This window comes from Polaromonas sp., from assembly GCF_031411155.1.
Taxonomy (GTDB): Bacteria; Pseudomonadota; Gammaproteobacteria; order Burkholderiales; family Burkholderiaceae_C; genus Polaromonas.
In genome coordinates, this window is record NZ_JANOAL010000263.1 from 1 (window position 1) to 56316 (window position 56316).

Below are 56316 nucleotides of genomic sequence, written 5' to 3' on the forward strand. Positions count from 1 at the left end.
TCCCAGCGCGATTCAACGGTGCCGGCGCGCAGCAGCAACTCGGTCCGGTCCGGCCGCGTCGGCTCGCGCTGGGCCAGCACCACGGTGTTGCCCTCGCGCGTCGGCCGGAAAGCCCAGACCGCCTGCGGGCCAAAGGCTTCGGCGATTTTTGCCAGCGACTTTTCGTAGCTCGAATCCCGGCCAAAAAGATTGACCGTCATCACGCCGTCCTCGGCCAGCAGGTCGTGGCAGTGGACATAAAAATCGGCGCTGTCGAGCACCGGCGCGGCGGCTTCGTGGTCGTACAAATCAACATGCAGCAGATCGACGCGGCCCTGGTGTTGAGGCTTCTGTATCTCGGCGGCCGCATCGGCCTCAATGACCTGCAGCCGCAGGTCATCGCGCGGCAGCTTGAACCAGATCCGGCAGGCGGCCACGACTTGCGGGTTGATTTCGATGGCCGTGGTTTTCATGCGCAGCTTTTTGTAGCAGAACTTGGTCAGCGCCGCCGACCCCAGACCCAGCTGCATGGCGTGCTTTTTGGACACCATGGTTGCGTCCATGAACAGCAAGCCCGCCATCATGCGCTGCACATACTCCAGCTCGATGTCAAACGGCGCATCCACCAGCATGGAGCCCTGCACCCATTCGGTTCCCAGGTGCAAGAAGCGCACATTGCCGTAGTCGGAAAAGTTGACCTCGGGTAAAACGGGGGTGCTTGTCGCTGTGTCTTTTCTCGTCATCAAATCAATCCATGGGTTTCAAATACGCCGCGCCAGACGCCAAGTTTGCGCTCAAAAGACCAGGACGCGTTGGCCGGGCTGGTGGAGGGCAAACGGTAAAACTGAGGCACCACGCTTGCCGCTTCGCGCGCTGCGCTGCTCCCCGAAGGGGCCTTCGCGCCTTGGGGCGGCCCGGCGGCGCTCAGGGCAAGCATCACGAATTTTGCATGCCTGAAGCTTTCGCCGCCGTTGTGGGCAATGGCCTGCAACTGAGGGCACCGATGCCGCAAGAGCGAGAAGTCATTCACCACCGGACGACGGATCCTGCTGTCCAGGCTGCCCTCGCGTTCGCACGCCGCGTACACATCCCACACCCCCAGCCCTTTAGAGAGCAGCCACTCGCTACGAATTTGATAGCTGTCAGCCCCCATAATATCTGGGCTATCGGGCCAAATGGCCTGCAAAATCTTCCAGAACTGGTTCTGCGGGTGGCCATAGTACTGCCGGGCCGCCAGCGATGCCGCGCCGGGAAAACTGCCCAGTATCAGCAGACGCGTCTGGCCGGAGACCAGCGGCGGCAGGCCGGTCAGGACCGCGCCCGTCACGGCAACAGCACCTTGAGCCGGGGCAGCGCGTCCCGCGCATTGGCGGTGGTGGCGCTGGCCAGCGTGTCGACCGGGATGCCGCGCAGGCTGGCGACCTGCTGCGCAATGCGCGGCAGCTCACCGGGCTCATTGCGGCCCTGCGCCTGGCCCTCGGCCCGCTGCGCCGCGGTCGTATAGACCCAATGCGGGGGAATGTCCGGCGAATCGGTCTCCATCACCAGCGCCTGCAGCGGCAGCTGGGCCGCCAGCCGCCTCAATTGCCGGGCCGGCTCAAAGGTGACAGCGCCGCCAAAACCGAGCTTGAAACCGAGCTTGACGAATTCCATGGCCTGCTGCTGGCTGCCGTTAAACGCATGGGCAATGCCGAGCCAGCCGCCCGCGGCGTGTTGGGGTGCCAGCTCGCGCAGGTGTTTGAGCAGCTTGTCGGCCGATCGCCGCACATGCAGGATGACCGGCAGGCCGTGCTTGCGCGCCAGCTTGAGCTGCTCGCGGTAAAAGTATTCCTGGCGCTCGCGCATCGGGCTTTGCACCAGCGCCGGCACAAAATAGTCCAGCCCGATTTCGCCCACCGCCACCAGTCGCGGGTCGGCCTTTCTGAGCGCCAGCTCCGCGTCGAGCGCCTGCAGGTCGGCGTCCTGGGCTTCGGGCACACACAGCGGATGGATGCCCAGCGCGTAGCTGTCCGAAAACTCGTGCGCCAGCAGGCGCACCGCCGCGAAGTTGCTCACCGCCACGGCGGGCAGCACGCAATGGCCAACCTGCCGGGCGGACGCCCGTGCCCGGACGGCGGCCACGTCGGGCAAAAACTCCCCGGCGTCGAGGTGGCAGTGGGTGTCAATCCAGAAGGTCATGGCTACAAAAAGAGGTGAGGCACGCCGCAAAAGCCGAAGCGCGGGTATAGGTGCAGATGATATTGACACAAAAATGAAACAGGTACAGGCTATGCTTTTTCGGCGTCGCTGCCGTCTGTTTGCGACAGATTATTGCTTCATCAACCAGGAAAATCACATGAAAAAATCCCGCCTGATGCGCCTCATGCTGGCCGCCGGTCTGCTGGCTTCCAGTCTGCTCAACACCGCCTGGGCGCAGGAGCAAAAACTGCGGCTGATTACCTGGGCCGACTACGTGCCCGCCGATGTGGTGGCGCAGTTCAAGAAGGAAACCGGCATTGAGGTCGAGATCACCCTGTCGAACAACGAGGAGATGATCTCCAAGCTGCGCGCGACCGGGGGTGCCGGCTTTGATCTGGCCCAGCCCTCGCAGGACCGCATCACGGGCCCGCAGCAGGAGTTCGGCATCTACAAACCCATGGATTTGAGCAAGGTCAAGACCGAGCTGTTCATCCCGGCCATGCTCGACGCCACCAAGAAAAACACCACGCTGGCCGGCAAAGTCTATGGCCTGCCGCACATCTGGGGCACTGACGGCCTGGTGGTCAACACCCAGTTGGCCAAGATGGGCGACTACCCCGACCTGTGCAAGGCCGACGTCAAGGGCAAGACCGCCGTTCGCCTGAAGCGCCCCACCCTGCTGGCCTTTGCGTTTGCCGCCGGCAAAGACCCGTTTGCGCTGTACAACGACCCGAAAGCCTATGGCGCATTGATGGACGACGTGGGCAAGACCATGATCGCCTGCAAGAGCAACATCAAGTTTTACTGGGACAACAAGGACCAGCTGCTCAACGGCATGCGCGCCGGCGAGGTGGTGGGTGCCATGATGTGGGACACAGGCGGCTGGAAGCTCAACAGCGAGAAACCCGAAATCCAGTACATTGCCCCCAAGTCGGGCGCGCTCGGCTGGATCGACACCTTTGCCATTCCGGCCAAGGGCCGCAATGACGCCGCCGCCTATGCCTGGATCAACTTCAACATGCGCCCCGAGGTAGCCGCCAAGGTGGCAGGCTCTGCCGGCAACTTCACCGCCGCCAAGGGTGCTGACCAGCTGATGGACGCCAAGCTCAAGGCCCAGTTCGCGGCCAGCTTCCCGGAAGCCGCGCTGAAAAACGTCAAATGGTATCCGTCGGTTCCGGCCGGCATCGAGGACATTGAAGGCCGGGTGCTGGACCGCATCAAGGCCGCGCAGTAACGCCGTCACGCCGTCGGCACAACCACACTGCACACGACGCGCCAACGGTGCCAGTCGACCTCGAAGCCGAACACGTCGGTAAACAGTACGCTGGCCAGCCCGCCGTCAGGGACTTGTCCTTCACGGTCGAGCGGGGCAGTTTTTTCTCCATCCTGGGTCCATCGGGCTGCGGCAAGACCACTTTGCTGCGCATGATTGCCGGGTTTCTGACGCCCGACACCGGGCAAATCCAGATTGGCGGCAAGCCCATGAACGGGGTGGCCCCCAACCAACGGCCGGTCAACATGGTGTTCCAGCATCTGGCGCTGTTTCCAATGATGTCGGTCGGCGAAAACGTCGGTTACGGTCTGGCCCGGCGCGGCCTGCCGCGTGCCGACATCGCCAGACGCGTCGCCGCCATGCTGGATCGGGTCAGCCTTCCCGGCATGCAGGACAAACGCGTCGATCAACTCTCGGGCGGGCAAAGACAGCGGGTCGCCATTGCGCGCAGCCTGGTGCTGGAGCCGACCTTGCTGCTGCTTGACGAACCGCTGGGCGCGCTGGACCTCAAGCTGCGCGAGCACATGAAGATTGAGCTCAAGCAGTTGCAGGCCGACTTTGGCACCACCTTTGTCTACATCACGCACGACCAGTCGGAAGCGCTGGTGCTGTCGGACCGGGTGGCAGTCATGAACGCCGGCAGCTTTGAGCAGGTGGGCACCCCGCAGCAGCTCTATTACCAGCCCCAAACGCCGTTTGTGGCCGGCTTTGTCGGTGCCAACAACCGGCTGGCGGGCCGCGCCAGCGACGTGGGCGCGTCAGGCGAAGGCAGCATTGCAACACTGACCACCGGCCAGGGCCTGACGATGCGCGCCCGCTCCATGGGCGGCCTCAGCGCGGGCCAGGTTGCCGAGGCCTTCGTGCGGCCCGAAGCCATCAGCCTGGCACGCAGCCCGGCCGAACTGCCGCTCAACCCCTCCAGCCACCTCATTGCCTCCGGCCAGGTGGAAAGCCTGCTGTTCGACGGCGCCAACTCGGCCGTGCTGCTGCGGGAGGCCCTCACCCGCACGGAATTTCGCATTGCCTTGCCGCAGACGGGTCGCTTTGCCGACTTGCGCATCGGTGAAACCGTGGCCTTTGGCTTTGACCCGCAGCACGCCGTCTGCTTTGCGGCCAGGGGCGGCGGCGACCATGCCGGCTGACGTCGTCGCTGCCGTGCCAGGCCCAGCGCGCGCGATCGATCCTGCGCATCACACCGGCCCGGCCCGGCTCATGCTGTGGCTGCTGCTGGCGCCCGCCCTGATCTGGCTGGTAGGCCTGATTGTGCTGCCGCACATCGACCTGGCCGTGCTGTCCCTGCGCGAGCGCATCGCACCCCGGCAGTACCAGCCCAGCTTGGCGCAATACCGCACCTTTATTGAGGAACCGCTGTATTGGCACACCTTTGTGCGCACGGCCGTCATGTCCATTCTGGCGACCCTGATCACGCTGGTGCTGGCCTTTCCCATCGCCTGGACAATTGCCAAGCTGGTGCGTGGCCGCGTCCAGTCCTTGCTGCTGGTACTGTGCCTGATCCCCTTCTGGGTCAGCGAAACCGTGCGCACGCTGGGCTGGATGATCCTGCTGCGCGAGTCCGGCGTGCTGCCCGCCCTGTTGGTGCGGTTGGGCATCACGGCAGCGCCGGTGGAGCTGCTGTACCGCGATGCGACGATTCTGGTGGGTCTGGTCTATACCTCCATGCTGTTCATGGTGGTGCCGCTGATCAGCGCGCTCGAAAGCCTGGACGACAGCCTGATTGAAGCCGCCTATGACCTGGGCGGCAAAGGCCCTTCCATCCTGCGCCAGATTGTGATTCCCCACGCGGCCCCCGGCATGCTGGCGGGCTGCATCGTGGTGTTCATGCTGACCTTGGGCAATTACCTGACCCCGACCTTGCTGGGCGGCAAGAATTCACTGTGGTTTACCGAACAGATTTACACCCAGTTCATTACCCGTTTCAACTGGGAACAGGGTGCCGCGTTCGGCTTTTTGCTGCTCGGGCTGTCCACCGCCATCGTCTGGCTGGGCCTCAAGCTCACGGGCCAGAAGTTCGGCGAAGTGATGAAAAAAACATGACACACTCCCGTTGCGGACTCACTTCGTGTAGCCGCCTCCCCCCTTGCAGGGGGCGGCACCTGCGGCCCGGCAAAGCCGGCTCCGCGATGTCATTTGCATATCACCGCGTGCGCCAACACTGCGGGTGGGTGTCACTCAGGGGAATCATCGGATGATTGCGTCGCTACCCCGCCCGACCTGGCTGCGTGCCGGTACCGTGGTGTATGGCCTGGCTTTTTTCGCCTTCCTGTTTCTGCCGCTGGTGGTGGTGGCGGTATTTGCCTTCAATGACGCGCCCTACCCCGCACCGCCCTGGCGCGGCTTCACGCTCGACTGGTTTTTGGGGAGCCGCCAGGCACAAACCGGCCGCACCGGCCTGTTTGCCGACGGCCCGCTGCTGGCCAGCGTCTGGACCAGTGTAGTGGTGGCTTGCTGGGTCACGCTGCTGGCGGTGCTGGTGGGCACGACCAACGCTTTTCTGATTGAGCGCAGCCGGTTTCCAGGCAAACAGGCACTGTCCCTGCTGATGCTGGCCCCGCTGGTGATTCCGGGGGTGATTCTGGGCATTTCAATTCTGGCCTTTGCCAGCCGGCTGGCGCAGCTTGCCGACGACCTGTGGGGGCTTGAACTCGACTTCCTGCGGCCCGGATTGCCGCTGGTGGTGCTGGGCCAGTTTTCCTACATCGTGTCCATCGCCACCCTGATCATCAGCGCGCGCCTCAAGCGCTTTGACATCACCCTGGAAGAGGCCGCCTACAACCTGGGCGCAACGCGCGCCGCGGTGTTTGCCACCATCACCCTGCCCGCGCTCAAACCGGCATTGATCGGGGCTGCCGCGATATCGTTTCTGATGTCGTTCGAGAACTTCAACACCACGCTGATGCTGGTGGGCTCGGACGCGCCGCTCACCGTCACGATGTATGGGCGCATGCGGGAAGGCGCCACACCGGTGCTCAATGCCGTCAGCCTGTTCCTGATGGTGGCGTCGGCCGCGCTGGCGCTGGCCCTGCTGCGCAAACCGGCTCCCGGCACGTCGGCCTGAACACCGGCTGGGAGCCAAAAAATCCGCCTGTTACAGCCGCTTTCAGCGGCCCTCGAATAGGCGTGCAAGGATGCACAAATCGTGATACGGTGCAGCTGTTGCCCGGGCGATTTTCCCTCGTTGCTCCAGCCGGTTTTGACCTTTCTTCACAGGTGAACGGATGCGAAGGCCTTCCCTTTACAGTAGTTCCAGCAGCGCCCGGCCTGATCGCCGGGAAAGTGACTCCCCGGACGCAGCCGTTTTCGCGTCGCCGGAGTCCACAGCAGGCCATCCTGCCGGGCCCTCCCGAATCTCCCGCCTCCTAAGCCACCTGTCCCCGCACAACGTCTACCTGCTCTGGTCTGTCGTGGGTATGCTGGCGCTGTTGCTGGCCTTCAGTTTTGCCCTGTCGCCACACCAGCCGGTGCGCAAGCTGACCCAGGCCGACATCAATGCGGCGGTCCTGAAAACCCTGGAAACCAACGTATTGCCGTCGCCCGCGGCCAAGGCCTATCAAACCATCAGCCCCTCGGTGGTGCGCGTGGTCGGGCTGGGCAAAAGCACGGGCAAAGACAAGGACGGCAAGGAAGAAAACGAGCGTAGCGTGGGTACCGGTGTGGTGATTATTGACAAGGGCATCATTCTGACCAACCTGCACGTGGTGCAGGGCGCCGAAACCATCAGGATCACCTTTGCCGACGGCCTGGAAACCACGGCGTCCATCACCGGGGTGCAGCCCGAAAACGATCTGGCAGTCTTGCAGGCCCACAAAATCCCCGACGACATGATTGCCGCCACCATGCGCTCGACCGCCGACCTGGCGCCCGGTGACCAGGTCATGGCCGTCGGCTTTCCTTTCGGCATCGGCCCGTCGGCGTCGGCCGGGGTGATTTCCGGGCTTAAGCGCAACTTCCGCTCGCCCGAGGGCAAGCAGCTGATGACCAACCTGATCCAGTTCGACGCTGCCGCCAACCCCGGCAACTCTGGCGGCCCGCTGGTCACCATGGACGGCGAGGTCATTGGCATCGTGACCGCCATTTACAACCCCAATGAACAGCGCACCTTTGTTGGCATCGGTTTCGCGGTGCCGATTGAAAACGCCGCCTCGGCGGCGGGCATGCCTCCCTTCTGACTCACCATTACAGGAATCGCATGGAATCGCCTACCCCTGACCCCTTTCAGACCCATTCATCGCCCACCCACGACACCGCGCAGTTGATGGAGCAAATCCTCTACGAGGTCAAACGCGTGGTGGTGGGCCAGGACCGCTTTCTGGAGCGCGTCATGGTCGCCATGCTGGCACAAGGCCATTTGCTGGTGGAAGGTGTACCCGGTCTGGCCAAGACGCTAACCATCAAGACCCTGGCCAACACCGTGCGCGGGCAGTTCAAGCGCATCCAGTTCACGCCCGACCTGGTACCGGCCGATCTGGTGGGCACCCGTATTTACAACCAGAAGACCGGTGAGTTCAGCACCTCTCTCGGGCCGGTGTTTACCAACCTGTTGCTGGCAGATGAAATCAATCGAGCCCCCGCCAAGGTGCAGAGCGCGCTGCTGGAGGTGATGCAGGAGCGACAGGTCACCATCGCCGGTGTCAGTCACAAAGTGCCCGAGCCTTTTCTGGTGATGGCGACGCAAAACCCGATTGAAACCGAGGGCACCTACCCGCTGCCCGAAGCGCAGGTAGACCGCTTCATGATGAAGGTGCTGGTCGACTATCCCAGCGACGAGGAAGAGTTTGTGATTGTGCAGCGCGTGACCGGCCCTGCGGTGGCGGTGTCAGCCGTGGCCACCACCGAGCAACTGGCCGCGCTACAGGCCGAATGCCGACGCATTTATATCGATCCTTCCCTGGTGCAGTATGCGGTCCGGCTGGTATCGGCCACCCGCAACCCGGACCGGCACGGCCTGAAGGACCTGTCACGCTTCATCACCTTTGGCGCCAGCCCGCGCGCCACCATCAACCTGGCCGAAGGCGCCCGGGCGCTGGCCATGTTGCGTGGCCGCAGCTATGCCCTGCCCGAAGACATGACCGACCTGGTGCCGGACGTGCTGCGGCACCGGCTGGTGCTGTCTTATGAAGCCCTTTCCGAAGGGCTTTCCGCCGACGCCGTGATTGGCAAGATCATGACCAAAATTCCGCCACCCGCCAAGCCGCTTGAGCATGAGAAACTCGCCGCCTGAACCTCCGAGCAAAACGCCTTCGGCCGGCGCAGAGCAGTTGCTGCGTCGGCTCGAATGGACCGTGCTGCGGCGTCTGGACGGGCTGCTGCAGGGCGACTACCGCACCTTGCTGCGCGGCACCGGCATGGACTTGGCGGATTTGCGCGAATACCAGCACCACGACGATGTGCGCCATATTGACTGGAACGTGACGGCGCGCCTGCAGCAGCCGCATGTACGCGTGTTCACCGAAGACCGCGAAATGAGTGCCTGGTTCTTGCTGGACCTGAGCCCGTCGGTGGATTTTGGCTCGACCGAACAGCGCAAGCGTCACGTGTCGGCCGAATTTGTCGCTGTTCTGGCGCGGGTTTTGACCCGGCACGGCAATCGCGTGGGCGCCATGCTGTATGGGTCGGGGGTAGACGCCGTGATACCGGCGCGTGGCGGCCGCCAGCATGTGCTGCAACTGCTGCACACCCTGCAAAACCGGCCTCAGGCTCAGGACACCGGCGGCAAGGGAACCACCCGCCTGCACGAATTGCTTGAATCCGCCGCCAACCTGGTGAGGCGGCGCTCCACCCTGTTCGTGGTGTCCGATTTCATCAGCGAGCCCGGCTGGGAAAAGCCCCTGGGCTTGCTGGCCCAGCGGCATGAAGTGGTCGCGGTGCGCCTGCTCGACCCGCTGGAGCTGGAGCTGCCCGATTTGGGCCTGATCCCCATACGCGATGCGGAAACCGGCGAACAATTGCTGGTTGACACCCATGACGCCGGCTTTCGCAGGCGCTTTGCCCGCATTGCCGCCCAGCGCGAAGCCGAACTGCGGCAGGCGCTGGCGCGGGCTGGCGTGGACACGCTGGAGCTCTCGACCGATGGCGCGCTGGTCGATGCGCTGATGCGGTTTACCGATCTGCGAAAACGCCGCAGCCGCTTGTCGGGGGGCACCCCATCGGGCAGCAAGCCACCCGCCCATTTGCAGCAGGCCGCCTGAAGCCAGCCAAACTCACTGCGCCCAAGGAACTTTCATGTTTTTTCTCTGGCCCCAATTTCTCTGGCTGTTGCTGGCCTTGCCGCTGCTGGTGCTGCTGTACCTCTGGCTGCTGCGCCGCAAGAAAAAAATGGCGCTGCGTTATGCCTCGCTGTCCATCGTCAAGGAGGCCATGGGGGTGGGCCAAAGCGTCAGGCGCCACATTCCACCCGTTCTTTTTCTGCTGGCCCTGGCCCTGATGCTGGTGGCGGCCGCCAGGCCCACGGCGGTCATCACGCTGCCGTCCAACCAGCAGACCATCATGCTGGCCATCGATGTGTCGGGCAGCATGCGCGCGACCGACGTGCTGCCCAGCCGTATCGTGGCCGCACAAACGGCGGCCAAGGCATTTCTGGCCGAACTCCCGCGCACCGTCAAGGTCGGCATCGTCGCCTTCGCCGGCTCGGCCCAGGTGGCGCAGATTCCCACGGTCAACCGCGAAGACCTGGTCTCGGCCATTGACCGCTTTCAGCTGCAGCGCGGCACGGCCATTGGCAATGGCATTGTGATGTCGCTGGCCACCCTGTTTCCGGATGCCGGCATCGACCTGCAGTCGCTGCAAAACGGCCGCGAACGCCAGCGCGGCTTCGCCATCGACGAGGAGAGAAAGGAGAAGAAGGAATTCACGCCGGTGGCGCCAGGTTCCTACAACTCGGCGGCCATCATCCTGCTGACCGATGGCCAGCGCACCACGGGGGTCGACTCCCTGGAAGCCGCCAAGATCGCCGCCGACCGCGGCGTGCGCGTCTATACCGTGGGCATTGGCACGGTGGATGGTGAAACCATAGGCTTTGAAGGCTGGTCGATGCGCGTGCGGCTGGACGAAGAAACCCTCAAGGGCATCGCCAGCAAGACCCAGGCCGAGTACTTTTACGCAGGCACCGCAGCAGACCTGAAAAAGGTCTATGAGACCCTCAGCTCGCGGCTCACGGTGGAGAAAAAAGAGACGGAAATCTCGGGCTTGATGGCATTGGCGGCGGCCGCGCTGGCCTTGCTGTCGGCCGGCTTGTCGCTGGCCTGGTTCAACCGGATTCTTTAAGCCGGAGTCGTTGACCCGCCGTTGCCGGCGATGGCTTCAATAACCACCGTTACTTCACATTGCACTCGCGCCGCAGCAAGGCCAGCGCATCTTCATGCGCGAAGACCGCATCGCTTTGCAGCGTGTGCCGCGCCTCGGCCACAAAGTCTGCCCACAACTGGGCATAGTCGTCCTGATACTGCACCGGCGCATGGTTCAGGATGTACTGATGGGCAAGATCAGGATTGAACCCCTGGGCCGCCCCCGATTTCTGAACCTTTCGAACCAGGCTGGCTGCGCTTTTTTCGGTCAGCAGCGTTTTGGGTGTCACGCCGGCCGCCACGCACACAAACAGCGTGAGCAGTGAGCCGTCATCGCTGTTTCCCGCGGTCACTTTATTCCAGGCTTTCGAGACGGCGCGGTCATGGTGATCGATTTCGCTGGCGATGTCCTCGAGCCAGAAATAGCGGCCAAACAGGGGCGGCGTCTGCGCATCGCGGTCTTTGGCAAACAGCGCTCTGGCGGGCAAGGCACTGTCGATGATTTTGGGCAGGTCAGAAATCACCGATTGCCGCAAAGCCTGCACCACCGCATGGAACGCGTGGGGCAGCGTTTCAGGGACCACGACAGAAAAATTCAACGCCTTGTCACCCGCTTTGGCCGGGCCGTATTTTCTGCGCAGCGCCGTCACCATTTTTTCAAACGCAACCCAGTCGGGCAACTCGCTGCGTTTGGCGGTCAAAGCCAGCAGCGCCGTGCGGATCACCGCCTCGGCGTGGGTGTGGGCTTCTTCGAGTTCTGCCGCCTCCATGCCCATATGTTCGGCCAGCCAGATGGCGGCGTCCTTCTCCAGCTTTCTCGGGCTGCGCCGGGCGAGTTCAGCCTGGTAATCGGCCAGGCTCCTGAGCGACCACTCGGCCAGCCCCCTGACCGGGCCGTCGTCGCCGGCAGCGTTATCCAGGGACGCGCCGGTGTCAAAGCTGCTGCTCTCGGGCAGGGCCAGCAGGGCCTTGAGCATGCCCGACCCACCCTTGGAGCGGGACAAAAACGAATGGTCGCGCAACGCTTCGGCGGCCCGACGCAGGTCGCCGCCGCTGCTGCTTTCAAGGTAAAGGCTGACCAGATTCACCATGCGGCCTCTGGCTTTCTCGAGGTCCGGGCGCAAAAACTCGTTGCCAAAGTAGCGCGCGATTTGCACCATGCCCTTGGGCGCGTCCGCGCAGATGGTCTCCAGCTTTTGCCGGTCGATGATGCGGTTTTGCACACCGTACTGCAACGCTTTCTCGAAGAACGGGCGCGCGTCATAGAGCGACACGGACGCCTGCGGCACTGGCGGTTTCAGTGGCATCGTGAACGGAATGCTTGAGGCCGGCGGCTAAATCGCCGATTCCTCGTCCGAATCGCGCGCGGCCGGGGTGGCCTTGCCTCTATCGGTATCGCCGGTCTCGACCTTGCCATCGTCCTCCTCGATGTCTTCCTCGTCCTCGGCCTCGCCCAGATCGTGGGCCCGCGCCTTGGCGCGCAGCACGCTCAGCATCTCGATAAACAGGTCCGGGCACTGGTGGCGCAGCAGCCAGGCCAGTTCCATCCAGTCGCGGTCGGCAATTTCGTCCTGTTCGACGACAGGCTTTACATAGGCCGAGGCCTGCAGCGCGGTTTTGGACAGCAACTCGCCCGTGTCTGCCATCGCATCAAAAGTGCCGGTCCGGGCAAAGGATTCGATCCGGCTCCATTTTTCGGTGAAATAGTCGGCCAGCGCTTCGCTGCCCCCCTCCAGGTCGCCGATGGCATGCAAAAATTCCAGCGGATCCGCGTCTTCCCTGAAGATGACCGAGTTGACCATGCCGCGCAAGTGGGTGCGGGTCAGGTCCTTGTACTGCTTTTCTATCACCACCGCGCGCGCAAACTGCTCGGGCGTGACCAGCAGGTTGACCACCGACTCCCTGGAGTTGTCGTATTCGCGGATCACCGCCAGGATGTCTTTGGGCGGCAGCAGGTCCAGCACCACCATCAGCGCCGCGTCGCCCTCGGCGTCGGCCAGTTCAACCAGCGCCGATTCGGCGCCCACGATGTCACCGGCGGCAATCAGGGTTTGGGTTTTTGCGATCAGCGCAAGGTGGTTCATAAAAATTCAGTTTGAAAACGGTTAGTCTTTTCGGTCAAAGCCCTGCGCTGCCAGCCAGTCGTCGCCGGCTTCCTTCCGGGCCTGGGAATCCCCACTGTCGTCGTCTTCCTCATCAAACGCATCCGGCCCGTCGTCATCCAAATCGTCACCGTCCTGTTGGCCTGCGCTCACTGCGCCCGCTCTGCCCAGCAGGTACTCAAGACCCGCCGCCACGGTCAAAAACCACTCGCCGCCGGGCGCCTTGAGCACCAGCTGGGCCAGATCATGGGCCCACGGGGTCAAGTCGATGCCGTCGGCCAGGCTGCTCCATTCTGGAAACTCATGCGCTTCCCGGCTGAGCAGGTCCTCCATCAGGCCGGGCAAGCGAAACTCAAAGCCCTGATGGAATATCACCGCCACCATCTCGGGGCTCAGCTCCATCATGTGGACCAGAAAGCCGATTTCCCCGCGTTTGTCGGCCAGCCGCTGCCGCAACACATCCCGTCCCTCCGAATCAAACCTCAGGTCGTCCATTTCAGCCTGGTAAGCCGAGCGCAGCTCGAGAAAGAAGGGGGTGATGCTCATTGAACCGGATTTTTCATGTCGTGAAGGCTTTTGTCGGAAAGCAGCTGGTTGAAGTAGTTTTCCCAGATCTCGCGCGCCGTATCGATCGGACTGTCGAGCAGGTTGCGGCGCCGATTCTCGTCATAGGCCTGGCGCTTGTCCGCATCCGAGAGCACGTCATAAGCGGCCTGCACCGCCCGAAAGCGCCCGGCGGCATCGGCGGCCGGGTTTTTGTCGGGGTGCAGGGAGGACGCCTTCTGGCGAAAGGCTGTTTTGACCTCGGCCAGCGTGGCAGCGCTGCTGAGTCCGAGGGTGGTGTAGTGATCGGTCATGCGTGGCACAACCCGTGATTTTACCGTGGGTCGGTATCGACCGTGCCCTTGAAGGTCAATCGGTAGCGGCTGGCCCAGACTGGCGCATCGCCAGCCGGCGGCAAGCACTCAAACCGTCCGCCATGAACCTCGGCCACCCTCTCGACGATCTTGTGACCCAGCCCCAGGGCATCGTGCGGTTTGACCCGGCGCTCCGGCTGACGCGCAGAACCCGGGGGGCCGCCGCTGTCGCAGACCTGCAGCCAGACCTCATGGCCCTCGCTGCCCGTCTGCACCTCCACCACCGTGCCGGGCGGGGTGTGGCGCAAGGCGTTTTCCACCAGATTGCGCAGGCCCAGCTCGATCAGCACCGGATGCCCCCGGAGCCACAAACCTTGTACCCCGCCCAGCGCCAGCTCGTGACCGCTGCTCCAGGCGGCCTGCGCGTACTCGGACACCACATGCCGGGCCAGGGTCGCCAGGTCCACCTGGACCGCAGCCGCATCGAGTTCGGCCCGGCTGGCCCGCGCCAGCGCCAGCAGCTGGGTCAGCACATGCCCGGCCCGCAAGGCATCGGTTTCGATCTGGATCAACGCCTGCTCGCGCTCCTGGGCTGGCAGCTCGCTGCGCAGCGATTTGGCATGCAGCGTGATCGACGACAGCGGGGTGCGCAACTCGTGCGCCACCTCGCTGGCCAGTTGCCGCTCGCGCGCCAGCGTGGCCGCCTGGCTGACAATCAGGCTATTGATGGACATGGTCACGGAATCAAACTCGCGCAGGGCCTGGCGCTCGGGCAGGCGCTCGCTGCGGCCCACGTCAAGCCGGGCCACGTCATCGGACAGCTGGTAGAGCGGCCGCAGTCCGCGCCGGATCGCCAGCCACAGCGCCAGCGCAACCACCGGAAGAACGGCCAGCCCGGGCAAAATCATTTCCTGGGCGAACTCGTCGGCCACCCGGTCGCGATCGCTCATGTTGAGCATGGCCATGACCTTGCGGGTGTGACCGTCGTCCCATTGCGAAAAACTGCGCCAGTGGGTGTCGGCCGTGGGCGTGCCGATGTGCAGATCCGCGAATCCGCTTTTGCCATCAAAGTCGGGGACGGGCGCATCCCCGATCGAGGTGATGCGCCGCCCGGCTGAATCCCAGGCGACGACGGTCAAGCTCTGCTGGTAGTCGTGATAGCGGGATTTAAGCAGGCCGATGCCGCGGTCCGCCGCCCCGCCGTTGCCGTAGTCGGGGTGTTTTTCGTTCAGCAGCAAGGCCACCACGCTGGCCAGTTGCCCGTCGGTCAGCTCTTCCGACTCGGACTGACTGACCTGGAACGCGATGGTCACGAAACTCAGCCACACGCCAACCAGGGAGCCGAGCACCAGCAGCAGCAGCCGCAGCGTGAGCGTGGGCTGCCTGGACCTCGCTTTCATGGCGCGGCGTCTCCCTCCGCTCCCTCATCTCCCGCTGCGGCCCTGGCAATGAAGTAACCGACCCCGCGCATGGTCTGGATCACGCCGTCGCCAAACTTGCGCCGCAGGTGGTGCACATGGACTTCCACCGCATTGCTCTCGACCGAACCGTGCCAGCTGTACAGCCGCGACTCCAGTTGCTGGCGCGACAGCACCTTGCCGCGCGACTCCAGCAACTGCATCAGGATCACGAATTCACGCGGCGACACATCGACCGGTTGCCCGCCACGGTGCACGCTGCGGGCCGCCGGGTCGACGACGATATCGCCGTGTCGCAGCAGCGGATGGGCGCGGCCTGCGGAGCGGCGCAGCAGGGCGCGCATGCGCGCCTGCAACTCATCGGCGTCAAAAGGCTTGATCAGGTAGTCATCGGCACCGGTGTCCAGGCCAAGGATCCGGTCGGCCACCTGGTCGCGTGCCGTCAGAATCAGCACCGGCGTCAGCGGATCGGGCAGCGGGTGCGCGCCGCGGGTGTTTTGCCGCAAGCGCTTGAGCAGGTCGGCGCCGTCGCCGTCGCTCAGGCCCAGATCCAGCAGCACCAGATCGAAGGTCTCCAGGTGCAGCGCGGACCAGGCCGACTCGACCCCGTCGCACACATCCACCGCATAGCCGCACTGCTTCAGGTTCAGGCGCAGCCCGCGCGCAATGCCCACATCGTCTTCAACCACCAGAATTCGCATGGCCCTATTGCCTCCGCCGTGTTGATCTCAAGCTGAATAAAAGCCCCGTCGATGTGCGAAGCGTACGCCGAACCGAGCGCTGCGCTTACCCGTATCAACCCCACTGCGACAGGCGCCCCTCCACCAGCCGGAAGCGCCGCCCGCAGCGCGTTGCCAGCGACTCATCATGGGTCACCATGATGAAGGCCGTGCCCTGCTCGCGCGCCAGTTGCAGCATCAGCTCAAACACGCCATTGGCGGTGCTGCGGTCCAGGTTGCCGGTGGGCTCGTCGGCCAGCACACAGGCGGGCTGGGTCACCAGCGCGCGGGCAATCGCCACGCGCTGGCGTTCGCCGCCCGAGAGCTCGGCCGGGCGGTGGTGAAGACGCTCCTGCAGGCCCACGCTCGCTAGCATTTTAGTAGCAATCCGCGCACATTCTGCGGGGGCCATGCGCCGAATCCATAGCGGCATGGCAACATTGTCGAGCGCGCTGAACTCGGGCAGCAGATGGTGAAACTGGTAGACAAAACCGAGGCGCCGGTTGCGCAAGTCGCCCTGCTGCGCCGGCGACAGGCTGGAAAGGGCTTGCCCCTTGAGCACCACCTGGCCGCTGGTCGGCGCGTCCAGCCCGCCCATCAAATGCAGCAAGGTGCTTTTGCCCGAACCCGAGGCGCCGACAATCGCCAGCGTTTGGCCGGCATGCACCTGCAGGTCGACACCACGCAGCACGGTCAGGTCGATCCGGCCTTCGTGAAAGCGCTTGGTCAGGCCGCTGGCACGCAGCACGACCTCAGCGGCGCTAGTGTTAGCGTGCATACTCAAAGAGCCTCATATAGTGATAAATCCTTGCCCAGATCCGACGGTCGGGCGTCCTCTTTAGCCAGCAGGGGCCGCGGAACCGGCTTTGCCGGGCCGCAGGCGCAGCGGCCCCCCCGGGGGGCAGCGCAGTACGCGAAGCGACAAGCGTGGGGGCCACATCACTCATAACGCAGCGCCTCCGCCGGATTGACACGGCTGGCGCGCCAGCTGGGGTAAATGGTGGCCAGAAACGCCAGCACCAGCGAAATCACCACAATCGGCATGATGTCCACGTACTGCGGGTCGCTCGGCATGCGGCTGATCAGGTAGATGTCCTTGGGCAAGAAGCTGGCGTTCAGCAGCCGCTCCAGCGCCGGCACGATCACGTCGATGTTCAGCGCGATGCCCAGGCCCAGCAGCAGCCCCGACAGCGTGCCGATGACGCCGACCAGCGCGCCCTGCACCATGAAGATTTTCATGATGCTTTTCGGGCTGGCGCCCAGGGTGCGCAAAATGGCGATGTCGGCGCGCTTGTCGGTCACCGTCATCACCAGCGTGCTGACCAGGTTAAAGGCCGCCACCGCCACGATCAGCGTCAGGATGATGAACATCATGCGTTTTTCCAGCTGCACGGCGGCAAACCAGGTCTTGTTCTGCCGCGTCCAGTCGCGTATCAGCAAATCGCCGCTCAGGGTTTTTGCCAGCTCCATGGCGACCTCGCGGGCCTGGTGCAGGTCCTTGAGCTTGACGCGGATGCCGGTCGGCCCTTCCAGCCGGAAAATCCGGGCCGCATCGTCCTGATGCAGCATGACCAGCGCCGAGTCGTACTCAAAATGGCCCGAGTCAAAGGTGCCCACCACCGTCATTTGCTTCAGGCGCGGCACCACCCCGGCCGGGGTCACCTGGCCGCTAGGCGCAATCAGGGTCACGCTGTCGCCCTCGCGCACGCCCATGGCGCGCGCCAGCTCGCCGCCCAGCACCACGCCAAACTCGCCGGGGACCAGCCTGGCCAGCGTGGCGGTGGATGCCGCCGCCAGGTCGGTCACCTGCCCTTCCAGCGCCGGGTCAATGCCGCGCACCAGCGTGCCCTTCATGTCTTCGCCGCGCGCCAGCAGGGCCTGGGCCGCAATAAAGGTGGCGGCACCGACGACATTGGGGTTGGCCTTGATCTCGGCCAGGGTTTTTTGCGGGTCGGACAGGGCCGCGCCGTTGGGCGCGAACACCTCGATGTGCGAGATCACGCCCAGCATGCGGTCGCGCACCTCCTTCTGAAAGCCGTTCATCACGCTCAGCACAATGATCAGCGCCGCCACGCCCAGCGCAATGCCCAGCATGGACACGCCCGAAATAAAGGAAATAAAGCCGTTGCGCCGGGTGGCGCGGCCGGCGCGGGTGTAGCGCCAGCCCAGAATCAGCTCGTAAGGAATTTGCATAGAGGGCAATTGTGGCATCCCGCGCCGCAGCCCAGGCCATCCCGGACAATAGCCCCATGCCCGCCCTTTCACCCGTCCAGCCCGCCGCAGCCCAGCACCTGCTGATTCCGTTTGCCGTCTGCAGCGCGCCCGCCTGGCTGGCCAGCATGAAGGCGCTGCCGCCCGCCAGCACCCGCAACCTGGGCCAGCTGCTGCGCGGCATGGCCCCGGTGCATACCGACACCGGCGATGAACACTCGCTGTCGCCGCCGCATGAACGGGCGCTGGCCAGGGCGCTGGGCCTGGCCGGCGCGGATACGCCCGACGGCCTGATTCCCTGGGCCGCCCACGAAGCCGCCGCGCAGTTGCAGGCTGACGGCAGCAAGGGCTGGGCCTGGGTCACGCCCTGCCACTGGGCCATGGGCCGCGAACACGCCACGCTGACCGACCCGGCCGCGCTGGCCCTGACCGGGGAGGAGTCCCGCACCCTGCTGACCGCCATGCAGCCCTACTTTGAAACCGACGGCATCACCCTGCATGACCTGCAGCCGGGGCGCTGGCTGGCCGAGGGCGAGCCGTTTCGGCACTTGCCGACCGCCTCGCTGGACCGGGTGCTGGGCCGCAATGTGGATGCCTGGCTGCCTGACACGAAGACAGCGGCAGCCGGAAAATTTTCCGCCGGGCCGCCCCAAGGAAAATTAGCCTCCTCGGGGGGCAACGAATTACACGAAGTGAAAAGCGTGGGGGCCAGAATGCGCAGGCTGCAAAACGAAATGCAGATGCTGCTTTATACGCATCCGCTCAACGACGAACGGGCGGCACGGCGGCAATTGCCGGTCAACTCGTTCTGGCTCAGCGGCACGGGCGCCCTTCCGGGCGTTCAGGCCGCTGCCAGCCCCGAAATCAGCGTGCCGCGCAGCCTGGCCCAGGCCGTGTTTGCGGACGACTGGGCCGCTTACAGCGAGGCCTGGGCCCGGCTTGATGCCGGGGAAATCGCCAGCCTGCTGCAGCGCCAGCGCGCCGGAGAGCCGGTGCGGCTCACGCTGTGCGGTGAGCGCGGCGCGCAAACCCTGGACAGCCGGAAAACCGGTCTTTTTAGCCGAATTACCAGTCTTTTTGGCCCCCAGCCCATATGGAACATGCGCGAACAGCTATGAAAATCATAGCAATACAGAACTGCATCACATCATGAAAATACAGGTACGCGACGTGCCGCCGCGCAGCGTCTGGGCGCTGCAGCAGGCCGGCATTCATCCTTTGCTGGCTCAGTTGTATGCAGCGCGCGGCGTTCACAGCATGGACGAACTCGACGACGGGCTGGGCAAGCTGTTGCCGCCGGCCTCGCTGCTGGGCGCGCAGCAGGCGGCCCGGCTGCTGGCCGATGCCATGGCCGCCGGCCAAAAAATCTGTGTGGTGGCCGATTACGACTGCGACGGCGCTACCGCCTGCGCCGTGGCGCTGCGCGGTCTGCGCCTGCTGGGTGCGCAAAATGTCTGCTACCTCGTGCCCGACCGGGTGATTGACGGCTACGGCCTGACCGCACCGATCGCCGAGCGCGTCAAGGCGCTGGGCGCCGAGCTGCTGGTGACGGTGGACAACGGCATCGCCAGCCTGGACGGCGTGGCGCGCGCCAAGGCACTGGGCATGCAGGTGCTGGTGACCGACCACCACCTGCCCGCGCTGAAAGACGGGCAGGTGGTGCTGCCCGGCGCCGACGTGATCGTCAACCCGAACCAGCCCGATTGCAGTTTCGACAGCAAATCCATCGCCGGCGTGGGCGTGATGTTTTATGTGCTGCTGGCGCTGCGCGCCGAACTGCGTGAGCGCGGTGTTTTCGGACGTCCCGCCGCCGGGCCGCCCCAAGGCGGGACAGCCCCCGCGGGGGGCAGGGCAGCACACGAAGTGGCAAGCGTGGGGGTCAATCCGCAACCCAAGCTCGATACGCTGCTGCCTTTGGTCGCATTGGGCACCGTGGCCGACGTCGTCAGGCTAGACGCCAACAACCGCCGGCTCGTCGCCCAGGGCCTCAAACGCATACGCGCGGGCCATTTGCCGGCGGGGCTGGCCAGCCTGTTTACCGCCGCAGGCCGCCAGGCCAAGGTCGCCACCACCTTTGACTTTGGCTTTGCCCTAGGCCCGCGCATCAACGCCGCCGGCCGCCTGTCGGACATGACGCTGGGCATCGAATGCCTGCTGACCGACGACGCGGCGCGTGCCGGCGAGCTGGCCAGCATGCTGGACGGCATCAACCGCGAACGGCGTGACATTGAAGCCGGCATGCGCGAGCAGGCACAACTGGCGGCCGACGCGATGATTGACGAGGATGAGGCGCCACCGCCGGCCATCGCCATCTTTGACCCTGATTTTCATGAAGGCGTGGTCGGCATCGTGGCCTCGCGCATCAAGGACAAGCTGCACCGGCCCACCTTTGTCTTTGCCGCCAGCCAGGCGCCCGGCAAAGAGCATGAACTCAAGGGCTCGGGCCGCTCGATTCCGGGCTTTCATTTGCGCGATGCGCTGGACCTGGTGGCCAAGCGCTGCCCCGGCGTGCTGCTGCGCTTTGGCGGTCATGCCATGGCGGCGGGCTGCACCATAGCCGAAGAACAGTTCGAGGTGTTCGAGCAAGCGCTGCAGCAAGTTGCCCACGAATGGCTGGACGCCGCCACCTTGACGCGCCGCCTCGACACCGACGGCCCGCTGGCCCCCGAATACCGGCGTGCCGACCTGGTCGACACGCTGCACCGGGAAGTCTGGGGCCAGGGCTTTGCCGCCCCCACCTTCAGCGAGGAAGTCGAGGTGGTATCGCAGCGGCTGGTCGGTGAAAAACACCTGGCACTGAAGCTCAAGCACCAGGGCCAGCCGGTCGATGGCATCTGGTTTGGTCACACCGAGCCGCTACCGGCCCGCGTCAAGCTGGCCTTCCGGCTCGATGCCGATGAATGGCAGGGCGTCAGGCGGGTGCGGTTTCTGGTGGAGGCGGCGGAACTGTAGCGCCCCGAATTTGAAAAGCGTTCCGGACGACGCGCCTTGAGGCAGGTCGCCTACAGCAGCGCCCTGGGGCCAGCGCCAGAATCAAGGCACAGAAGGCGCCATGGTGACGCTTTCAACCATTCCTCAAGAGGACACCATGAATTCCATCATCTACATTGTCGGCCTGGTCGTCATCATCGGCGTCGTGCTGTCGTATTTCGGCTTCCGTTAAGTCCCTCCGGCTACATCACCGAATAGTCGCCGCCCCGCTCCAGCGCCCGCTGGTAGGCGGGCCGGGCGTGGATGCGGCGCAAAAAATCCATCAAGCGCGGCCGGCTCTCATCGAGCCCGCCACGCGCGGCGGCCGCTTCCAGCGGAAAACTCAGTTGCACATCGGCGCCGCTGAACGCGTCCCCGGCAAACCAGCCACTTTTGCCCAGCTCCATTTCAAGGTAGTCCAGGTGCTGCCGGATTTGCGGTTCGATATAGGACTGCCTGACCTTGGCGGCAATTCCTTTGGCAATCGGTTTGACAAAGAACGGCATCGGTGATTTTTCCACCGTGTCGAACACCAGCTTGAGCAGCAGCGGCGTCATGGCCGAGCCTTCGGCATAGTGCAGCCAGTAGCTGTAGCGCAGGCGCGCCGGCGTGCCCGCAGGCGGTGCCAGCCGACCGGCGCCATAGCGCTCGATCAGGTAGTCGATGATGGCGCCCGACTCCGCGAGTGTGAGATCGCCATCGGTAATGACCGGCGACTTGCCCAGCGGGTGCACCGCGCGCAACTCGGGCGGGGCCAGCATGGTCTTGGCATTGCGCTGGTAGCGTTTGATGTCGTAGTCCAGCCCCAGCTCTTCGAGCAGCCAGATGATGCGCTGTGAGCGTGAGTTGTTGAGGTGGTGCAGCGTGATCATGGGCGACTCCGGTAATTGGCTTGGGTCAGGCATGGTAGGCGATGCGGGCAGACCCGGCAAAAACCTGTGGCTATGTCGCGGCCCCGGCACGAGCGCGGGGCAGAGCGCCTAAAATGACCCGGTGACCCCTACCAACATCCTCAATGCCGACCTGCATTGCCACTCGGTGGTCTCCGATGGCACCCTGACTCCGGAAGCGCTGGCCGAGCGCGCCAAGACCAACGGGGTCGAGTTGTGGGCCCTGACGGATCACGACGAAATCGGCGGCCAGCAGCGCGCCGCCGCCGCCGCCAGGGCGCAGGGCCTGCGCTACCTCACCGGCGCCGAAATCTCGGTCACCTTTGCGGGCGAGACCGTGCATATCGTGGGCCTGGGTTTTGACGCCGACGATGCCGCCCTGCAACAGGGCTTGCGCCAGACCCGCGGCGGGCGTGAGCAACGGGCCATGGAAATGGCCGAGGGCCTGGCCAAGGTCGGCATCAAGGGCGCCTTTGAAGGCGCGCGCAAGTTTGTCGGCAACCCGGAGCTGATGTCGCGCACCCACTTTGCCCGCTTTCTGGTCGAATCTGGCGTGTGCAGCGAGACCCATGAAGTCTTTCGCAAATACCTGACCGAGGGCAAGCCCGGCTATGTCGAGCACCGCTGGGCCAGCCTGCATGACGCCGTAACCTGGATCACGCAGGCGCAAGGCGTTGCGGTGATTGCCCACCCGGGCCGCTACAAGTTCACGCCCAACGAAGAGTACGCGCTGTTCACCGAGTTCAAGGCGCACGGCGGTCAGGCGGTCGAAGTCGTCACGGGCAGCCACACGGCGCAGGAGTATGTGAAGTACGCCGAAACCGCCAAGGAATTTGGCCTGGCCGCCTCGCGCGGCAGTGACTTTCACAGCCCCGACGAAAGCCGCATTGATCTCGGTACGCTGCCATTTTTGCCGGGTGACCTGACGCCGGTGTGGGATCTGCTGGCGGACCGCATCCAGTAATGCCCGGCGCTGCAAGAACGGCTCCCCACGCGCTGGCGGGCATCGCGTTTCTGGTTGCCGGTGTCGCCTGCCTGGCGGTGCTGGACACCACCACCAAACTCATTTCACTGAGCGTGCCGGCGCTGATGGCGCTGTGGTTTCGCTACGCCTTTCAGGCCATTGCCACCACGCTGGCGGTGTTGCCCCTGCGGGGCCGGACCGTGCTGCGGACCTCGCATCCCAAATTCCAGTGCCTGCGCGGCGTGCTGCTGCTGAGCAGCAGCCTGTTGGCGTTTTTCAGCCTCAGGTACATGCCGGTGGGCGAGTTCACCGCGATTGTGATGATCACGCCGCTGGTGATCACCCTGCTGGCGGCGCTGACCCTGGGCGAGCGCGTGTCCTGGCTGCGCTGGGCGCTGGTGGTGGGGGGCTTTGCCGGCACCCTGGTCATCATCCGGCCCGGCGATGAAAGCTTTGACTGGACGCTGCTGCTGCCGCTGGGGCTGGTGATCTGCAACTCGTGGTTCCAGATTCTGACCAGCCGGCTGGCCCGCACCGAAGACCCTCTGACCATGCATTTTTATACCGGTTGGGTCGGCACGCTGATCGCCTCGCTGGCCCTCCCCTTTGTCTGGACGGCGCTCGATTCGTGGACCCTGTGGGCCGGCCTGGCCATCATGGGGCTGATGGGCACGGCCGGGCATTTCATGATGATTCTGGCCTATGGCCGCGCGCCGGCTTCCACCCTCACCCCTTTCCTGTATGCGCAGATTGGCTTTGCCATGCTGGGCGGCTGGCTGGCGTTTTCGCATGTGCCCGACCAGTGGTCGCTGCTGGGCATTGCCGCCATTGCGGTCTGCGGAGCCGCGGGCGCCTGGCTGGCGGTGCGCGAGAGCCGGGTGGCCATTCAGCCGCCCGAATCCTGAAGTCAAAAAAGAGAGCAACAAAAGGACGTCCCGCATGGCCCAGTTTTTTGAAGTTCACCCCGACAACCCCCAGCTTCGCCTGCTCAAGCAGGCCGCGGGCCTGCTGGCGCGCGGCGGCATTGCGGCCGTGCCCACCGATTCCAGCTATGCGCTGGTCTGCCACCTGGACGACAAGGCCGCGGCCGACAGCCTGCGCCGCATTCGCGGTGTTGATGACAAGCACCACCTGACCCTGCTGTGCCGCGACCTGAGCGAACTGGCCAGCTACGCGCGGGTCGACAACAAGCAGTTTCGCCTGCTCAAGGCGGCCACCCCCGGGCCCTACACCTTCATTCTGGAGGCCAGCAAGGAAGTGCCGCGCCGCCTGAGCCATCCGTCGCGCAAGACCATTGGCCTGCGCGTGCCCGAGCACAGGGTGTTGCAGGCGCTGCTGGAGCTGCACGCCGCGCCGCTGCTGGCCACCACGCTGATTCCGCGTGGCGAAACAGAACCGCTCAACGATGCGCAGGCGATTCGGGGCCTGATGGAACACGAACTGGCCGCCGTGATCGACGCCGGCGCCTGCCACCAGCAGCCCACCACCGTGATTGACCTGACCGCGATGGGCGACGGCGGCGAGCCGGTGCTGGTCCGGCAGGGACGCGGAGCCCTGGCCCGGCTGGGGCTTTAAGCGGGTCTGAGACAATCCGGCCATGGACATCGCCAACCTGATTCAAACCGTCGCCATTTATGCACTGCCCGTGCTGTTTGCCATCACCGTGCATGAAGCGGCACACGGCTATGCGGCCCGCCACTTTGGCGACAACACGGCGTACGCGCAGGGCCGCATCACGCTGAACCCGCTCAAGCATATCGACCCCATCGGCACCATCGCGATGCCGTTGCTGCTGTACTTTGCGACTTCGGGGGCCTTTCTGTTTGGCTACGCCAAGCCGGTTCCGGTCAATTTCGGCAATCTGCGCAACCCCAAGCGCGACATGATCTGGGTCGCGCTGGCCGGGCCCGCCTCCAATTTTGTTCAGGCCCTGCTGTGGGCCGTGCTGCTGGTGGTGCTGGGCGGCCTGGGCAGCGAAGAGCCCTTCTTCATCAAGATGGCACAGGCCGGCATTCTGACGAATCTGGTGATGTGGGCCTTCAACCTGTTTCCGCTGCCGCCACTGGACGGCGGCCGCATCCTGGTCGGCCTGCTGCCCTGGAAGCAGGCCCAGTGGCTGGCACGCATTGAGCCCTGGGGCTTTTTTGTGGTGATGGGCCTGGTGATTGCCGGGGTGGTGGGCACGCTCTGGCTGCGCCCGCTGATGACCTTCGGCTACTTCCTGATCAATACCTTGATGTCCCCCCTGCTGGCGCTGCTGCGCTGAGGCCCGCACTTTTCATTCCCCATCGGCCGTTTGTTCTGTATGACCACCGCACCCTCCACCGCATCCTCCGCAGTCCCTTCCACCGATTCTCCCCAGCGCTTTCTGACCGGCATCACCACCACCGGCACACCGCATCTGGGCAACTTTGTCGGCTCGATCCGCCCTTCGGTGGCCGCCAGCCGCCTGCCCGGCGTGCAGAGTTTTTATTTCCTGGCCGACTACCACGCGCTGATCAAGTGCGATGAGCCCGCGCGCATCCAGCGCTCCACGCTGGAGATCGCCGCCAGCTGGCTGGCCGCCGGGCTGGACCCGGAGCGCGTGATGTTTTACCGCCAGTCCGACATTCCCGAAATTCCCGAACTGACCTGGCTGCTGACCTGCGTCACCGGCAAGGGCGTGCTCAACCGCGCCCACGCCTACAAGGCCTCGGTCGACAAAAACGAGGCCGCCGGCCACGACCCCGATACCGATGTCACGGCGGGCCTGTTCATGTACCCGGTGCTGATGGGCGCCGACATTTTGATGTTCAGGACGCACAAGGTGCCGGTCGGTCGCGACCAGATCCAGCACATTGAGATGGCGCGCGACATGGCGCAGCGTTTCAATCACCTGTACGGAGAGCATCTGGTGCTGCCCGAGGCGGTGATTGAAGAATCGGTGGCCCTGCTGCCCGGCCTGGATGGCCGCAAAATGAGCAAGAGCTACGACAACACGATCCCGCTGTTTGCGCCGCGCGAGCAGTTGCGCAAGCTGATCGCCGGCATCCTGACCGACTCGCGCGCACCCGGCGAGCCCAAAGAGGCCGAAGGCTCGGCGCTGTTCCAGATTTACCAGGCTTTTGCCAGCGCCGCAGAAACCAGCGCACTGCGCCAGGCCTATGCCGATGGCATCAGCTGGGGTGATGCCAAACAGCTGCTGTTTGAGCGCATCGACCAGGAAGTGGCCCCGATGCGCGAGCGCTACCACGCCTTCATCGACAACCCTGACCAGATCGAGGCCATCTTGCAGGCTGGCGCCCAAAAAGCCCGCCAAGTGGCCAGCCCCTTCATGGCCGAGCTGCGGCAGGCGGTCGGGCTGCGCCGGCTGGGCGCGCCGGCGACGGTCAAAAAAGACAAGACCGCCAAAACCGCCGCCCCTGCCTTCAAGCAATACCGCGAGGCCGATGGCCGCTTTTATTTCAAGCTGCTGGCCGCTGATGCCCGCTTGTTGCTGCAAAGCCAGGGCTTTGACTCCCCCAGGGATGCAGCGCAGACCATCAAGCTGCTGCAGCAAGGTGGCCCGGCCGCGCTGGCTTCGCTGCAGGGCCAGGTTGAGGCCGCGCAGGGCATTGGCGACAGCGAACTGGCCGTGGCGCTTAAGTTCTTTACAGACCCCAGCCCCTGATTAGGCCCGCATCAGCTTGGCCGGCGACGCTTTAGCCGGTTGTTTTGGCCCCCAGAAAACCGGAACAATTGCCCGAACTTCTTATTTATTTTTGGTCAAAAATAGACTTTCAGCCGTTATGCTCATTGCTGACGGAAATTTTGCTTCACGCCTAAACTAATGAGTATTTTTGTAGTCGATGACCATCCCTTGATGCGGGAGGCGATTGTCATGCTGATCCGGCGCCTGAACAGCAAGGTCACCGTGACCGAACTGGACCGGCTGGCCGCCGTGGTGCCCGCGGTCGCGCAGCACGGCATGCCCGAACTGATCTGCCTGGACCTGAAGCTTCCTGACACCAATGGTGTGTCGGGGGTTCGCGAACTCAAACAACAGTTTCCCGAGGTGCCGCTGGTCGTGCTGTCGGCCGCGCCGGCACAGGACTATGAAGAGCTTTCGATTGAAGCCGGCGCCGACGCCTATATTCAGAAATCGGCGGGCGCCACCGAAATCAGCAATGTGCTGCGCGTCTTTCTGAACAAGGAACTGGACCCGGCATCCGCGCCGCCCGCAGAAAAACTCTCCAAGCGCCAAAAGCAGTTGCTGGTCATGCTCGACAAGGGCATGAGCAACCGTGACATCGCCGAAGAACTGCAAATCAGCGAGCACACCGTCAAGGTGCATTTGTGGCGCCTGTTCCGGCGCCTCAATGTCAAAAGCCGCTCGCAGGCCAGCCACCTCGCCCGCACCCAGGGCCTGCTCTGATCGACGGTGCTTCAGGCCGCCGCCGGTTTGGCCCCTGACAGTTCAACCCAGAACACACTGCCCCGCCCGGCCTTGGAGGCCATGCCCACCGGGTGCCCCAGTGCCTGGCTGATACGCGATACGATGGCCAGACCCAGGCCGAAGCCCTGCTCGGTGCCGCCTCTGGGGACGCGGTAAAACTCCTGGAAAATCGCCTGCTGGTGTTCCTCGGCAATGCCGATGCCGGTGTCCCACACTTCGATGCACCAGGCGCCACGCCTGCGCCGCAGCGCCATCAGCACTCCCCCCTGGAAGGTGTTTTTCAGGGCGTTGGACAGCAGGTTGCCCACCAGCCGCCTGAGCAGCACCGGGTCCGACCACACCAGGGTCTGGCCGGCGCGGGTTCTAAGCCGCAGGCCCTGCTCCTGGGCAAAAGGCGCGTATTGCACCTGCAGGTCCTGGATGAACCCGGCCAGGTCAAGCTCCTGCAGGTTGGCCTTCAGGGGGTCGGTCTGAAGGCCTGCGAGGTCAAAAAGCGAGTTGAACAGTTCATGCACCGCTTTGCTGGACTGGACGATTTTTGGCGCGATCTGGCTCACATATTCGGGCTCGGCGGCCAGCCAGCCCGCATACAGATCGAGCGCCAGCACCGGCTGGCGCAAGTCATGGGCCGCGCTGGCGATAAAGCGGTTCTTGACCTCGACCGCTTCCAGCGCCGCACGACTCTTCTCGGTCAGCGAGGCGATCAGGGCGGCGTTGTCAAACTGTAACCCCAGATTGGCACGCTGCATTTCATGCACGCGTCGCCCCGACATTCGAATCGCCCCCCAGTACAGCAACACCAGCATCAGCATGGCCGCGGCGTTGAAGCTGACCGGCAGGCCGTCCTCAATCATCATCTGGTAGCCCAGCGACAGCAGAACCATGACGCCCAGCCCATCGACAAAACCGTAGAAACCCCGCAGGTAAGACGACAAGGTACCGACCGCAAAGCTGTTGATGCCGATCAGGATCAGCAGGCACAAAAACTGGTCGTAAACCGCCACTTTCAGGAAAAACAGGAACATCGAGGCGCCCCAGACCATTGCGCTCAGAGTCCAGAGCCCGTGACAGCGCGCCATGAAAGCCTGCAAGCGGGCGCCGCTCACGCCGCTCAGGGTTCGCTGATAAAGGCTGATGACACGGTAACGCACCAGCACGATGGTGGTGACAGCCACCGTCCAGACCCACAGCCCGGTGCTGTTGGCCTGCTCGTGCAGGATCGCCCACATGATGGCCACCATCAGCAACGCCGTGTGCAGCGCGGGCTGCGCATAACGCATAAAGGTCTGCATCATCTGCATTTCCACCCAGTCATCGCGCGCGGCGCGGCACAGGTCCTGGCCAGGCGGGTTGGGGGCGGTGAGATTCATGGGGGGAGTTTAGCCTCGGGACAGCGGATTTGAATAGGCAAAAACGCCAGCACCAGACCAAAAAAAAACGGTCTGGCGCTATTGAATTAATAGCACCAGACCGTTGTCAGTGGCGGAGAGGGTGGGATTCGAACCCACGGTACCTTGCGGTACGCCTGATTTCGAGTCAGGTACATTCGGCCACTCTGCCACCTCTCCTGTGTAGCTCTCGCATTCTAGCAGGCCGAAAGCCGGGTGATGCCGCCCATGTAGGGCTGCAGCACGGCGGGCACGTCCACGCTGCCGTCGGCGCGCTGATAGTTCTCCAGCACCGCCACCAAGGTGCGGCCCACCGCCAGGCCGGAACCGTTGAGGGTGTGAACGAATTCGTTCTTGCCCTGGGCGTTCTTGAAGCGGGCCTGCAGGCGGCGCGCCTGGAAGGCTTCGCAGTTGGAGACCGAGCTGATCTCGCGGTAGGTGTTTTGCGCCGGCAGCCAGACCTCGAGGTCATAGGTCTTGCTGGCGCCAAAGCCCATGTCGCCGGTGCACAGCAGCATGACGCGGTACGGCAGGCCCAGCTTTTGCAAAATCGCCTCGGCGTGGCCGGTCATGGCTTCCAGCGCTTCATAACTTTTCTCGGGATGCACGATCTGCACCATCTCGACCTTGTCGAACTGGTGCTGGCGGATCATGCCGCGCGTGTCGCGGCCATAGCTGCCGGCCTCGGAACGAAAGCACGGCGTGTGGGCGGTGAACATCAGCGGCAGCTGCGATTCGGCCACGATCTCGTCGCGCATGAAGTTGGTCAGCGGCACTTCGGAGGTCGGGATCAGGTACAGCGCGGCGTTTTCCGCCTCGCCTTCCTGGCCGCCCTTTCTGGCGGCAAACAGGTCTTCCTCGAACTTGGGCAACTGGCCGGTGCCGCGCAGTGAATCGCCGTTGACGATGTAGGGCACGTAACATTCGGTGTAGCCGTGCTCCGCCGTCTGCACGTCGAGCATGAACTGCGCCAGCGCCCGGTGCAGGCGCGCCAGCGGGCCTTTCATGACGGTAAAGCGCGAGCCGGTGAGCTTGGTGCCGAGTTCAAAGTCCAGCCCCAGCGGCTGGCCCACGTCGACGTGGTCCTTGACCTCGAACGAATAGGCCGGCGGCGAGCCACCCGGGCCTTCGACCGGGCTCCATTTGCGCACCTCGAGATTGCCGGCCTCGCCCGTGCCCGGCGGCACGCTGTCGTGCGGCAGATTGGGCACGGCCAGCAGCAGCGCCTGCATCTCGGCCTGAATCTGCTCGAGCCGGATGCTGGAGGCCTCCAGTTCGGCCTTGGAGGCGCTGACCTGTGCCATCACGGCGCTGGCGTCCTCGCCTTTCGCCTTGAGCTGGCCAATCTGTTTGGACAGGGTGTTGCGCTGGTTTTGCAGCTCTTCGGTGCGGATCTGCAGGCTCTTGCGCTCGGCTTCGAGGGCCTGGAACGCGGGCACATTGAGAAAGGCCTGCGGGTTTTTTCGGGTTTCAAGCCGGGCGATGGCCGAGGGCAGGTCTTTGCGGAGCAGGTTGATGTCTAGCATGGGGCAATTGTATTTTGTGGGGCCTCAGGCCAGGGTGGCCGGGTCCAGGTTGGCGCCGCAAATGATCAGGCAGACCTTTTCGCCGGCGCGCGGTGTGTAGCGGCCGCTGTGCAGCGCAGCCAGCGGCAAGGCGGCGGCCGGTTCCACCGCCAGCTTGAGTTCTTTCCAGAGCCACCGCTGCGCCGCGCGAATCGAGGCATCCGTCAGCAGCAGCGCATCGCGCACATGGGCCTGCGTCGCCTGCCAGCCCAGGCTGCCAATGCGTTTTGCGCCCAGCGAATCGGCGGCGATGCCGCTGACGGCCACATCGACCGGCCGGCCGGCTTCTCTGGCCTTGAACAGCGTCGGCGCCAGTTCGGGTTCCAGCGCCACGACGCGGCTACGCGCCTCGAACCAGTTCGCCACACCGCCAATCAGGCCGCCACCACCGACGCTGACCAGCACCGAGTCGGGCAGGCCGCCCTGCTCCTCGAGCTCCAGCGCCAGCGTGCCCGCGCCCACCAGCACTTCAGGCTGGTCATAGGCATGCGTCATCAGCGCGCCGCTCTGCTGCTGGCGCGCCAGGCAGGCCTGCAGCGCGTCGGCATAGGCGGCACCGGTCACCACCACCTCGGCACCCAGGGCCGCGAGCCGGGCGCGCTTGGCGGGCGGGCAGACCTCGGGCACAAACACCTCGCAGCGCACGCCCAGCGCGCTGGCGGCGGCGGCCGTGGCGATGCCGGCGTTGCCGCCCGAAGCCACAATCACGCCGCTGGGCGGGATGGGGTTGGACAACAGGCGATTGAGCATGCCGCGCGCCTTGAAGCTGCCGCCGGTCTGCAACTGTTCGAGCTTGAGCCAGACCTCAGCGCAGTCCAAGCCAAGCGCCTTGCCGGGCAGCTTGCACAGCGGTGTTTTGCGAATAAAGTGGCTGTAGTCCTTATAGAACGTACGGTAGCAGCTCTCAATTTGATAGCGGATCGTCATGGCCGCCGGTCAGCCCAGGTTGTGCAGCTGGCTGTCTTCAACTTCCAGCGTGTGGCCCTGGGCATCGACTTTGAGGCCCTTGGGCAGCGGGAACTTGATGGTCTCCTCAATCCCGTCCATCTTGCGCACCGACACCGCGCCCAGCGCCTTGATGCGGTCAATCACCTGCTTGACCAGGATCTCGGGCGCGGACGCACCGGCCGTCAGGCCAACCCGGCCCTTGCCTTCGAACCACGACTCCCGCAGCTCGCTGGCATCGTCGACCATATAGGCTTCGGTGCCGAGCCGGGTCGCCAGTTCGCGCAGGCGGTTGCTGTTGGAGCTGGTCGGGCTGCCGACCACAATTAAAATATCGACCTGCGGGCTCAGCACCTTGACCGCATCCTGCCGGTTTTGCGTGGCATAGCAGATGTCTTGCTGCTTGGGCTCGCGCACCTGCGGAAAGCGCGCCTTCACGGCGGCGCTAATCTCGGCGGCGTCGTCCACGCTCAGCGTGGTCTGCGTCACCACCGCCAGCCGCTCGGTTTGCGCCGGTGAAATACGCGCCACATCGGCCACGTCTTCGACCAGATGAATGCCGCTGTCGAGCTGGCCCATGGTGCCTTCGACCTCGGGGTGGCCCTTGTGGCCGATCATGATGAACTCGTAACCCTCCTTGTGCAGCTTGGCGACTTCGACATGCACCTTGGTCACCAGCGGACAGGTGGCGTCAAAAATCTGGAAGCCGCGCGCCCGCGCTTCCTTCTGGATCGCCTGGCTCACGCCGTGGGCGCTGAAGACCAGCGTGGCGCCGGGCGGCACGTCGCTCAGTTCTTCGATAAAGATCGCGCCCTTGGTTTTGAGGTCGTTGACCACATAGGTGTTGTGCACGATTTCATGGCGCACATAAATCGGCGCGCCAAACTTGGCCAGCGCCCGCTCGACGATTTCGATGGCGCGATCAACACCCGCGCAAAAACCACGCGGCTCAGCAAGGAGGATTTCCTGAGGCAACTGATCAGGGGAGAGTTCCGCCGACAGGCCGCCCTTAGGCGGAACAGCCCCCTCGGGGGGCAGCGCAGTACGCGAAGCGACAAGCGTGGGGGTCATAGCACTCCAATCACATGAACTTCAAACAGCACCGGCTGGCCGGCCAGCGGGTGGTTGAAATCAAACTGCACGGCCTCGCCAGCATCTTTCACCTGCTGCACCGCGCCGGCGTACTGGCCCAGGCCGTCGGGCGTGGGGAACTGCACCACATCGCCGACCTGGTACTGCTCGCCTGGGTCGCCCAGCTCGTTGAGCAGCTTGCGCGCCACCCACTGCAGCAGCTCCGGGTTGCGCTCGCCAAAGGCCTCGCCGGCCGCCAGCTCAAAGGTGCTGCGCGTGCCTTCGGGCAGGCCCAGCAGCCGCTGCTCAAGCGCCGGCGACAACTCGCCCGTGCCCAAGCTCAGCGTGGCCGGCTTGCCGCCAAAGGTATTGATGATGTCGGCGCCATCGGGTCCGGCCATGCGGTAATGCAGGGTCAGGAAGGAGCCCGGCTGGACGAGTGGAGGGGGGGCGGTGGGCACGGCGGTCATAAGACTCTCAGAGGCCAGCCGCGGTGGCTGACGGGTGTTTGTAAACTGCCCCTATTGTAGAAAACCCGGCTGACCCGCCCCGCCGCAGGTTTTTTGCCCTTTATTGCCCCTTTATTGCCCCTTCTTTTATTGCCCCGCCAGCAACCCCTTCCAACCATGCTCCTCAAAGACCTGCCCGCCGACGCCCGACCGCGCGAGAAACTGCTGGCCCGCGGCCCCGGCGCGCTCAGCGATGCCGAGCTGCTGGCGCTGCTGCTGCGCACCGGCCTGCCCGGCAAGAATGCGCTGCAGATGGGCCAGGAACTGCTGGCCACCTTCGGCGGCGTGGCCGGGCTGCTGCACACCGGGCCTGAGGCCCTCAAAAGCATCAAGGGCCTGGGGCCGGCCAAACGCGCTGAAATTGTGGCCGTGCTGGAGCTGGCGCGGCGGGCGCTGGCCGAAGAGCTGAAGGAAAAAACCCTGTTTGCCACGCCGCAGGCGGTGCGCGACTACCTGCAGCTGCAGCTGGGCAGCCGACCGCACGAGATCTTTGCGGTGCTGTTTCTGGACAGCCAGCACCGCCTGATTGCGATGGAGGAGCTGTTTCGCGGCACCCTGACGCAGACCAGCGTGTACCCGCGCGAAGTCGTCGTCAGGGCGCTGGCGCTGAATGCCGCCAGCGTGGTGCTGGCGCACAACCACCCAAGCGGCACGGCCCAGCCCTCCCGTGCCGACGAAGCGCTGACGCAAACCCTGAAGGCCGCGCTGGCGCTGGTCGATGTGCGCGTGCTTGACCATTTCGTGGTCACCAGCACCCAGGCCGTTTCGATGGCCGAGCTGGGACTGCTGTAAGGTCGGGTCATGCGACAGACCGGCATCAAAGACCTGAAAGACCTCAAGGCGGTCAGGCAGGACATCGAAACCCGCGCCCGCCTGGCCGCCGAGCTGGAAGCGGCGCGGCGCGCCGCTGCGGCCAAAGCCAGGGCCGAGAAAGAGCTGTTCTCGCGCGCGGTCGGCCCCGTCAAGGCCCTGCCCGCCAAACACCGGCCCGGCCACCGGGCGCAGCTGCCCGTGGTGCAGGCGCCGCCCATCGCCGTGCAAATGCAGCGCGACGAGCAGGCCGTGATGCGCGAAGCCCTGTCCGATGAATTTGATGTGGACACCCTGCTGGACACCGACGACAGCCTGAGCTACCGGCGGCCCGGCATAGGCCCCGACGTGGCGCGCAAGCTGCGCCGGGGCGGCTGGAGCATTCAGGGCCAGCTCGACCTGCACGGCCTGCGCCAGGGCGACGCCCGAGAGGCGCTGGCCCAGTTCGTGCGTGACGCGCAAAAGGTCAGCTGGCGTTGCGTACGGGTGGTGCATGGCAAGGGGCTGGGTTCGCCCGGCAAGACGCCGGTACTCAAGGGCAAGGTGCAAAGCTGGCTGATCCAGAAGCAGGAAGTACTGGCCTTTGTGCAGGCCCGGCCGGCCGAGGGCGGCGCCGGCGCGCTGGTGGTGTTGCTGGCGCAGGGCTGAGTTGCGGGTTTTCAGAAAAATCGTCTGCTATGTTTTTAATAGCTGTATGCGCACTATTTACCTGGGCTAACGGCCTATTTCATAGTAATTTCTTCCTGAAATCCGGATTTGGCAAGCACAAAACAAAGGTGAGCACATGATACAAAACGTGGGACTGATCGGCCTGGGGGCGATGGGCAGTGGCATGGCGACATCGCTGCGCCGCGCCGGGCACAAGGTGCAGGTGTATGACGTGCGCGCCGACGTGGCGCGGGCGTTCGTGCAGGACGGCGGCGTGGCCTGCGACTCGCTGGCGCAACTGGGCGCCGCCTGCGAGGTGGTGATCTCGGTCGTCGTCAATGCCGCGCAGACCGAGGCGGTGCTGTTCGGCTCCGATGCGAATGAAGCTGCCGCCGGTTGCGCCGATAGCAAGGAAAGCAGCAGCGGTTGCGCCGCCGCGATGAAGCCCGGCAGCGTGTTCGTGATGTGCTCGACGGTGGACCCGAACTGGTCGATTGCGCTCGAAAAGCGCCTGGCCGCGCTGGGCATTTTGTACATCGACGCGCCGATTTCCGGCGGCGCCGCCAAGGCTGCGAGCGGCGAGATGACGATGATGAGCGCCGGCACCCCGGCTGCGTATGCCAAGGCCGAACCGCTGCTGAACGCGATGGCGGCCAAGGTCTACCGGCTGGGCGACAGCGCGGGTGCCGGCAGCAAGGTCAAGATCATCAACCAGCTGCTGGCCGGCGTGCACATCGCCGCCGCGGCCGAAGCGATGGCCCTCGGCCTGCGCGAAGGCGTGGACCCCGCCGCGCTGTACGACGTCATCACCCACAGCGCCGGCAACAGCTGGATGTTCGAAAACCGCATGGCCCACGTGCTGGCCGCCGACTACACGCCGCTGTCGGCGGTCGATATTTTCGTCAAGGACCTGGGCCTGGTACTCGACATGGCCCGCGCCAGCAAGTTCCCGCTACCCCTGTCATCCACCGCCCACCAGATGTTCATGCAGGCGTCGAGCGCCGGCTACGCGCGCGAAGACGACAGCGCGGTGATCAAGATTTTTCCGGGGATTGAGTTGCCGAAGGGGGCTGGGGCCTGAGGGGCAAGCATGCCTTTCGCGTGGCCGACGGCATTCACTCGCCGCGGTTGCGCATCCAGTCGGCGGTCTGGAAAAACGAGGCATTGAGCCGGGTGCGCAGCGCCTCGTCGACGCCGGTCTCGTGCATGGCCTGGTCCATGCAAGCGAGCCACTGGTCGCGCTCGGCAATGCCTATCGATCCGCCGCCGGTTTGCTGCGGCAGGTGGCGCATACGCAATTTCGGGTGGCCAAAGCGGTCGGTGTAATGCTGCGGCCCGCCCAGCCAGCCGCATAAAAACCAGAACAGGCGCTGCCGCGCGTTGTCCAGCGTGCTGCCATGCGCGGCGCGCAACGCGCTGTAGCCGGGCTCCAGGTCCATCAGGTCGTAAAAGCGCTCCACCAGCGCCTTGACGCGCTCTTCGCCGCCTATCCAGGCGAACGGGGTTTCAAACGGCGGCTTGCCGGAAGGCTTTTCTTCGATTTGCATGAGAGACTCATTTAAAGGGCCCACTTATTGCGCCTTGCGCAGGGTTTCAACCACGGGCGTATTGAGCACGGAACGCAGCCCCCACCAGCCCGCCGCCAGCGCCAGCACGGCGCCGGCCAGGCTGCCCAGCAGCGGCACGGTCCAGGAGCCGGTCCAGCTGAAATCAAACACATAGCGCGCCAGTCCCCAACCCACCGCCAGCGAGACGATGGAGGCGAGAAAGCCGGCCAGCAGACCCACGCCCGCCAGTTCGGCCCGCTGCACCTGCCGCAGCAGTGAGGCGCGTGCACCCACCGCGCGCATGATGGCAAATTCCCGCGCGCGCTCTTCGCGCGTGGCGGTGATGGCTGCAAACAGCACCACCAGGCCGGCCGCCAGCGTGAAGCCAAACAGGAACTCCACCGCCCGAATCACCTGGTCCAGCACACGCTGCACCTGGCCCAGGGTGCTGCTCATGTCGACGTTGGTGATGTTGGGAAAGGCCTTGACCAGCGCGTTGTCAAAGCTGGCGGGTCGGGCCTGCCCGGCCACGGCTACCGGGGCATCCGGCGCGCGGAAGGCGCTGATATAGGTGACGGGCACATCGGCGAGCTGCGCCACCGGGTACATGACAAAAAAATTGACGCGCATGGAGCCCCAGTCGACCTTGCGCAGGCTGGTGATTCTGGCCTCGCTGAGCTGGCCGGCAATGTCAAAGCGCAGGCTGTCGCCGAGCTTGAGGCCCAGCGTCCTGGCCAGGCCTTCCTCCACGCTGACCGCGTCTTTTTCCCCGGCCGTCCAGCGCCCGGCCACGATCTGGTTGTGGCCGGGCTGCTCGGTATTGTTGGAGAGGTTGAATTCGCGGTCCACCAGGCGTTTGGCGCGGTCGTCCTCGAAGTCATCGGGTGTGACGGCCTGGCCATTGACGGCCACGAGACGACCCCGAATCATCGGGTACCAGTCATATTTTTTCACCCCGCCATCGCGCAGCGCCTGCTGAAACGCCTGGCCCTGCTCGGGCTGCACATTGATGACAAAGCGGTTGGGCGCATCGGGTGGCGTGGCATTGCGCCAGCTGCTGATCAGGTCGGTGCGCAGCAGCACCAGCAGCATCAGCGCCAGCAGCCCGACCGCCAGTGCGCTGGTCTGCACCACCGCATACACCGGGCGCGCCGACAGCTGGCGCGTGGCCAGCACCAGCCAGCGCGGCGCGGAGGTTTCGTTGACGCTGGCGCGCAGCAGCTTGACGGCGGCAAAGCTGGCCGCCGCAAACACCAGCACGGCACCGGCAAAGCCGCCGACCGCGATCAGGCCCAGTTTCAGGTCGCTGCTGGCGGCCAGCAGCAAGGCGGCAAAACCGGCCATGCCCACGCCCAGCACCGCCAGCGAGACGGGCTTGAGGTTGCCGACGTCACGGCGTATCACCCGCAGCGGCGGTACCTGGGCCAGCTGCAGCACCGGCGGCAGGCCAAAGGCCAGCAGCAAGGTCAGGCCCATGCCCATGCCGAACAGCACCGGCCACAGCGTGGCGGCGGGCAAGGCGGTCTCGACCAGCCCGGCCAGCAGCAGCACAAAGCCGTAATGCACCGCAAAACCCAGCGCCACGCCGAGCGCACTGGCCACCAGCCCGGCCAGCACGAATTCAACGCTGTAGGCCAGCGCAATGGTGCGCTGCGGCTGGCCCAGCACGCGCAGCATGGCGCAGTCGTCCAGGTGCTTGGCGGCAAAACCACGCGCAACAATCGCCACCGCAACGGCGCTGAGCAGGGCCGCCAGCAAGGCCACCAGATTCAGGAATTTCTCGGCGCGGTCCAGCGTCTGGCGCATCTCGGGGCTGCCGCTTTCGAGCGACTCCAGCCGCACACCGCGAATACCGGACTCGGCGCCGGGCTTTTTGATCGTGTCGGTGGCCCATTTCACATAGGCCTTGACCGCCTTGTCGTCGCCGGCCACGGCAAAGCGGTAGCTGGTGCGGCTGGCCGGCTGAATCAGGCCGGTGGCGGCCACATCGGCCTGGTTGACCATGACCCGCGGCGAAAAGCTGATGAAGCCCGCGCCGCGGTCCGGCTCCTGCACGATGATGCGGGTCAGCTTGAAGCTGGCATCGCCCAGCAGCAAGGTCTGGCCGACCTTCAGGCCCAAGGCGTCGAGCAGCGACGCGTCGGCCCAGGCCGTGCCGGGCGCCGGAATGTCGCGGGTTTGCTGGCCGGCGCCATCCGGGCTGTCGGCCACCTTCATGTTGCCGCGCAGCGGGTAGCCCGCCGGCACCGCCTTGAACGCCACCAGCTTGGCGCCGCCGCCGTCCGCGTCGGTGGCGCGGCCCATGGTCGGAAAGCTCACGGTGGACACCGCCTGCAAACCCAGCGCCTGGGCCTTGGCAATGAAAGCGGCCGGGGTGACGCCGTCGCTTCTGACCACCGCATCACCGCCCAGCAGTTGCAGCGCATCGCGCTCGAGTCCGCCCTTGAGCCGGTCTGCAAAAAAACCGACCGCCGTCAAGGCCGCAACCGCCAGCGTGACGGCCACCATCAGCAAACGCAGCTCGCCCGCCCGCAGATCACGCCGCAGGGTGCGCCAGCCGAGCTTGAGAAATAAGGTGTTCATGCCGCTACCTTAGCGCAGAACCGGTAGCCAGAGCGGGCGTGGGGGCTGGGCGGCCTAACCAACAGGGGACGCAGCCGCCTCCGGCCGCAGCACCAGCCCGGGCTCCAGCCGCAGGCGCTGCGGGCTGGCAAAGCAGACAAAGCGCTTGTTGGTGGCACGGCCAATCGCGCACAGCCCCACCTTCTGCGCCACCTGGTGCCCCATCTGCGTGATGCCGCTGCGCGAGACCACAATCGGCACCCCCATCTGGGCCGACTTGATGACCATTTCGCTGGTCAGGCGGCCGGTGGTGTAGAACACAAGTCCGTCAGATTTGGCAAAAAACACAGAAGCACAATTTTCCGACGGGCCGCCCCCAGGAAAATTAGCCTCGGGGGGCTGCGAGGACACGTCAGTGCCGAGCGCGGGGGCCCTATTTTTTTGCATCCACATCCAGCCGGCAATCGTATCGATGGCGTTGTGCCGGCCCACATCTTCCACAAACAGCAGCATTTCGGGTTCGTCTGATGCCGTCGTGAACAAGGCACAGGCGTGAACCGACCCGGCGGACTTGTAGGTCGTCTCTTTCAGGCGGATGGTGTTGACCAGTGCATACAACTGGCTTTGCGTGATGTGGGCACTGTCAGGCAAGGCAATCTGGTCCACTTCGTCCATCAGCCCGCCAAACACACTGCCCTGGCCGCAGCCGGTGGTGACCACGCGCCTGGCGGTTTTTTCTTCAATGTCTTCAATGCCGTGGCGGGTTTTGACAGCGGCAGCGCCCACGTCCCAATCGACCGTGATCGACTCAATGTCCGCGACCTCCCCGACCAGCCGCTGGTTGCGCAGGTAGCCAAGCACCAGCAGTTCGGGATGGGCACCCAGGGTCATGAGTGTGACCAGTTCGCGTTTGTCCACATACACGGTCAGTGCGCGCTCGGCGGGAATGGGAATTTTGTAGCGCTCGCCGTATTCGTTGACGGCGTCCACTTCGCAGGTTAACGGCGCCTGGGCCTGGCTAAGGTAGGGTACGAAGGGCAATGGCATTGACGTAGCCTAGCGCAAAAAAAGCCGAGACCTTGCGGCCCGGCCTTTTACCTTGGGTGGACAAGGTGTTTCAGGACTTCTTGGCCGGGTTGACGACCGCATCGGGCTGCTTGCCGCTGGGCGGGCTGGTTGCCGTGGCGGCTGGCGAATGCGCACCAGCCGCCTCTAGCGGTTTGGCATCCGGCGGCGTGTAGACAAACGCGCCGGGGTCGGTACATGCGGGCGTTGCGGCTGCGGGTTTGGTTTCCTTGCCAGCGGCCTTACTGGACTGAAAATAACCGGCCGCCACCTTGTCCTGCACCGTGCACAACTGGTAGGCCTCGACCTTGCCGGTCCAGGCGGTCTTGGCGGCCGCCTCGGCGGCTTTGGCCTTGGCGTCGTCGCTCAGCGCCGGCAGTTTGGCAAGCGTCATGCTTGAGGCGCTGACCAGCAGGCTTGCAATCAAAAGTTTTTTCATGGGGCTCTCGCTCTTTAACTTGAGGCTTGCACGGTCTGGCCGGTTTGGCTAGAGGCCGCAGGCTGGCTGCGCTGGGCCGCGATAGCGCCGGCCTTGACATCGTCAAACCAGTATTCATGGTGCTCCCGGGCCCAGGTTTCATCGACATAGCCAGTCTTCATGGCCTTGTAGGCGCCCTCCATGCCAATAGTGCCGATATAAATATGACCGAGAAACAGGCACATCATGAGCACGGTCGCCACCGCATGCACCATGTGTGCAATCTGCATGGTGGAGCGCTCATAGACCAGACCGGGCAGCAGTTTGTCCAGCACCAACCCCGAGGACACCACCACCATGCCCAGAAAGAAAACACCGCCCCAGAAAATCAGTTTCTCACCGGCGTTGAAACGGTTTGAAGGCGGTTCCGCGTCAGAAATCAGGCCGCCGCCCCTGAGCAGCCAGTTCATGTCACCCTTTTGCGGCCAGTTGTCGCGCAAGAAGGTAAAAAACACGATCACCAGCGACACGGCAAACAGCGGGCCGGCAAAATTGTGGGCGGTCTTGAGCACCCAGGTCAGCCAGCCAAACAGGGCGCCACCAATGACCGGCTGCAGGAAAAACTTGCCAAACGCCATGACCAGCCCGGAAATAGCCAGAATGGAAAACGCCGCCGCGTTGGACCAGTGCGCCGCGCGTTCAAACGGGGTAAAACGCTCAATCTTGCGGCCGGTGTCAGCGCCGTGGGTCTTGATCGTGCCTCGGCTGAAATAAAAAATCGCAATCGCCAGCAGCACAATCAAAAACAGCGAGCCGCCGTAGGGAATGATCCAGTTATTGCGCACCTGGCGCCAGGCTTCGCCGGCATTGGTCAGGCGCGAGCCGGGGTATTGCACAAATGGCTGTATCAGGTTGCCGGCCTCGGGCGCCTGGCTTTTGGGCAGGCTGCTGTAGCCCGTGATACCCGCACCCACCTGGCGCCACATGGGGGCGTTGTTTCCGGGCTGGACTTTGGCGCGCTCAGCGTTGGTCTGTTTGGCATAGTTGGGGTCGGCACTGGCCTCGGGCACCACGTCAAAAATATCCTGGCCCCGAATGCCGCCCGTTGCGGCACCGGGGGGAGCCGGCACGGCGGGTACCACCGCTGGGGTGACCAGGCCCGACGCCTGGGCGGCCTGAGGCGCGGAGGTCTGTGCTGCGGCAACTCCGGCCACGCCAATTGCTATAAAAAGTATAGCAACTCGCGCACGTTGCATATGAACCATAAGACCTCCGGTCACTTATTTTGAGGTGGTCAACTTGACATATTCGTTCTGGGTGTTTTGCGCGCGGGCTTTGAGTCCCTGCTCCCAGCTGGCCTTGTCGCCGGCCTTCCAGCCAGACGCCACAAACGGGTTGCCAGCCCCCTGATAAGCCGCCACGTCATTTTTCACGCCGCCCAGGGTTTGCGGCTTTTCGGAGCAGGCCGCAAGGCCCAGCATCGCCATGGCGACCATGAAAACCCGCATCATGATTTGGCTCCCTGCGGCGGCTGGCCGGCCTGTTTGGCGCCGTAGGCGGTACCCCAGCCCCAGACCTCGGCGCCCTTGCCGCGCTGCACCACCCGGTTGCGGAAGATGTCGGCCACCACATCGCCGTCACCCGCCAGCAAGGCCTTGGTCGAGCACATCTCGGCGCAGGCGGGCAGCTTGCCTTCGGCCAGCCGGTTGCGGCCATACTTTTCGAATTCAGCCTGGCTGCCATTGGCTTCCGGGCCACCGGCGCAAAAGGTGCACTTGTCCATCTTGCCGCGCACCCCGAAGGTGCCAGAAGCGGGAAACTGCGGCGCGCCAAACGGGCAGGCATAAGAGCAGTAGCCGCAGCCAATGCAGACATCCTTGTCATGCAGCACCACGCCCTCATCGGTGCGGTAAAAGCAGTTGACCGGGCACACCGCCATGCAGGGCGCGTCGCTGCAGTGCATGCACGCGACTGAAATGGATTTTTCCCCGGGAACACCGTCGTTGAGCGTGACCACGCGGCGGCGGTTGACGCCCCACGGGACTTCGTTTTCATTTTTGCAGGCCGTCACACAGCCGTTGCATTCGATGCAGCGCTCGGCGTCACAAACAAATTTCATGCGTGCCATGGTGACTCCTGAACAGTCGTCATAAAAAAGGTGTAGAGGGTGGGAGCATTTCCGCACCAGCCAGGGCCGCGGATCCGGCTCTGCCGGGCCGCAGGCGCAACGGCCCCCTCGGGGGGCAGCGCAGCACACGAAGTGGCAAGCGTGGGGGTCATGCTCGTTCGACGTTGCAGACCGTCGTCTTGGTTTCCTGCATCATCGTTACGCTGTCGTAGCCATAGGTCGTGGCGGTGTTGATGGCCTCGCCGCGCACAATTGGCGCGGCCCCGCTCGGGTAATACGCCAGCATGTCCGCGCCTTGCCAGCGTCCCGAGAAGTGGAACGGCATGAACACGGTGTCAGGGCCGACCCGCTCGGTCACCAGCGCCTGCACATTCAGGCGGGCGCCGGTCGGGGTGCTGACCCAGGCGCGCTCGCCATTGCGGATGCCCCGGTCAGCCGCTATTTTCGGGTTGATCTCGATGAACATCTCCTGCTGCAACTCGGCCAGCCAGGGGTTGGACCGGGTCTCTTCACCGCCGCCCTCGTACTCGACCAGGCGGCCCGAGGTCATGACCAGTGGAAACTTTTCATGCACCTTGTCGGCCATGTTTTTCTGCTGAATGGTTTTGTACAGCGTGGGCAGGCGCCAGAAGGCTTTTTTGTCATCGTGGGTGGGGTACTTGGCCTGCAGGTCCGCACGGTTGCCATACAGCGGCTCGCGGTGTTGCGGAATGGCATCCGGGAAATTCCAGACCACGGCGCGGGCCTTGGCGTTGCCAAACGGGTGGCAACCATGGTTTTTCATGACCACGCGGATAATGCCGCCCGAAGAATCGGTCTTCCAGTTCTTGCCTTCGGCGGCAGTTTTTTCGGCCTCCGTGAGTTCATCCCACCAGCCCAACTTTTTCACCAGCAGATGGTCAAACTCCGGGTAACCGGTCTGGATGTCGGCGCCTTTCGAGTGAGAGCCGTCTTCGGCAAGCAAATTCTTGCCCTCACGCTCGACCCCGAAATTAGCGCGGAAGTTACCGCCCCCTTCCATGACATGCTTTGACGTGTCGTAGAGATTGGGTGAGCCGGGATGCTTGAGTTCGGGCGTGCCGTAGCATGGCCAGGGCAGGCCAAAATAGTCACCCGCCGTGTCGTAACCCGTCTCCTTGTCTATGCCGCCCCTGGACTTGAGCGTCTTGACGTCAAACAGGTGCATGTTGCGCATGTGCGCTTTCAGGCGCTCCGGGCTCTGGCCGGTGTAACCGATGGTCCAGCAGGTCTTGTTGATTTCACGCAGGATGTCCTCGGGCACGGGCTCGTCCATGCCCCTGACCTTTTGCATCTTGAAGTTCCTCGACAGCTCCTTGGCAAAGCCCAGCTTCTCGGCAAACTGGTGCATGATCATGTGGTCGCTGCGGCTTTCCCACAAAGGTTCGATCACTTTTTCGCGCCACTGCAGGGAACGATTCGAGGCCGTCACCGACCCGCTGGTTTCAAACTGGGTGGCCGCCGGCAACAGGTACACCGCACGGTTGGGATTGAGGTCTTCAGCCTTGCCGGGCATGGCGGCCATGGCCGCTGTGGCCGACGGGTAAGGGTCCACCACCACCAGCAAGTCCAGCTTGTCCATCGCGCGTTTCATCTCCAGACCGCGGGTCTGGGAATTGGGCGCATGGCCCCAGAAAAAGACGGCGCGCAGGTTGGAGTCCTGGTCAATGAATTCGTTTTTTTCCATCACGCCGTCGATCCAGCGCGAAACGGTGATGCCGGGCTTGCCCATCATGGCGGCCGAGGCGTAGCGCCCCTTGATCCAGTCAAAGTCCACGCCCCAGGCCTTGGCGAAGTGCTTCCAGGACCCCTCCGCCAATCCGTAATAGCCAGGCAATGAGTCCGGGTTGGGCCCCACGTCGGTGGCCCCCTGCACGTTGTCGTGGCCGCGGAAAATGTTGGTGCCGCCGCCAGAAACCCCGACATTGCCGAGCACCAGTTGCAAGATACAGGATGCGCGAACAATGGCGTTGCCAATGGTGTGCTGGGTCTGGCCCATGCACCAGACGATGGTTGAAGGCCGGTTTTTCGCCATCATTTCCGCCGCCATGTAGACGCGCGATTCGGGTACGCCGCAGGCTTCCTCAACCTTGTCGGGCGTCCATTTGGCCAGCACTTCCTCCTTGACCTTGTCCATGCCATAGACACGATCATTGATGTACTTGGTATCTTCCCAGCCATTTTTGAAGATGTGGTACAGCATGCCAAACAGGAAAGGGATGTCAGATCCCGAGCGCAGGCGTATGTATTCGTCTGCCTTGGCTGCCGTGCGGGTAAAGCGCGGGTCGACCACGATCATCTTGCAGCCGGTTTCCTTGGCGTGCAGCATGTGCAGCATGCTGACCGGGTGCGCCTCTGCGGCGTTGGAGCCAATGTACAGGGCACACCTGCTGTTTTGCATGTCGTTGTACGAATTGGTCATGGCGCCATAACCCCAGGTGTTGGCGACACCGGCCACCGTGGTGGAATGGCAGATGCGCGCCTGGTGGTCGCAATTGTTGCTGCCCCACAGGCTCATCCACTTGCGCAGCAAATAAGACTGCTCGTTGTTGTGCTTGGACGAACCCACCACATACACCGAATCGGGACCGCTGGCCTTGCGCAGCTCCAGCATGCGGGCCGTGATTTCATTGAGCGCGGTGTCCCAGCTGATGCGCTCATACTTGCCGCCCACCAGCTTCATGGGGTAGCGCAGCCGGTATTCACCGTGGCCGTGCTCGCGCAGGGCGGCACCTTTGGCGCAATGCGCGCCCAGGTTGATGGGCGAGTCAAACACCGGCTCCTGGCGCACCCACACGCCGTTTTCAACCACGGCATCAACCGCGCAGCCGACCGAGCAGTGGGTACACACCGTGCGTTTGACCACAATTTTTCCGCTGCCGTCAGAGGCGGCCCCCGTGGCGGCACCTGCCTTCTTGACCAGCGCCAACTGGGTCGCGGCCAGGCCTACCCCCACCCCCAGACCCGAGCGCCGCAGGAAGGCGCGGCGGTCCATGGTCGGCAGGGCGTTGGCCAGGCCCCGCGAGAGGCTCTGGACAAAACGCGCTGAGCCAGCGCGATGCGCCGGATCACCAGAAAGGTCATGAGATTTTTTCGTGAGCAGCATGGGGCTCTCCGTGAAAATGAAACCAGGAGGAATCAGACGCGGGTGGTTTTGTAGTAGCGCTTGACATGCTCTGACAGGCTGTAACCACCGCCTTTTTCAGGCGCAGGCTTGGGCTCCTGGAGCGCGGCTTCTGGCGCGGGCACGCCGGGCAAAGTTGCTATGGCCGCGACGGCCCCGCCCGTGGCAACGGCACCCAGAAAGAAACCTCTGCGAGAGGGTTTTGGCTGGCTTTCCTGCATGTCTTTCTCCCAGAAATCCTGGCAAGGATATGTAACTCTTTGCATACTTTACGCCTGAGCGCCCTGCACCACAATGGTTCGAAAGGGTGATTACCCAGGTATCCGCGAACCCTAGGGAAAACGATAGGCAATCTTATTGTTGATGCTCGCAAAAGAGTCGACCCAGGCTGCTACAGACCTCGACTGGCGACCCATTCCGGCTGCACAAAACGCTGCCGCGCGGTTCAGGTCAGCATGTCGAAGCCTTGCGCCTCGACACTGATGAAGGCCTGGGTGAAGGCCGCCAGGGCGCGATAAAACCCGGCCTTGGGATGCTGCACGATCGCCTCGCACATCGGGGAAAACCAGGGCTGCACATGCTGCGCAAAAAACTCGCGCTGGCGCGTCAGGTTGGCCACTTCCACATCGTCGCCGGCAATCAGGTAGCGCATGACCTCGCACAGGTAGGCCACATGGTCTTCGGTTTCCGGCATGGCGTCGTCCCGCGCCAGCCCCAGTGCCGCAATATCGGCGCGCAGGGCGGCCAGCGGCTTTTCGTTGAGAAAGCCGCTCAGATAGTGTGATCCAAACAAATACACCTCGGGTTTGCCCACGCCACCAAAAAGGGTATCGAACTCCAGGCTGATGTCGGCCAGGGTATACGCCCGCGCGGCGGCCACCAGCTCACCCCAGGACGCCTCCAGCACCGCGCCAGCAGCCGGTGCTTCGGTGACGGCAAGGCGCATCTTGTCATGCAGCCCGGCACCCGGCGCTGCGTAGTAAAGCGCCGCCAGCAAACCATAGACTTCCGCTCGCGCGGTTTCTTCGTCCAGTAGGGAAGATACGAGTTGGGCTTGCATCATGCTTGGTTTACCGGCGGGTCGGGTTTAGCGGATATCGGTGATCTTGAGTTCGTTGTCCGCCGAGTAGATGTCAATCACCCGGCAGTCGCTGCACATTTTCAGGCGGTCTGCCGCCGCACCCTGAAACATGGCGTGCCCGGCCAGCTTGCCCAGCATGGATTCAATCGCCTTGAGCGTGCCGAAAGGCTTGCCGCAGCGTATGCACTGGTAGGGCTGGCTTTCATTGAGCACACGCGCTTGCTTGCGCTGCGGCGTGAGCAGCAGGCGCGGCACGAGGGCGATGGCGTCCTCAGGACAGGTCGTGGCGCACAGGCCGCACTGCACGCAGTTTTTCTCGATGAACTTGAGCTGCGGGCGGTCCGGGTTGTCTTGCAGCGCGCTGGCCGGGCAGGCGCTGACGCAGCTCAGGCACAGGGTACAGCTATTGGCATTGACGCTCAGGCTGCCGAACGGCGAGCCTTGACCAGGCAGTTCAATCGCCTCGGGCAAGGCAGCGGGCGCTGCCGCCATCAGGTGGTCCAGCGCCAGGTCCAGCGTGCTGCGCTTTTCCTGCGCCACCGCAAAACGGGCCGGGCTGGCGGGCACCATGGGCCGGGCCTTCGCCAGGGCTTGCAGGCCGGCATCCAGGCTGGCGACGGCCTGGGCGGCGGCGCCCATCTGCGCGCGCAGCAGATGGAAGTGAACGCCCGCATAACCCAGGCCATTCATGATGGCCGCGGCCACCCGCATCTGTTCTGCCAGGCCGTCCAGGTAGGCGGGGGCTTCCTCGTCGGTGACCAGCACCGCCACCTGGGTTGCGCCCAGGGCGATGGCGCTGAGCCAGACATCCAGCCCCACACTGGCGGTGTGCCACAGCGCGAGCGGTATCACGTTGGCAGGTACACCCCTAATGGCCTTTTGCAGCTGGGCGGCGCGGCCCAGCGCTTCAATCGCCGCCTGGCCATTGCCCTGGCTGTGCAGCAGCAGCACCGGGTGGGTGCCGCCCGCCTTGCCGTAGGTGGAAAGCAGGGTCTTGAGGCGCACGCCCTGCTCGCTGGCGCGCGGGTAGGCGTAGGTCAGCGCACCCGTCGGGCAGACCGTGGTGCAGGCCCCGCAGCCTATGCACAGATGGGGGTTGACCTTGATCTGGTTACGGTCTTTCTCGCTGCTGATCGCCTCGGCCGAGCAGATCTCCACGCAGGCATTGCAACCGACGGTCTCGTTGCGGCTGTGCGCACAAATTTTTTGCTTGTAGTCAAAGAACTTGGGCTTTTCAAACTCACCCACGAGGCCGCGCAGCTTGACGACGGTGGCCAGCAAACCCTTGGATTCCAGGCCCGCCGAAGCATTCAATGCGAAGTAACCCTGGGGCGGCGCATGCAGCGTCACCAGTGGCGTGGCTCCCAGATCGAGCACCAGATCAAAACCCTCGCTAGCGGTTTGAGCCGTCCGGCTGAAGTCAATCGCGCCTGCTACCTGGCAAACTACCACGCAGTCCCGGTGTGACTTGCACTTGTCGCTATCAATTTGGTAGCCAAGATCAATTGCCTGTTCGGGGCAGACGGCAACACAGGCATTGCAGCGGGTGCACAGGTCCAGGTCAATCGGGTTGCTCTTGTCCCATTGAAGCTCGAACGCGCCCAGCCAGCCGGTCAGCCGCAACGCACTGCCGCTGATGACCGGGTAGTTGCGCGCCTGCGCCGGTGCAACCGACTCTGCACCAGACGACACACCCTGCGAAAAAATCGTCACGTCCAGCGCATCGGCCAGCATGGCGGCGACCTGTTCGGCCTGATCGAGCGGGCCAACAATCAACAGCCGGCCGCTGCTCTGGTAGCTCACCGTGGCGACCGGCTCGGGGTCTGGCAAGTGCGCAGCCGCCAGCAGTGCCGCAACTTTGGGCATCGCGCTGGCAGCGTCCTTGCTCCAGCCGCCGGTTTCCCGAATGTTGACAAAGCGGATCACCGAGGTGGCCCGCCCGGCCTGTTCCCCCAGCTCGGCAAAAAGGCGTTTTTCCTGGGTGCAGGCCAGCACCACATCGTCGCCTGACTGAAGCGCGTTTTGAAAGGCGCCGGCCTCACGCCGGCACAATGCCGAATGCAGCTTCAGGTCTTCATGCAGTACCGCGCCCAGCGCCCGGGGCTGAAGGGGCATGGTCTGGTTGCAGTCGCAAATCAGTGTGGGCATGGTTTTGTGGGCTGACGCCGGCGTCAACGGCTGGAGGCGCTGACACAGGTTGGGTGGAGTCTGGAATGTCGGGACGGACCATGTCCGGATGTTCACAAGACTGTGCCACGGTTTCATCGGTGGGGTTATTCGCACTTTCCCGCGTTGAAGCGTCCGCCAGCGCCTGCTTTTCGGCCTCTTCCTCGTCATCGAACAGCTTGAGGAACTTGGCGCTGGCCATTTGCCGCAGCATCGACTCGGGGATGGGGTCGGACTTCGAATAGTCGTCGATGTAGATGTCCAGGCCATCCATCACGTTGAAGTGCGGATCGGCAAAGAGTTTTTTCATCGCCGCGTTGCGCACCTCGGGCCCGACGTTGCCGGCCATGAAGGGCTTGAAGTCGGAGTCCCGGGTCAGCTGTTTGACATCGTCCAGGGTCAGCAATTTTTCGGGCGGCTCGGGGGCCTGCGCCACGCCGGGCGGGCTTTGCGGCGCCACGGGGCCAGAGGGCAAGGGCGTAGCCACCGGCAGCGGCTTGCCCTGCAGCGCATCGTGCTTGCGGCGCGCCCAGCGGCCCAGAAACCCGGCGTTGTCTTCAGCCATGGTCGGGCCCGCCAAACTTCTTTTCGGTGCTCACCCGTGCCGGGTTGCCGAAACGGTCCTGCAGGGGCTTGAAACTCTGCGGGCGTTGGCGCCGCTTGGCCTCCAGCACGTAGTTCTGGTCCACAAACTGCTGCAGCCACTGCACCACATCGGGGGGTGCCGGCACCTGTTCCACCGTTTCCTGCGCATCGAGCCAGCGTCCGGCGTCGTGGTAGCTCAGGGTGACGGTTTGCGGTACGGCTATCGGCTCATCCGCCAGCACGGCTTCCTCTTCGATGCGCCAGACCACCCAGAAGCACGGCAGCTGCGTCGTGACATTGAGGTAATAGCCTTCGGCATCTCCCAAAAACAGCTCGACCCTGAAGCCCGGATGCAGCCAGCGCTCCTCTCGCTCATCCTTGAGCAGCAGGCGCGGCTGCGTACCAAAGCTTTCCTCATGCGGCACGACATCGGCCAGCACCCAGCGCCAGGGCTGCCAGCGGTTGTCAATGCGCACACGCCGCATCACCACCGCCACTTCGACAAAGGGCCGGCGCGTCGCGCCCTCGTCCGCGGCGGGATGAATCAGGAAATCGGCCATGAGCGCAGTGTAAGGCTGCCGTCATGACCCTGATCGCTGTGGCTGTTAGGGCCGCGGCGTGCTGGCCAAGGGCTAACCCGCCTCCACCCCTGCGCCATAGCCGGCCGTCGCCGGCAGTTGGCCACCGGGCCTGACCGCCACGGCGCAGTACTTGAACTCCGGTATTTTCCCGAACGGATCGAGCGCGGCATTGGTCATCAGGTTGGCCGCCGCCTCGTAATAGGCAAACGGAATGAACACCGCGCCCTGCGGCGTTCCGTCGTCGCGTCGCACACGGATGGCGACCTGGCCCCGGCGCGACCGCACCGTGATCACGTCGCCCGCCTGCAGCCCCAGCACCAGCAGGTCGGCGCCGCAGAGCGAGGCGGTGGCCATCGGTTCGAGGGCATCGAGCACCGTGGCGCGGCGCGTCATGCTGCCGGTGTGCCAGTGCTCCAGCTGGCGGCCGGTGATCAGCACAAACGGGTAGTCGGCATCGGGCCGCTCGTTGGCCGGAATGATGTCGGCCGGCACCAGCTTCACGCGACCGTCGGCCGTGGGAAAGCTGTCAATGAACACCGTGGGCTGGCCCGGGTCATCGGCGCTCAGGCAGGGGTAGGTCACGCTCGATTCCCGCTCCAGCCGCTCCCAGCTGATGCCCGAGATGGCCGCGTGCATGGCCAGGCGCATTTCTTCATAGACCGCCGCGACGCCCGCGTGCTCCCCTGCGTAGTTCCAGTCCAGTCCCATGCGTTTTGCTAGTTGCTGAATGATCCATAAATCAGGCTTGGCCTCGCCGGGCGGGTCAATCGCCTGCTTGCCCAGCTGCACCATGCGGTCGGTGTTGCTGACGCTGCCGGTTTTCTCGGGCCAGGCGGTGGCAGGCAGCACCACGTCGGCCAGCCAGGCGGTTTCGGTCATGAAGATGTCCTGCACCACCAGGTGCTCCAGACTGGCCAGCGCGTGGCGCGCATGGTTCAGGTCCGGGTCGCTCATGGCCGGGTTTTCGCCCATGATGTACATGCCGCGAATCTTGTGCGGGTCGCTGTCCGGCGCCAGCGCCTTGTGCATGATTTCGACCACGGTGTAGCCGGGCTGGCTATCAAGCGGGGTGTTCCAGAAGTCCTCAAACCAGGTGTGGACGGCCGGGTTGTCCACCCGCTGGTAGTTGGGAAACATCATCGGAATCAGGCCCGCATCGCTGGCACCCTGCACATTGTTCTGGCCGCGCAGCGGGTGCAGGCCGGAGCCGGGTTTGCCAATTTGCCCCGTCACCGTGCTCAGGGCAATCAGGCAGCGCGCATTGTCGGTGCCATGCACATGCTGGCTGACGCCCATGCCCCACAAAATCATCGCGCCCTTGGCGCTGGCAAATTCGCGCGCCACCTCGCGCAGGGTTTGCGCCGGAATGCCGCAAATCGGCGCCATCGCCTCGGGGCTATAGCCCTTGACGTTCTCCCGCAGCGCTTCAAAGTTGCTGACACGGTCCCGAATGAATGCCTGATCAGTCAGGCCCTCGTCGATCACCGTGTGGATCAGGGCGTTGAGCATGGCCACGTCGGTGTCGGCCTTGAACTGCAGGGTGCGCCAGGCGTGCTTGCCGATGTCGGTGACGCGCGGGTCGGCCAGCACAATCTTGGCGCCGCGCTTCGCTGCGTTTTTCATCCAGGTGGCGGCCACCGGGTGATTGCCCGTCGGGTTGGAACCGATGACAAAAATCAGCCCCGCATGCTCCACATCATTGACCTGGTTGCTGACGGCGCCCGAGCCCACGCCCTCCAGCAACGCGGCCACGCTGGAGGCATGGCACAGGCGCGTGCAGTGGTCCACGTTGTTGCTGCCAAAGCCGGTGCGCACCAGCTTCTGGAACAGATAGGCTTCTTCATTGCTGCCCTTGGCCGAACCAAAACCGGCCAGCGATTTCTTGCCATGGGTGTCGCGCAGGCTTTTCAGCGTGCCGGCGGAATACGCCAATGCCTCTTCCCAGGTGGCTTCGCGGAACACTTCGGACCAGTCCGCCGTGTCACGGTTCAGGTTCTGCAGCAAGGCCGGGTCTTTGCTCACACCGGCCTTGCGGATCAGCGGCACGGTCAGGCGCTGGGGGCTGGCCGCATAGTCAAAACCAAAGCGGCCCTTGACGCACAGGCGGCCGTGGTTGGCCGGGCCGTCGCGCCCATCGACGCTGACGATGACATTGTCCTTGACGTTGTAGGTCAGCAGGCAACCAACGCCGCAGAAAGGACAGACCGAGTCAACCTTTTTGTCGACGATTTGCGAGCCGATCTGGGTCTTGGGCATGAGCGCGCCGGTCGGGCAGGCCTGCACGCATTCACCGCAGGCCACGCAGGTGCTGTCGCCCATGGGGTCGTTCAGGTCGAACACGATTTCGCTGTGCGCGCCGCGCAGCGCAAAGCCGATCACATCGTTGACCTGCTCTTCGCGGCAGGCGCGCACGCAGCGGTTGCACTGGATGCAGGCGTCGAGGTTGACTGCCATGGCCGGGTGCGACAGGTCGGCCGCGGGTTGCTCCCGGCGCAAGGCCTTGAGCGCGGGGCGCACCGAGACGTCCATGCGCGCGGCCCAGTCGCTGAGTTCACCGTGCTGCTGCGACTCGTCGAACTCATTCCATTTGTAGCCCTGGTCCGGCATGTCGGACAGCAGCATCTCGAGCACCATTTTCTGGCTCTTGCGCGCGCGTTCGCTGTTGGCCTGCACCTGCATGCCCGCCGTGGCGTTGCGGCAGCAGCTCGGCGCCAGCGTGCGCTCGCCCTTGATTTCGACCACGCAGGCGCGGCAATTGCCGTCGGCCCGCAGGCCTTCCGTGTAACAAAGACGCGGAATGTTGACCCCATGGCGCTCGGCGGCGCTCAGGATGCTTTCGCCCTCAAACGCCTGAATGGCCTGGCCGTCGAGCGTGAAGGTGACGGTTTGCAGCGCGAGTTCTGCGGGTTCGGCTCGTGCATTCATTCAAGCCACCTCATGGGAAAAATATTTCTGGACACAGCGCACCGGATTCGGCGCCGCCTGACCCAGGCCGCAAATCGACGCATCGGTCATCACTTCATTCAGGTCTTCCAGCGTGGCGTGGTCCCAGCGCGGCGCCTGCATCAGCTGTGCGGCCTTGGCGGTGCCGACGCGGCACGGCGTGCACTGGCCGCAACTCTCGTGCGCAAAAAACCGCATCATGTTGAGCGCCGCGTCGCGGGCCTTGTCATGCTGGCCGAGCACCATCACGGCGGCAGAGCCGATGAAGCCGCCGTGCGGCTGCAGAGTGTCAAAGTCCAGCGGCACATTGGCATGGCTGGCGGGGAAGATGCCACCGGATGCGCCGCCCGGCAGGTAGGCGTACAAGGTATGACCGTCCGCCATGCCGCCGCAGTATTCGTCAATCAACTCCCGCAGGGTAATGCCGGCCGGTGCCAGCTTGACGCCGGGCTGCCGCACGCGGCCACTGACGCTGAAGCTGCGCAGGCCCTTGCGGCCATGGCGGCCAAAACCGCTGAACCAATGCGGGCCTTTTTCCACAATGTCACGCACCCAGTACAGCGTTTCGAAGTTGTGTTCCAGCGTGGGGCGGCCAAACAGGCCGACCTCGGCAATGTAGGGCGGGCGCATGCGGGGTTCGCCGCGCTTGCCTTCAATGCTTTCAATCATGGCCGACTCTTCGCCGCAGATATAGGCGCCGGCGCCGCGCCGCAGCTCGATCAGCGGCAACGAAACATGAGGAGGAAAGGGCGGGTCGGCCTGCAGTTTGGCGATTTCGGCCTGCAGCATGCGGCGGCAGTCGTGGTATTCATCGCGCAGGTAGATGTAGCAGGCCTGAACGCCCACCACCTGCGCCGCCACCAGCATGCCTTCGAGAAAACGGTGCGGGTCGCGCTCCAGGTAAAAGCGGTCCTTGAAGGTGCCGGGTTCGCCCTCGTCAATGTTGACCGCCATCACGCGCGGCGCGGGCTGGCCCTGCACGATGCGCCATTTGCGCCCCGCCGGAAAGCCTGCGCCGCCCAGGCCGCGCAGGCCAGAGTCTTCCATCGCCTTGAGGACGGGTTCCGCCTCCTTCTTGCCATGGGCGAGCGCGGCCGCCAGCGCATAGCCACCTTGCCTCCGGTAAGCCGCATAGTCCGTGAAGGCGGGCGCACCCTCGCCAGTCCAGCCCGGCAGACTCTTTTCGGCAAAGTCGGATGCTATGAAATTAATAGCTAATGGTGCACGTTCTATATGGACCAGAGGCCTTTTTACCTCCTCAACAATGGTTTCTGGCGTCGCCAACGGCACCGCAGTCTGGTGCACCAGCGCCGCCGGTGCCTGCTCGCAGCGGCCTATGCAGGGCGCGGCGATCACCCGCACGTCAGCACTGCCGAGCAGGGCCGGCAGCCGCGCCAGCAGGTCCTGCGCCCCAGCCAGCTCGCAGGCCAGCCCGTCACAGACCCGCACCGTCAGGCCCGGCGCTTTGCCGTCGCCCCTGACAACCTCGAAGTGGTGGTAGAAGGTGGCCACCTCATACACCTCGGCCATCGGGATGTTCATCTCCCTGGCCAGCGCCACCAGGTGGCGCTCGTGCAGGCAGCGGTAGGCGTCATTAAGCAGGTGCAGGTGTTCGATCAGCAGGTCGCGGCGGTGGCCGGCCTCGGGCCGCAGGCCAATCAGGGCTCTTACCTCGGCGAGCGAGGCCTCGTCGGGCTGGCGGCCCTTGAGCTTGCTCTTGCGACGAATGCGCTCGCGCATTTCATCGGCCGTGGCGATGGCAACGGCCTTGACTTCAGATGACGGTGCCGGATGGTTCATGGTTGTTTAGGGTCAAACGCCCCGCGCGCATGCGCGGGAGGCGTTTGACCTGGAGTTTTCCTTGAAGATGGCAAGCCATCAGTTAAAAAATTTGGCAACGCTTTGCAAGGTGCGGTACACGCCCCAGGCCAGCGGAATGCCCACGGCCAGCCAGGCCAGCACGACGAAGACCGGGCTCACGGCGTCGGCACTGGCGCCCGCGCTGCGGTGCAGTTCGGTCGAGGCCGCCTTGTCGTGCGCCAGGCGTTTTTCTTCCGCCAGTTCCGCGTCGGTCATGAACCACTTGTCGGCCAGGGGTCTGACCATCAGGTTGCAGATCAGGCCCACCACCAGCATACCGGTCAGGATGTACATGGTCTGGTTGTAAACCTGCTCGCGCGGAATGCCAAGCCCTAGTTGGTACTCGCGCATGTAGTTCACCACCACCGGGCCCAGCACACCGGCGGTGGCCCAGGCCGTGAGCAGGCGGCCATGAATGGCGCCCACCATCTGCGTGCCAAACAAGTCGGCCAGGTAGGCCGGCACGGTGGCAAAGCCGCCGCCGTACATGCTCAGGATGACGCAGAAGGCGCCAACGAACAGCACGATGCTGCCGGCTGCCGCGCTGCCCGGCACGCTGAAGTACATCACCCCTCCGAGCACGAAGAACATCACATAGGTCAGCTTGCGGCCCAGTTTGTCGGACAGGCTGGCCCAGAAGAAACGCCCGCCAATGTTGAACAGGCTCAGCAGCGCGGTAAAGCCGGCCGCCACCGTGGCAATCGCGGCCAGCTGGCCCTTGTCCAGCTCGCCAAACTTCTTGGCCACGCCGATCAGCGAGCCGCCAAACACTTCCTGAAGCATGGGCGAGGCCATGCCGATCACGCCGATGCCGGCGCTCACATTCATGCACAGCACCAGCCAGATCAGCCAGAACTGGGGAATGCCCCAGACCTTTTTCACATGGACGTGGCGCTGGGTAATCATGGCGTTGTTGACCTGCGCCGGTGGCGGCGTCCAGCCGGCGGGCGTCCAGCCGGTTTCTGGCACGCGGTAGGTGAGCGCACCGGCCATCATGAACACGAAGTAAATCAGCGCCATGACGACAAAGGTCTGCATCACGCCGACGCTGGTCGGCGAGGCAAAATACTTCATCAGGTCAGCCGCCAGTGGCGAGCCGATCATGGCGCCGCCGCCAAAACCCATGATCGCCATGCCGGTGGCCATGCCGCGGCGGTCAGGAAACCACTTGATCAGCGTTGACACCGGCGAGATATAGCCCAGGCCCAGGCCGATACCGCCAATGACGCCGGAGCCCAGAATCATCAGCCAGAACTGGTGCAGGTAAATGCCCAGGGCCGAAATCAGCATGCCGCCGCACCAGCAAGCCGCCGACACCACCCCGGCCTTGCGCGGGCCGGCCCGCTCCAGCCAGCCACCCCAGATGGCGGCCGATGAGCCCAGCAACACGAAAAACAGGGTGTACATCCAGCCCAGCGTGGAAATCTGCCAGTCGCAGGTGGTGGAAAACAGTTGCGCAAAAAACCCGACCTCAGGCCCGCACTTGATGGCGTCCTTGATGCCCAGCGCCTTTGACAAGGGCAGCCAGAACACGGAAAAACCGTAGGCCATGCCGATGCACAGGTGAATCGCCAGCGCGGCGGGAGGCACCAACCAGCGGTTAAAGCCGGGGCCGGCAATGATGCGCTCTTTATCCAGAAAACCCGATGCGGGGCCGGCCGGCTGACCCACCCCCATATCCGGACCGATTGCTATGCTTGTCATGGTTGTCTCCAGAATTTTTGTAGAAAGATGCAAGGCTGTATGGCGGCGAGGCGCTCCAACGGCGCCCGCGCAGTATCCGGGACACGGCAAGCCGTCGTCCAATTGATTCGAGACATGGCCTGATTCAAAAACTAAATGCGGCAGCGCAGCAATCACGCGCCAATCAAGCAGGCGGACCGGGTCACCCGACGCGCCCCCTGAATGATTCCAGAGGGTCTTTTCAAACCGCCAGCAAACCGCTGTGTGCGACCGCGTGGCGCAACCAGCCTTCGTCGCGCGCCAGCGCCAGGGCGGCTTCCAGCGCCCGCGACGGCCTGACGGC

53 protein-coding genes and 1 tRNA gene (1 of these 54 only partly in view) are annotated in these 56316 nt (G+C 64.3%); 19 read left to right on the forward strand and 35 right to left on the reverse strand.

Annotated features, from left to right (window positions below; all coding sequences use genetic code 11):
- The 3 genes from RMO23_RS15585 to RMO23_RS15595 form a co-directional block, all read right to left on the reverse strand.
- On the reverse strand, positions 1-722 hold a 722-nt coding region (locus RMO23_RS15585), incomplete at its 3' end, for a spermidine synthase (protein WP_309683437.1).
- Positions 722-1306, reverse strand: coding sequence for a DNA-deoxyinosine glycosylase (locus RMO23_RS15590; protein WP_309683439.1), 585 nt, complete (start codon positions 1304-1306; stop codon positions 722-724). The genes RMO23_RS15585 and RMO23_RS15590, both read right to left, overlap by 1 nt.
- The gene (locus tag RMO23_RS15595; protein ID WP_309683441.1) at positions 1303-2157 is read right to left on the reverse strand and encodes a TatD family hydrolase; all 855 of its coding nucleotides are present in this window, start codon (positions 2155-2157) and stop codon (positions 1303-1305) included. The genes RMO23_RS15590 and RMO23_RS15595 overlap by 4 nt, the downstream gene beginning before the upstream one ends.
- Before the next feature lie 157 nt (positions 2158-2314).
- Between RMO23_RS15595 and RMO23_RS15600 the strand changes: the two genes are divergently transcribed.
- From RMO23_RS15600 to RMO23_RS15635, 8 genes are all read left to right on the forward strand, one after another.
- A complete protein-coding gene (locus tag RMO23_RS15600) occupies positions 2315-3391 on the forward strand; it encodes an extracellular solute-binding protein (RefSeq protein WP_309683442.1) in 1077 nt (358 codons plus the stop codon).
- 47 nt (positions 3392-3438) lie between these two features.
- Complete coding sequence (locus RMO23_RS15605) at positions 3439-4572, forward strand: ABC transporter ATP-binding protein (RefSeq protein WP_309683444.1); 1134 nt, start codon at positions 3439-3441, stop codon at positions 4570-4572.
- Positions 4573-4642: 70 nt separating this feature from the next.
- Complete coding sequence (locus RMO23_RS15610) at positions 4643-5485, forward strand: ABC transporter permease (protein ID WP_309683579.1); 843 nt, start codon at positions 4643-4645, stop codon at positions 5483-5485.
- 151 nt (positions 5486-5636) lie between these two features.
- Complete coding sequence (locus RMO23_RS15615; protein ID WP_309683446.1) at positions 5637-6506, forward strand: ABC transporter permease; 870 nt, start codon at positions 5637-5639, stop codon at positions 6504-6506.
- A gap of 160 nt (positions 6507-6666) precedes the next feature.
- Positions 6667-7617 (forward strand): trypsin-like peptidase domain-containing protein, encoded by a 951-nt coding sequence (locus RMO23_RS15620; protein ID WP_309683447.1) that lies wholly within the window; start codon positions 6667-6669, stop codon positions 7615-7617.
- 20 nt (positions 7618-7637) lie between these two features.
- Positions 7638-8669 (forward strand): MoxR family ATPase, encoded by a 1032-nt coding sequence (locus RMO23_RS15625; RefSeq protein WP_309683448.1) that lies wholly within the window; start codon positions 7638-7640, stop codon positions 8667-8669.
- Positions 8650-9636 (forward strand): DUF58 domain-containing protein, encoded by a 987-nt coding sequence (locus RMO23_RS15630; RefSeq protein WP_309683449.1) that lies wholly within the window; start codon positions 8650-8652, stop codon positions 9634-9636. Before RMO23_RS15625 ends, RMO23_RS15630 begins: the two co-directional genes overlap by 20 nt.
- Positions 9637-9670: 34 nt before the next feature.
- Complete coding sequence (locus RMO23_RS15635; RefSeq protein WP_309683451.1) at positions 9671-10711, forward strand: VWA domain-containing protein; 1041 nt, start codon at positions 9671-9673, stop codon at positions 10709-10711.
- Between the two features lie 49 nt (positions 10712-10760).
- Here the strand turns inward: RMO23_RS15635 and RMO23_RS15640 are convergent, their stop codons facing one another.
- The 8 genes from RMO23_RS15640 to RMO23_RS15675 all read right to left on the reverse strand — a co-directional run bounded on the left by RMO23_RS15640 (position 10761) and on the right by RMO23_RS15675 (position 18020).
- Positions 10761-12038, reverse strand: coding sequence for a hypothetical protein (locus RMO23_RS15640; protein WP_309683453.1), 1278 nt, complete (start codon positions 12036-12038; stop codon positions 10761-10763).
- A gap of 27 nt (positions 12039-12065) precedes the next feature.
- Complete coding sequence (locus RMO23_RS15645) at positions 12066-12815, reverse strand: hypothetical protein (RefSeq protein WP_309683455.1); 750 nt, start codon at positions 12813-12815, stop codon at positions 12066-12068.
- A 21-nt stretch (positions 12816-12836) separates the two neighbouring features.
- Complete coding sequence (locus RMO23_RS15650) at positions 12837-13379, reverse strand: hypothetical protein (protein WP_309683458.1); 543 nt, start codon at positions 13377-13379, stop codon at positions 12837-12839.
- Positions 13376-13690, reverse strand: a complete 315-nt coding sequence (locus tag RMO23_RS15655; protein WP_309683461.1) for a DnaJ domain-containing protein — start codon at positions 13688-13690, stop codon at positions 13376-13378. Before RMO23_RS15655 ends, RMO23_RS15650 begins: the two co-directional genes overlap by 4 nt.
- Positions 13691-13710: 20 nt before the next feature.
- Positions 13711-15090: a HAMP domain-containing sensor histidine kinase gene (locus RMO23_RS15660; RefSeq protein WP_309683463.1), complete on the reverse strand. Its 1380-nt coding sequence runs from the start codon at positions 15088-15090 to the stop codon at positions 13711-13713.
- Positions 15087-15809 (reverse strand): response regulator, encoded by a 723-nt coding sequence (locus RMO23_RS15665; protein ID WP_309683466.1) that lies wholly within the window; start codon positions 15807-15809, stop codon positions 15087-15089. The genes RMO23_RS15660 and RMO23_RS15665 overlap by 4 nt, the downstream gene beginning before the upstream one ends.
- A gap of 94 nt (positions 15810-15903) precedes the next feature.
- Positions 15904-16605: a lipoprotein-releasing ABC transporter ATP-binding protein LolD gene (lolD, locus tag RMO23_RS15670; protein WP_309683468.1), complete on the reverse strand. Its 702-nt coding sequence runs from the start codon at positions 16603-16605 to the stop codon at positions 15904-15906.
- A gap of 161 nt (positions 16606-16766) precedes the next feature.
- Positions 16767-18020 (reverse strand): lipoprotein-releasing ABC transporter permease subunit, encoded by a 1254-nt coding sequence (locus RMO23_RS15675; protein ID WP_309683471.1) that lies wholly within the window; start codon positions 18018-18020, stop codon positions 16767-16769.
- Positions 18021-18076: 56 nt separating this feature from the next.
- Here RMO23_RS15675 and RMO23_RS15680 point away from each other — a divergent pair, with 56 nt between their 5' ends.
- Entirely contained in the window at positions 18077-19156 is a 1080-nt protein-coding gene (locus RMO23_RS15680) for a hypothetical protein (RefSeq protein WP_309683474.1), read from the forward strand.
- Positions 19157-19187: 31 nt separating this feature from the next.
- On the forward strand, positions 19188-20990 hold the full coding sequence (gene recJ, locus RMO23_RS15685) for a single-stranded-DNA-specific exonuclease RecJ (protein ID WP_309683477.1): 1803 nt from the start codon (positions 19188-19190) through the stop codon (positions 20988-20990).
- A 221-nt stretch (positions 20991-21211) separates the two neighbouring features.
- Here the strand turns inward: recJ and RMO23_RS15690 are convergent, their stop codons facing one another.
- Positions 21212-21880, reverse strand: coding sequence for a glutathione S-transferase (locus tag RMO23_RS15690; RefSeq protein ID WP_309683479.1), 669 nt, complete (start codon positions 21878-21880; stop codon positions 21212-21214).
- Positions 21881-22001: 121 nt separating this feature from the next.
- On the opposite strand from RMO23_RS15690, the gene RMO23_RS15695 reads away from it, so the two are divergent.
- The 6 genes from RMO23_RS15695 (at position 22002) to RMO23_RS15720 (ending at position 27255) form a co-directional block, all read left to right on the forward strand.
- Complete coding sequence (locus RMO23_RS15695; protein WP_309683481.1) at positions 22002-22862, forward strand: 3',5'-nucleoside bisphosphate phosphatase; 861 nt, start codon at positions 22002-22004, stop codon at positions 22860-22862.
- On the forward strand, positions 22862-23767 hold the full coding sequence (locus RMO23_RS15700; protein ID WP_309683483.1) for a DMT family transporter: 906 nt from the start codon (positions 22862-22864) through the stop codon (positions 23765-23767). The genes RMO23_RS15695 and RMO23_RS15700 overlap by 1 nt, the downstream gene beginning before the upstream one ends.
- 34 nt (positions 23768-23801) lie before the next feature.
- Positions 23802-24437, forward strand: coding sequence for an L-threonylcarbamoyladenylate synthase (locus tag RMO23_RS15705; protein WP_309683486.1), 636 nt, complete (start codon positions 23802-23804; stop codon positions 24435-24437).
- A 22-nt stretch (positions 24438-24459) separates the two neighbouring features.
- Positions 24460-25128 (forward strand): site-2 protease family protein, encoded by a 669-nt coding sequence (locus RMO23_RS15710; RefSeq protein ID WP_309683488.1) that lies wholly within the window; start codon positions 24460-24462, stop codon positions 25126-25128.
- Positions 25129-25167: 39 nt separating this feature from the next.
- The gene (locus RMO23_RS15715; RefSeq protein WP_309683492.1) at positions 25168-26511 is read left to right on the forward strand and encodes a tryptophan--tRNA ligase; all 1344 of its coding nucleotides are present in this window, start codon (positions 25168-25170) and stop codon (positions 26509-26511) included.
- Between the two features lie 159 nt (positions 26512-26670).
- Positions 26671-27255 carry a response regulator transcription factor gene (locus RMO23_RS15720; RefSeq protein WP_309683495.1) on the forward strand — a complete coding sequence of 195 codons (585 nt, stop codon included), beginning with the start codon at positions 26671-26673 and terminating at the stop codon, positions 27253-27255.
- An 11-nt stretch (positions 27256-27266) separates the two neighbouring features.
- On the opposite strand, the gene RMO23_RS15725 is transcribed toward RMO23_RS15720, so the two are convergent.
- From RMO23_RS15725 to RMO23_RS15750, 6 genes are all read right to left on the reverse strand, one after another.
- Positions 27267-28646 (reverse strand): HAMP domain-containing sensor histidine kinase, encoded by a 1380-nt coding sequence (locus RMO23_RS15725; protein WP_309683498.1) that lies wholly within the window; start codon positions 28644-28646, stop codon positions 27267-27269.
- A gap of 110 nt (positions 28647-28756) precedes the next feature.
- Positions 28757-28844 (reverse strand) — tRNA-Ser (locus RMO23_RS15730).
- 17 nt (positions 28845-28861) lie between these two features.
- The gene (gene serS, locus RMO23_RS15735) at positions 28862-30190 is read right to left on the reverse strand and encodes a serine--tRNA ligase (protein ID WP_309683501.1); all 1329 of its coding nucleotides are present in this window, start codon (positions 30188-30190) and stop codon (positions 28862-28864) included.
- A gap of 24 nt (positions 30191-30214) precedes the next feature.
- Positions 30215-31156, reverse strand: coding sequence for a threonine/serine dehydratase (locus tag RMO23_RS15740; protein ID WP_309683503.1), 942 nt, complete (start codon positions 31154-31156; stop codon positions 30215-30217).
- A 9-nt stretch (positions 31157-31165) separates the two neighbouring features.
- On the reverse strand, positions 31166-32245 hold the full coding sequence (gene ispH / locus RMO23_RS15745) for a 4-hydroxy-3-methylbut-2-enyl diphosphate reductase (protein WP_309683506.1): 1080 nt from the start codon (positions 32243-32245) through the stop codon (positions 31166-31168).
- Entirely contained in the window at positions 32242-32715 is a 474-nt protein-coding gene (locus RMO23_RS15750; protein ID WP_309683509.1) for an FKBP-type peptidyl-prolyl cis-trans isomerase, read from the reverse strand. Before RMO23_RS15750 ends, ispH begins: the two co-directional genes overlap by 4 nt.
- A 156-nt stretch (positions 32716-32871) precedes the next feature.
- Here RMO23_RS15750 and radC point away from each other — a divergent pair, with 156 nt between their 5' ends.
- From radC to ltnD, 3 genes are all read left to right on the forward strand, one after another.
- A complete protein-coding gene (radC, locus tag RMO23_RS15755) occupies positions 32872-33546 on the forward strand; it encodes a DNA repair protein RadC (RefSeq protein ID WP_309683511.1) in 675 nt (224 codons plus the stop codon).
- Between the two features lie 9 nt (positions 33547-33555).
- Positions 33556-34212 carry a Smr/MutS family protein gene (locus RMO23_RS15760; protein WP_309683514.1) on the forward strand — a complete coding sequence of 219 codons (657 nt, stop codon included), beginning with the start codon at positions 33556-33558 and terminating at the stop codon, positions 34210-34212.
- A gap of 136 nt (positions 34213-34348) precedes the next feature.
- On the forward strand, positions 34349-35293 hold the full coding sequence (gene ltnD, locus RMO23_RS15765) for an L-threonate dehydrogenase (protein WP_309683516.1): 945 nt from the start codon (positions 34349-34351) through the stop codon (positions 35291-35293).
- 34 nt (positions 35294-35327) lie between these two features.
- Here the strand turns inward: ltnD and RMO23_RS15770 are convergent, their stop codons facing one another.
- The 17 genes from RMO23_RS15770 to RMO23_RS15850 all read right to left on the reverse strand — a co-directional run.
- On the reverse strand, positions 35328-35759 hold the full coding sequence (locus tag RMO23_RS15770; RefSeq protein WP_309683519.1) for a group II truncated hemoglobin: 432 nt from the start codon (positions 35757-35759) through the stop codon (positions 35328-35330).
- Positions 35760-35783: 24 nt separating this feature from the next.
- Positions 35784-38342 carry an FtsX-like permease family protein gene (locus tag RMO23_RS15775; RefSeq protein ID WP_309683524.1) on the reverse strand — a complete coding sequence of 853 codons (2559 nt, stop codon included), beginning with the start codon at positions 38340-38342 and terminating at the stop codon, positions 35784-35786.
- A 54-nt stretch (positions 38343-38396) separates the two neighbouring features.
- Entirely contained in the window at positions 38397-39368 is a 972-nt protein-coding gene (locus RMO23_RS15780; protein ID WP_309683526.1) for a formate dehydrogenase accessory sulfurtransferase FdhD, read from the reverse strand.
- 70 nt (positions 39369-39438) lie between these two features.
- Positions 39439-39825: a hypothetical protein gene (locus RMO23_RS15785; RefSeq protein ID WP_309683528.1), complete on the reverse strand. Its 387-nt coding sequence runs from the start codon at positions 39823-39825 to the stop codon at positions 39439-39441.
- A 14-nt stretch (positions 39826-39839) separates the two neighbouring features.
- The gene (locus tag RMO23_RS15790) at positions 39840-41060 is read right to left on the reverse strand and encodes a formate dehydrogenase subunit gamma (protein WP_309683530.1); all 1221 of its coding nucleotides are present in this window, start codon (positions 41058-41060) and stop codon (positions 39840-39842) included.
- A gap of 24 nt (positions 41061-41084) precedes the next feature.
- Complete coding sequence (locus RMO23_RS15795) at positions 41085-41315, reverse strand: hypothetical protein (protein WP_309683533.1); 231 nt, start codon at positions 41313-41315, stop codon at positions 41085-41087.
- Positions 41312-41932, reverse strand: a complete 621-nt coding sequence (gene fdh3B, locus RMO23_RS15800; RefSeq protein ID WP_309683535.1) for a formate dehydrogenase FDH3 subunit beta — start codon at positions 41930-41932, stop codon at positions 41312-41314. The genes RMO23_RS15795 and fdh3B overlap by 4 nt, the downstream gene beginning before the upstream one ends.
- A 148-nt stretch (positions 41933-42080) precedes the next feature.
- Positions 42081-45056: a formate dehydrogenase subunit alpha gene (locus RMO23_RS15805; protein WP_309683536.1), complete on the reverse strand. Its 2976-nt coding sequence runs from the start codon at positions 45054-45056 to the stop codon at positions 42081-42083.
- 32 nt (positions 45057-45088) lie between these two features.
- A complete protein-coding gene (locus RMO23_RS15810; protein ID WP_309683580.1) occupies positions 45089-45295 on the reverse strand; it encodes a formate dehydrogenase in 207 nt (68 codons plus the stop codon).
- A gap of 224 nt (positions 45296-45519) precedes the next feature.
- Positions 45520-46137: a molecular chaperone TorD family protein gene (locus RMO23_RS15815; protein WP_309683538.1), complete on the reverse strand. Its 618-nt coding sequence runs from the start codon at positions 46135-46137 to the stop codon at positions 45520-45522.
- Between the two features lie 24 nt (positions 46138-46161).
- The gene (locus RMO23_RS15820) at positions 46162-48303 is read right to left on the reverse strand and encodes a 4Fe-4S binding protein (RefSeq protein WP_309683540.1); all 2142 of its coding nucleotides are present in this window, start codon (positions 48301-48303) and stop codon (positions 46162-46164) included.
- A complete protein-coding gene (locus RMO23_RS15825; RefSeq protein WP_309683542.1) occupies positions 48230-48886 on the reverse strand; it encodes a DUF3306 domain-containing protein in 657 nt (218 codons plus the stop codon). The genes RMO23_RS15820 and RMO23_RS15825 overlap by 74 nt, the downstream gene beginning before the upstream one ends.
- The gene (locus tag RMO23_RS15830; RefSeq protein ID WP_309683544.1) at positions 48879-49466 is read right to left on the reverse strand and encodes a DUF3305 domain-containing protein; all 588 of its coding nucleotides are present in this window, start codon (positions 49464-49466) and stop codon (positions 48879-48881) included. Before RMO23_RS15830 ends, RMO23_RS15825 begins: the two co-directional genes overlap by 8 nt.
- Positions 49467-49538: 72 nt before the next feature.
- A complete protein-coding gene (gene fdhF, locus RMO23_RS15835) occupies positions 49539-52412 on the reverse strand; it encodes a formate dehydrogenase subunit alpha (protein WP_309683545.1) in 2874 nt (957 codons plus the stop codon).
- Positions 52413-54230: an NADH-ubiquinone oxidoreductase-F iron-sulfur binding region domain-containing protein gene (locus RMO23_RS15840; RefSeq protein WP_309683547.1), complete on the reverse strand. Its 1818-nt coding sequence runs from the start codon at positions 54228-54230 to the stop codon at positions 52413-52415. It lies immediately after the preceding gene.
- 78 nt (positions 54231-54308) lie between these two features.
- Entirely contained in the window at positions 54309-55994 is a 1686-nt protein-coding gene (locus tag RMO23_RS15845; protein WP_309683549.1) for an OFA family MFS transporter, read from the reverse strand.
- 220 nt (positions 55995-56214) lie between these two features.
- On the reverse strand, positions 56215-56316 hold the 3' portion of the coding sequence (locus RMO23_RS15850) for a LysR substrate-binding domain-containing protein (protein ID WP_309683551.1). Its footprint extends 843 nt past the window's final position; only the last 102 of its 945 coding nucleotides appear in the window; its start codon lies off the right edge, out of view — the gene reads right to left on this strand; it ends in the stop codon at positions 56215-56217.

What these genes read in the sequence shown, in the direction of transcription:
- RMO23_RS15790 (WP_309683530.1), bottom strand. Translation starts at nt 41,060, where the DNA reads ATGCAACGTGCGCGAGTTGCTATACTTTTTATAGCAATTGGCGTGGCC.
- RMO23_RS15805 (WP_309683536.1), bottom strand. Translation starts at nt 45,056, where the DNA reads ATGCTGCTCACGAAAAAATCTCATGACCTTTCTGGTGATCCGGCGCAT.
- radC (WP_309683511.1), top strand. Translation starts at nt 32,872, where the DNA reads ATGCTCCTCAAAGACCTGCCCGCCGACGCCCGACCGCGCGAGAAACTG.
- RMO23_RS15665 (WP_309683466.1), bottom strand. Translation starts at nt 15,809, where the DNA reads ATGCGAATTCTGGTGGTTGAAGACGATGTGGGCATTGCGCGCGGGCTG.
- RMO23_RS15610 (WP_309683579.1), top strand. Translation starts at nt 4,643, where the DNA reads ATGCTGTGGCTGCTGCTGGCGCCCGCCCTGATCTGGCTGGTAGGCCTG.
- RMO23_RS15700 (WP_309683483.1), top strand. Translation starts at nt 22,862, where the DNA reads ATGCCCGGCGCTGCAAGAACGGCTCCCCACGCGCTGGCGGGCATCGCG.
- RMO23_RS15715 (WP_309683492.1), top strand. Translation starts at nt 25,168, where the DNA reads ATGACCACCGCACCCTCCACCGCATCCTCCGCAGTCCCTTCCACCGAT.
- RMO23_RS15815 (WP_309683538.1), bottom strand. Translation starts at nt 46,137, where the DNA reads ATGATGCAAGCCCAACTCGTATCTTCCCTACTGGACGAAGAAACCGCG.
- RMO23_RS15775 (WP_309683524.1), bottom strand. Translation starts at nt 38,342, where the DNA reads ATGAACACCTTATTTCTCAAGCTCGGCTGGCGCACCCTGCGGCGTGAT.
- serS (WP_309683501.1), bottom strand. Translation starts at nt 30,190, where the DNA reads ATGCTAGACATCAACCTGCTCCGCAAAGACCTGCCCTCGGCCATCGCC.
- RMO23_RS15740 (WP_309683503.1), bottom strand. Translation starts at nt 31,156, where the DNA reads ATGACGATCCGCTATCAAATTGAGAGCTGCTACCGTACGTTCTATAAG.
- RMO23_RS15640 (WP_309683453.1), bottom strand. Translation starts at nt 12,038, where the DNA reads ATGCCACTGAAACCGCCAGTGCCGCAGGCGTCCGTGTCGCTCTATGAC.
- RMO23_RS15615 (WP_309683446.1), top strand. Translation starts at nt 5,637, where the DNA reads ATGATTGCGTCGCTACCCCGCCCGACCTGGCTGCGTGCCGGTACCGTG.
- RMO23_RS15645 (WP_309683455.1), bottom strand. Translation starts at nt 12,815, where the DNA reads ATGAACCACCTTGCGCTGATCGCAAAAACCCAAACCCTGATTGCCGCC.
- RMO23_RS15840 (WP_309683547.1), bottom strand. Translation starts at nt 54,230, where the DNA reads ATGAACCATCCGGCACCGTCATCTGAAGTCAAGGCCGTTGCCATCGCC.
- RMO23_RS15750 (WP_309683509.1), bottom strand. Translation starts at nt 32,715, where the DNA reads ATGACCGCCGTGCCCACCGCCCCCCCTCCACTCGTCCAGCCGGGCTCC.
- RMO23_RS15625 (WP_309683448.1), top strand. Translation starts at nt 7,638, where the DNA reads ATGGAATCGCCTACCCCTGACCCCTTTCAGACCCATTCATCGCCCACC.
- RMO23_RS15595 (WP_309683441.1), bottom strand. Translation starts at nt 2,157, where the DNA reads ATGACCTTCTGGATTGACACCCACTGCCACCTCGACGCCGGGGAGTTT.
- fdhF (WP_309683545.1), bottom strand. Translation starts at nt 52,412, where the DNA reads ATGAATGCACGAGCCGAACCCGCAGAACTCGCGCTGCAAACCGTCACC.
- RMO23_RS15760 (WP_309683514.1), top strand. Translation starts at nt 33,556, where the DNA reads ATGCGACAGACCGGCATCAAAGACCTGAAAGACCTCAAGGCGGTCAGG.
- RMO23_RS15825 (WP_309683542.1), bottom strand. Translation starts at nt 48,886, where the DNA reads ATGGCTGAAGACAACGCCGGGTTTCTGGGCCGCTGGGCGCGCCGCAAG.
- RMO23_RS15725 (WP_309683498.1), bottom strand. Translation starts at nt 28,646, where the DNA reads ATGAATCTCACCGCCCCCAACCCGCCTGGCCAGGACCTGTGCCGCGCC.
- RMO23_RS15820 (WP_309683540.1), bottom strand. Translation starts at nt 48,303, where the DNA reads ATGCCCACACTGATTTGCGACTGCAACCAGACCATGCCCCTTCAGCCC.
- RMO23_RS15620 (WP_309683447.1), top strand. Translation starts at nt 6,667, where the DNA reads ATGCGAAGGCCTTCCCTTTACAGTAGTTCCAGCAGCGCCCGGCCTGAT.
- RMO23_RS15635 (WP_309683451.1), top strand. Translation starts at nt 9,671, where the DNA reads ATGTTTTTTCTCTGGCCCCAATTTCTCTGGCTGTTGCTGGCCTTGCCG.
- RMO23_RS15795 (WP_309683533.1), bottom strand. Translation starts at nt 41,315, where the DNA reads ATGATGCGGGTTTTCATGGTCGCCATGGCGATGCTGGGCCTTGCGGCC.
- RMO23_RS15720 (WP_309683495.1), top strand. Translation starts at nt 26,671, where the DNA reads ATGAGTATTTTTGTAGTCGATGACCATCCCTTGATGCGGGAGGCGATT.
- RMO23_RS15830 (WP_309683544.1), bottom strand. Translation starts at nt 49,466, where the DNA reads ATGGCCGATTTCCTGATTCATCCCGCCGCGGACGAGGGCGCGACGCGC.
- RMO23_RS15660 (WP_309683463.1), bottom strand. Translation starts at nt 15,090, where the DNA reads ATGAAAGCGAGGTCCAGGCAGCCCACGCTCACGCTGCGGCTGCTGCTG.
- RMO23_RS15690 (WP_309683479.1), bottom strand. Translation starts at nt 21,880, where the DNA reads ATGATCACGCTGCACCACCTCAACAACTCACGCTCACAGCGCATCATC.
- RMO23_RS15845 (WP_309683549.1), bottom strand. Translation starts at nt 55,994, where the DNA reads ATGACAAGCATAGCAATCGGTCCGGATATGGGGGTGGGTCAGCCGGCC.
- RMO23_RS15780 (WP_309683526.1), bottom strand. Translation starts at nt 39,368, where the DNA reads ATGCCATTGCCCTTCGTACCCTACCTTAGCCAGGCCCAGGCGCCGTTA.
- ltnD (WP_309683516.1), top strand. Translation starts at nt 34,349, where the DNA reads ATGATACAAAACGTGGGACTGATCGGCCTGGGGGCGATGGGCAGTGGC.
- recJ (WP_309683477.1), top strand. Translation starts at nt 19,188, where the DNA reads ATGAAAATACAGGTACGCGACGTGCCGCCGCGCAGCGTCTGGGCGCTG.
- RMO23_RS15600 (WP_309683442.1), top strand. Translation starts at nt 2,315, where the DNA reads ATGAAAAAATCCCGCCTGATGCGCCTCATGCTGGCCGCCGGTCTGCTG.
- RMO23_RS15710 (WP_309683488.1), top strand. Translation starts at nt 24,460, where the DNA reads ATGGACATCGCCAACCTGATTCAAACCGTCGCCATTTATGCACTGCCC.
- RMO23_RS15655 (WP_309683461.1), bottom strand. Translation starts at nt 13,690, where the DNA reads ATGACCGATCACTACACCACCCTCGGACTCAGCAGCGCTGCCACGCTG.
- RMO23_RS15630 (WP_309683449.1), top strand. Translation starts at nt 8,650, where the DNA reads ATGAGAAACTCGCCGCCTGAACCTCCGAGCAAAACGCCTTCGGCCGGC.
- ispH (WP_309683506.1), bottom strand. Translation starts at nt 32,245, where the DNA reads ATGACCCCCACGCTTGTCGCTTCGCGTACTGCGCTGCCCCCCGAGGGG.
- lolD (WP_309683468.1), bottom strand. Translation starts at nt 16,605, where the DNA reads ATGCACGCTAACACTAGCGCCGCTGAGGTCGTGCTGCGTGCCAGCGGC.
- RMO23_RS15770 (WP_309683519.1), bottom strand. Translation starts at nt 35,759, where the DNA reads ATGCAAATCGAAGAAAAGCCTTCCGGCAAGCCGCCGTTTGAAACCCCG.
- RMO23_RS15705 (WP_309683486.1), top strand. Translation starts at nt 23,802, where the DNA reads ATGGCCCAGTTTTTTGAAGTTCACCCCGACAACCCCCAGCTTCGCCTG.
- RMO23_RS15675 (WP_309683471.1), bottom strand. Translation starts at nt 18,020, where the DNA reads ATGCAAATTCCTTACGAGCTGATTCTGGGCTGGCGCTACACCCGCGCC.
- RMO23_RS15785 (WP_309683528.1), bottom strand. Translation starts at nt 39,825, where the DNA reads ATGAAAAAACTTTTGATTGCAAGCCTGCTGGTCAGCGCCTCAAGCATG.
- RMO23_RS15810 (WP_309683580.1), bottom strand. Translation starts at nt 45,295, where the DNA reads ATGCAGGAAAGCCAGCCAAAACCCTCTCGCAGAGGTTTCTTTCTGGGT.
- RMO23_RS15680 (WP_309683474.1), top strand. Translation starts at nt 18,077, where the DNA reads ATGCCCGCCCTTTCACCCGTCCAGCCCGCCGCAGCCCAGCACCTGCTG.
- RMO23_RS15650 (WP_309683458.1), bottom strand. Translation starts at nt 13,379, where the DNA reads ATGAGCATCACCCCCTTCTTTCTCGAGCTGCGCTCGGCTTACCAGGCT.
- fdh3B (WP_309683535.1), bottom strand. Translation starts at nt 41,932, where the DNA reads ATGGCACGCATGAAATTTGTTTGTGACGCCGAGCGCTGCATCGAATGC.